The following is a 55,021-nucleotide window of genomic DNA, read 5'->3' as shown; positions in this document are numbered from 1 at the left end:
GACCGTCGCCGCGGCTGCGTCGGCCTGGGCGGCCCGACGACGGCGGCGGATCGGCCAGCTCACCGCGCCGATGAGCACCAGGGCGCCACCCAGGGAGCCCCAGATGTAGGGCGCGGACCGCTGGTTGTCCTTGGTCTCGTCGAACGTCCGGTCGGAGGAACCGGTCGTGTCGGTGACCTTGCGGCAGACGTCACCCTGCTCCATCGTGGAGCCGCCGCACGTCGGTGCGCTGTCCCAGTCGTAGGCGAAGACACCACCGAGGATGGCCAGCCCGATGAGGATCCCCACGAGCGGGCGCCGGAAGGGCAGAGCGATCAGGTGAAAGAGCAGTCCCACAAATTCCCTCGCTTGACTTGCGCACCACGCTGGAGGCGGTGAGTCCCGAGACGGTATCGCATGCCCGCCGCCCGCCGCAGGCCCGCGCACTACCCGGCTGACCGATTCGGTCACTAGCCTTCGAGCATCGACCTTGACGCATGGGGGTCAGCGATGTCACCGCCCGATCCGGCCTCGGCGAGGAGTCTCCCCGAGCTCGTCGATCGGCTGCGCCTGCTCAAGGTCTGGGCCGGCAACCCGTCCTACGACGTGATCAAGGACCGGATCAACGCGGGGTGGGTCGCGACCGGCCGGCCGGCGAGCGAGCTGGCGCGCCGGTCCACCGTGGCCTACTGCTTCCAGCCCGCGCGGCGCCGGCTGGACACCGATCTGGTGCTCGCCGTGGTCGGCGTGCTGCACCCGGACACCGGGTACGTGACGCAGTGGCGGCAGGCGCTACGCGTGATCGGCGGCGAGCTCGAGGCGGCGTCCCAGGTCCGGGTCCAGGATCGTCTGCCCGCGGATCTGGCCGGGTTCACCGGCCGCACCGGGGAGCTCGACCGGCTTCTGAGCGCGGCCCGGGACGGACCGCCCGTGGTGATCTCCTCGATCGCCGGCATGGCCGGGGTCGGCAAGACCGAGCTGGCCGTTCACTTCGGTCATCTGCTGCACCGGGAGCAACCGTTCGAGCGGGTGCTGTTCGTCAACCTGCGCGGGTTCGATCCCGACCCGTCGCAGCCGCCGGCCGATCCGGCCGCGATCCTGGACGGCTTCCTGCGCCTGCTGGGCCTGCCCGGCCAGCAGATCCCGCACGATCTCGCCGGGCGGGCCGCCACCTTCCGCGACCGTCTCACCGGCACCCGCGCCCTGGTCGTGCTGGACAACGCCGCCACCACCGAGCAGGTCCGCCCGCTGCTGCCGGCCACCGAGGGCTGCGTCACTCTGGTCACCAGCCGGCGCCGCCTGACCGGCCTGCATCCCGCGGTCCACCTGGCCGTCGACGCCTTCACCCCCGGCGAGGCCCTGGCCTTCCTGGATCGTGCCCTTCCCGGGTCGCCGGCTGCTCGCGACGCGCAGGCCGCGGCCCGCATCGCCCGCCGTTGCGGCTATCTGCCGCTGGCTCTGGGCCTGATCACCCGCCACATCCGCGGCACCCCGGGCTGGACTCTGGCCGAGCACGCCGACCGGCTCGACGAACGCCACCACGACCGGCGCCTGGATACCGGCATCGACCTCGCCCTCACCCAGTCCTACCGGCATCTGCCCGCCGGCCGGCAGAGACTGCTGCGCCTGCTCGCTCTGCACCCCGGCCGGGACTTCGACGCCTACGCCGCCGCGGCCCTCACCGGCACCGGCGTGGACACCGCCCGGTCCCGCCTGCGGCAGTTGCGCGACGATCACCTGCTCCAGGATGCCGGCCCCGGCCGGTACACCTTCCACGACCTCGTCCGCGCCTACGCCACGGTCCGGGCCGCCGACGAGGAGCCCCCGCGCGAGCGACACGAAGCGCTGACCCGGTTGTTCGACCTGTATCTCGCTGCGTCGGCCGCCGCGATGAACGTCCTGTATCCCGCCGAAGCGACGGTCCGGCCCCGGATCCGGCCGGCCGGCACCCCGGTCCCCGACCTCACCACCGGAGGCCGGGCTCGCCGATGGCTGGACACCGAACGCTCACCGTTGATCGCGGTCGCCGTGCACACCGCCACGCACGGCTGGCCGGCCCACACCGTCCTGTTGTCGCGTCTGCTGCAACGCCATCTGGCCACCGGCAGCCACAACGCCGACGCCCTGACGCTGCACGATCAGGGTTTCCACGCGGCCGTCCGGCTGGGCGACGTGACCGGGCAGGCCACCGCCCTGCTCGACATCGGCTTCACGTACGGGCGGCTCGGCGACCACGGGCGGGCCGCCGCAGCCCTGCAGCGGGCCGCGGACCTGTTCCGGAGCGCGGGCAGCCCGACCGGGCAACGCCGCGCACCGGACGTGCCCGGCGACCCGGACGGCCGCAGCGCGCAGGCTCTGATCCTGTTCCAGCAGATGGACGACCGGCTCGGCGAAGCCTACGCCCGGGAAGGTCTGGGCCTGGTCCACCTGGAGCTGGGCCGGACCGGGTCCGCCGCCGGGCACCTCCGGCGGGCGCTGACCCTGTTCCGGCAGACCGGTGATCCGGCCGGCGAGACGTGGACGCTGGAAGGACTCGGGCTCCTGCACACCCGCCTCGGCCACGACCGGCGGGCCACCGGGCATCAGGAGCAGGCCCTGGCCGTCTGCCGGGAGACCGGCGACCGGATCGGCGAGGCCCGGGTACTCAACAGCCTCGGCGAGACGGCCCGGAGATTCGGCCGCCCCGCCGAGGCCCTCGGCCACCACGCCGCGGCACGGGCGATCGCCGCCGGCACCGGTGACCGCCCGCAGCAGGCTCGCGCCCTGACCGGTATCGGTCACGCCCACCGCGCACTTGGTGACCCGGTGCTCGCCCGCGAGCACCACCGCCAGGCCCTGGCCATCTACACCGGACTCGGCCGTCCCGAGGCGTACCAGATCCGCGCTCACCTCTCCGCGCTCACCGGTGACCGATGATGACGTGACCGGCCGTGTTCTTGCTGCCGGCGGCACGGCCGGTCGAGTGAGCCGGTCAGTGCCAGTCGCTGATCTGTACGTCGTCCGGGGCGGGGGCGCCGCGGCCGGTTTCCACCAGCGACTTGAGGCTCAGCAGGTAGGAGGCCCATTTGGTGCTGCAGTGGTTCATGAACTCGACCGGCTCCTTCCAGCCCTGATGTTCGAACAGCACGATGGTGTAGTCGCCGTCGTGGCGCAGCTTGAAGTCGATCGTGGTGCCGATCCACTCCTCGGGGCCGTCGACCACACGCCAGCGAACGGACTCGGCCGGGCGGGTCTCGAGGACCTCCATGTCGAAGCCGCCGACCGGCGGGAACCGGAACCGCAGCAGGCCATCGGATTCCGTGGTGTCGGCCGTCCACCAGGCGGCCAGGCCGTCGACGGTGGTCAGGGCCTCGTAGACCTGCTGGGGGCTCGCGTCCTGGACGCCGATCCGATGCAGAATGTCAGCCATTGTCGCTCCTCTTGGTCTGGATCGCCTCGGCGATCCGCTTGATGCGGTTGAGGCGGGCGTCCCACTCGGCGCCGACCGCCGCCAGTTGAGCCGCCGCGCGTTCGAGCTCGGCGTCGTCGACCTGGTAGCGCTTCTCGCGGCCGGCCGGGGTGGCGCGCACCAGCCCGGCCCGGTCCAGGACGCCGAGATGTTTGGCCACGGCCTGCCGGGTGACCGGCAGCTGCCGGCTCAGCGTGGTCGCGGTGCCGGCGCCCTCGGTCAGCAGCAGGTCGAGCATGCGGCGGCGGGTCGGGTCGCCGATCGCCGACCACAGGTCGTCGTCGACCGCGGTTGTCACGGGCGCACCCCGACGGTGGCGATGTACGGCGCCAGGCGGGGCAGGAAGTAGTCCCAGCCGTTCACGTGGTCGGCACGTACCTCCTCCTCGCGGAAGCCGGTCTCGGAGAACTTGAGCAGGGTCCCCTCCCCCGACGGGACCAGGTCGAAGGTGACCAGCAACGAGTTGCCCGGCGTGGCCGGCTCACCGCCGGGCTGCGTCCAGCGGAACGAGAACGACTCCGGCGGGCGGGCCTCGACGACGGTCAGCGCCACCACCTTGCCGCCCGCCTCGGGATCGCCGAAGACGATCTCGCCCGGGGTCCCGGGAATCACTTTGTAACGGGCTTCGTCGGGCCACCAGTGCCGGACGTGCTCGGGATCGCTGACTACTTCGAACACCACGTCGGGTGAGGCCTCGATGTAGAGCTCCCGCTCGATGGACTGGATCGCCACGTTCGCCTCCTGCAACCTTTGGTTGCACATGACGCTAGCCGCATCCCCCACCAAGCGCAACCACTGGTTGCGTGAGTCAGAGCTCCGGGGGCAGCCCGAAGAGGCGGAACAGGGCCGGGTCGACGAAGGTCACGCTCCTGCTGATCAGGCCGCCGGACACGGTGAACAGCTGGATCGAATGGGCCCGCGCGTCCGGGGTGTAGGCGGCCAGCGCCGGGCTGCCGTTGGCCTCGACGGGCACCATGCGCCAGCCCGGGCCGCGCATCGCGTACACCCGCTCCAGGAACTGCCCGTAGTGCGCCCGGCCGAGCAGCCACAGGTTGACCGGCGGCATCTCCAGCGCCACGTCGTCGGCCAGCAGCCGGGTCAGGCCGGGCACATCGGCCGCCTCGAACGCCGTGAGGTAGCGCTCGACGACCACCCGCTCGTCCGGGTCGGCCGGCTCGCGCAGCGTCTCGATCGCCGGGCCGGCCGACCGCAACGTGGCCCGCGCCCGTTGCAGGCTGCTGTTCACCGACGCCACCGTGCTGTCGAGCACGTCCGCCACCTCGGCCGCGGGCAGCTGCAGCACCTCGCGCAGCACCAGGGCCGCCCGCTGCCGCGCGGGCAGCAACTGCAGAGCCGCGACCAGCGCCAGTCGCAGCCCGGCCCGCTGCTGCGCCACGTCGGCCGGATCACCCAGCCGCGCGTCCGGGAACGGCTGCAACCACGGCACGTCGAGGCTGGGGGTCAGCGGCGCCTGGGGGTCGTCGCCGGCCGCGCCCAGCCCGCTCGGCAACGGTCGCCGCGCGCGGCCCTCGAGCGCGGTCAGGCACGCGTTCGTGGCGATCCGGTGCAGCCAGGTCCGCAGTGACGCCCGTTGCGGGTCGTACCGGTCGGCCGAGCGCCACGCCCGCAACAACGTCTCCTGCACCAGATCCTCGGCCTCCTGGAACGAGCCGAGCAGGCGGTAACAGTGCGCCAGCAGCTCGCCGCGGTAGTCCTCCAGCCGGTCCACAGTCGTCACGCCGATGAGTTTGCTCTTCCGCCCCGGTAAGTGACAGGTGACAGGACACAACAGGAGAGGACTTCGGCATGGGCGAGGTAATCGTCACGCAGTTCACCACCCTCGACGGCGTGGTCTCCGACCCGGACGGACGCTGGGGCACCGGCCACGGCGGCTGGGCCTTCCGGTACGGGGCCGGGCCGGTCGACGGCGACAAGTTCCACCTCGGTGCGCGGATGGAGCAGGGCGTCCAGCTCTACGGCCGGCGCACCTGGGAGCACTTCGCACGGCTCTGGCCGAACCGCGACGGCGACTTCGCGAAAGTGATGAACGCCGTTCCCAAGCGCGTGGCCACCCGTACGGGTTTGGACGCGAGCGCCTGGGCCGGCTCAGCCCCCGTCGTGGGCGACCTCGCGGCGTGGGTGGCCGACGAGCGCACCCGCCGCGACATCGTGGTGATCGGCAGCCTGAGCGTGGTCCGCACCCTCGCGGCGGCCGACCTGGTCGACGAATACCGCCTGGTCACCTTCCCGGCGGTCGTGGGCGAGGGCGACCGGTTGTTCACCACCGAGCTGCCCGGCGGGTTCCGGTTCACCACGGCCCGACCGGCCGAGCCGACCGCGTTCAGCGTGCTGCGCCGCGAGCGGCAACCGGCGGTCAGCGGTCTCTGACCACGATGCCCAGAGCCTGGGCCAGAGCGGGGGCGGCCTGCGCGAGCTGACCGCTGTCGATGACGGCGTCGCGCAGGTAGGGACGCCGTCGCCGTCGAGGGTAATGCGCTCAGGCGGCGCCGGAGGTTTCGGCCTGGCGGGCGTCGACCAGGTCGCCCAGGTGGACGCCGGCCTCCTCCAGCAGGCGCTGGACGGTGGCGATGACCAGGCCGTCGATGACGTTGTCGCCGTGGATGAGGCGGTAGAAGTCCTGGCGGCCCCGGCGGACGGCTTCCACCCGCCAGCGGCCGTCGGGGGTCTGCATGGCGCCGATCACGGTGCCCTGGGAAGGGGGTGGGATGGGTTCGGGGGCGCGCCGGATCGAGGACGGGGCGCGGTCGGTGCGCAGGCCGCGCCAGGACGGGTGACGCAGGCGGCCGTCCGGCGTCCAGTTGCGGAAGGCGACCTCGCCGATCAGGCACGGCTCGACCCAGTGGGCGTGGCGGGCGTGTTCGCGGGGCACGTCGCCGACCGGTGGCGTCGCGCGGGCCAGCGGCGCCAGCTCGCCCTGCAGATGGGTCAGGGCGGCGTCGCTGAAACCCGTGCCGACGTGGCCGGCGAACACCAGCCGGTCCTGGTCGTCGTGGACGGCCAGCAGCAGCGAGCCGATCGTGCCGGCGCGGCGGCCGGCGCCCGCCTTCCAGCCGATGACCAGCACTTCCTGGGTCTTGATGAGCGGGACCTTGGTCCAGTCGGCCGAGCGTTTGCCGGGGCGGTACGGCGACGCGAGGCGCTTGGCGACGACGCCTTCCATCCCGGCCAGCTCGGCCGCCTGCAGGACGGTGCGGCCGTCGACGTCGAGGAAGCGGATCGGCACCCGCACATGCTCACTGGCCAGGTCGAGCCCCGACAAGATGTCGCGCCTGGTGGCGTACGGGGAAGAAGTGAGATCCTCGCCGTCGAGCTCGAGAAGGTCGAAGACGTAGTAGAGCACTGGTACGGCGGCGACCAGCGCCGGACTGGGCAGGGCGACGTGCATGCGCTGCTGCAGGCGCGCGAACGACGGCCGGTCGGTCTCCAGGGCGACCACCTCGCCGTCGAGCACCGCGCTGCGGCCGGCCAGCAGCCCGGCCAGCTCGCCCAGCTCAGGATAGCTGCCGGTGATGTCGTTGAGGTTGCGCGAGAACGCCTCGACCCGGCCGTCGCGCACCTCGGCGATCGCCCGGACCCCGTCGTACTTGAACTCGAACGCCCACCCCGGACCGGCCGGCAGAGCGCCGGCGGCCGCGAGCATCGGGCTTGTCACCACTCCAGTCATCCGCATAAAAGCCGGGGCGGCAACCGGTACGCGGAAAGATCACCTAACTACATCGGTGTAGTTTTCCCAGCTCAGGCGGGACGGGCCAACCCAGCGAGCACTCGGGGACGGGTCCGGGCAGATAGCTTGACCCGATGCGCTCCCTTTCCCGGTTCGTGGTGCGACATCGCCGGTGGATCCTGCTCGCGTGGCTGGCGCTCGCCGTCGCGGGCGGCTTCGCGGCACCGAAGGCTACCGCCGCGCTGACTTACGACTTCTCGCTACCGGGTCAGCCGGGCTTCGAGACCAACGAAGTCATCCGGGAGCGATTCGGCTCGGGTGGGCACGCGGCGCCGATCCTGCTGGTCGACCAGCAGCCGTCCCCCGAGCGGGCGGGCCGGCTGGTCGCGTCGGTCGAGCGGGCGCTGCCGGGCGCGGGCGTTCTGTCGTACGCCGACGAGAAGGCGCTGCAGTCGGCCGACGGGCGGACCGCGGTGGTGATGGTCTACCCGCGGATCGTGCCCGGCCCGGACCCGTACGCCGAGGCCCTTCCCGTGCTGGGCCAACTGGCCGCGGCCGAGCAGGTGGTGGTCACCGGCAAGGACGCGCTGGCGGCCGACGCCGGTGGCGATCAGGGCGCCGACGTGCTGGCCGAGACCATCTTCGGCGGCGCCGGTGCGCTGATCGTGCTGCTGGTGGTGTTCGGCTCGGCGCTGGCGTTGATGCCGTTGCTCATCGCCGCCGCGTCGATCCTCACCACCTTCCTGATCGTCTGGGGCCTGACCGGGCTCACCGACATCTCGTTCATCGTCCAGTTCCTGCTGGCGTTGATCGGACTCGGCGTGGCGATCGACTACGCCCTGCTGATCGTCACCCGGTGGCGTGAGGAGCTCGGCCACGGCGCGGACCCGGCCGAAGCCGTGCAGCGGTCGATGGCCACGGCGGGCCGCTCGGTGTTCTTCTCCGGGGTCACCGTCGCGGTCAGCCTGGCCGCACTGATCGCCCTGCCGGTCCCGTTCCTGCGCAGTGTCGGCTTCACCGGGCTGCTCATCCCGGTTATCAGTGTGCTCGCCGCGCTCACCCTGCTGCCCGCGCTGCTGCTGACGGTGGGGCGGCGACTGGACTGGCCGCACCGGCGCACCACCGATCCGGAGAGCAGGCTGTGGCGGCGGGTCGGCACAGCGGTCGTGCGGCACCGCTGGTGGTCGGCCATCGCGGCCACCGTGGTGCTGCTGGCGCTGGCCGCTCCGGTGCTGACGATCCGGCTGGGGCAGCCGACGAACGCCTCCCTCGCGTCCACCGGCGGCAGCGCCGGCGCGGCGATCACCCGGGTGGACGACTCGGGTATCGGCGCCGGACTGTCCACGCCGGTGGAGATCCTGACCGCCGACCCCGTGCGGGCGCGGGCGGCGGTGGCCGGCCTGCCCGGAGTGGCCGCGGCGATCATCTGGCCGGACAGCGCCGGCGGTGAGTCGCTGGTCCGCGCGTGGACGACCGAGGACACCTCGACCGGCCCCGGAACCGAGACCGCGGCCGCCATCCGCACGGCCGCCGAGGCCACCGGGGCCCGGGTCGGTGGCGTGCCGGCCGGTGACGCCGATTTCATCGCCGCCGTCTATGGCAACGCCTGGTGGGTCATCGGGCTCATCGTCGTGGTGACGGTCCTGCTCCTGGTCCGGGCGCTGCGCTCGATCGTGCTGCCGGTCAAGGCGCTGGTGCTCAACGTCCTCTCGCTGGGGGCGGCCTACGGCATCACGGTGTGGATCTGGCAGGACGGGCACGGCACCGAGTTGTTGTTCGGCCAGCAGGCGTCCGGTGCGATCACGACCTGGGTGCCGATCGCGGTGTTCGCCTTCCTGTTCGGCCTGTCCATGGACTACGAGGTCTTCCTGCTCTCCCGCATCCGCGAGGAGCACGAGAACGGCCACAGCACCGACGAGGCGACCGTCGCCGGTGTCGCCCGCACCGGCCGGCTGGTCACCTCGGCCGCGCTGATCCTGTTCCTGGCCTTCATCTCCCTGGCCCAGGTGCCGACGACCGAGGTGAAGATCCTGGCCACCGCGCTCGCCCTGGGCATCGTCATCGACGCCACCATCGTGCGCGGCGTGCTGGCGCCGGCGCTGGTCGCCGCCCTCGGCGACGCCAACTGGTGGTCCCCGCGCCGATCCCGGTGATCCGGCTGCGAGTCACGCGTTCGCGGGCGGGGCCGCGGGTCCGGCGTTCACCGGCGCGGCCCAGCCGGGTCGCGGGATCAGGCAGAACGGGTGGCCGGCCGGGTCGGCGAAGACGTGGTCACCGGCCAGCGGCTTCGCTCCGAGCCCCCGTACGGCCTCGGCCGCGACCGCCAGGTCGTCGACCATCACATCGAGGTGCATCTGCTGCGGGACGGCCGGATCGGGCCAGGTCGGCCGCCGGAACTCCGTGGCCCGCTGGAAGGCCAGCCCGGAAGTGGTGTCGTTGTCGGCCACCACCACGAAGTCGTCGTCCTGGTAAGTGATCGGCCGGCCGAGCACCGCGCTCCAGAACCGCGCGCAGACGATCGGGTCGGGACTGTCCAGGATCAGGTGGTGCAGTCTGCCCACGGGCACGGAGCTCACCTCGAAAACGTGTTGATCGGTGGTCCTACGCTGAGCTGGTCTTAACACGAAACGGGGATTCATGCGCGCTCAGCGTCATCTGGCCGGCGTCCTTGCCGGTGTCACCACCCTCACTGTGCTCGGTGGCTGTGCCGCCCAGCAGATCCAGGCCCTGGAGCCCAAGCTCGAGCTGCGCGATGCCGCCCAGCAGCTCGCCGACGCCCAGCAGGCCGGTTTTGTCCTCAAGCTCACCGGCAATCCGGACGACCTGGTCGCCGCGGCCGGCCAGGACGCCGACGCCGCCACCGTGGCTCAGGTGTTCAACTCCTCGCTGACCATGTCGTACGACAAGGGCGGCGCGGGCGAGGCGGACGACGCGTCGAGCCTGGCCGCGACCGTCGACGGCGTGACCGGCACCGAGATCCGGTTCGTCGGTGGCCTGCTCTATGTGAAGGCGCCGGTCAAGGAGCTCGCCGCGAAGTTCGGCGCCACGCCGGCCGACATCAGGAAGCTCAGCGGCGGCGCCTCGGAGTTCGACGCGCTGATCGCCGGCCAGTGGGTGTCGCTCGACACCAAGGAGCTGACCGCGCGGGCCGGCGCGACGCCCGACGCCGAGCAGCAGAAGGCGGCCCAGGAGCTGACGACCAGCGCCACCAACCTGCTCGAGGGGGCCGACGTCGTCCGCGACAGCGCCGACGACCAGCACCTGATCGTCACGTCGAGCACCGCCAAGGCGTACGCCGAGGCCAAGCGTTTCGCCACGGCGGTCAGCCCGGAGCTGGCCGGCAAGTTTCCGGCCGAGCGGCCGGCGGACAAGCCGATCGTGCTCGATCTGTGGATCGACGGCGGCAAGCTGACCGCCGCCGAGATCAACGTCCTGCAGTTCGTCGACGGTGCCACCGGCCGGGTCGCCGCCCGTCTCGAGGTGACCGGCGGCGCTCCCATCGCCGCCCCGGAGGGCGCCCAGAAGCTCGACCTGAGCAACCAGCCGTACTTCGGCGGAAAGGGTCTGCCCGGCCTGACCGTGGGCGCCTGACCCCGTCTCAGCGGCCGGTCGCGGCCCGGGCTCAGCGACCGGTCGCGGCTCGGGTTCAGCGGCCGGTCGCGGCCCGGGTGCACCGGTCGGCGAGGTGGGCGAAGGCTTCGGTCAGCTCGGCCGGGCCGACGACCTCGATGTCGGCGTCGAATCGGGCGAAGGCGGCCGCCAGTCCGGGCCACGACCACGATCCGAGGGTGAGCCGGCAGCGGTCGCGGCCGGCTTCTTCGACGATGCCGTCGCGGGTGTAGAGGGCCACGGTGGCCGCGGGCCGGTCGAGGATCACCGTGCCCCGGCACGGCCAGTTCCCCGAGGCGTCGCCGGAGCCGCGGAACGTACCGATCACGTACGTCGCCACGTCGCCCCCGGGCAGCTCGCGCGGGGTGAATCGGGGGCCGTGGGGCGTCCGTACGGTGATCCGGTCGGCGCGGAAGGTGCGCCAGTCGTCGCGGTCGAGGTCCCAGGCGATGAGGTACCAGCGCCCGTCCCAGGTGATGACGTGGTGCGGCTCGGCCCGGCGGGGCGGCGCGTCCGGGCCCGCCGAGCCGTAGTCGAAGCGCAGCACCTCGTGGGCGTGAACGGCCTTGCTGAGCGCCAGCAGCACGTCGCCGTCGACCGGCGCGGCCGGCCGGGTGGCGGGGCGGTCGACGGCGGTGACCCGCAGGGACTCGACGCGGTTGCGCAGCCGGGACGGCATCACCTGCCGGATGGTGGTCAGGGCCCGGGCGGCCGCCTCGGCCAGGGCGTCGCCCGAGGTGCTCGCGGCCACCTGCAACGCGATGGTGAGGGCGACGGCCTGTTCGTCGTCGAACAACAGCGGCGGCAGCTCGGTGCCGGCACTGAGCCGGTAGCCGCCGTCCGGGCCCTTGACCGCGGCGATCGGATAGCCGAGCTCGCGGAGCCGGTCGACGTCGCGGCGCACGGTTCGCAGGCTGATGTCGAGGCGGTCGGCCAGCAGCGTCCCGGGCCAGTCGCGGCGCGCCTGAAGCAGCGAGAGCAGGGCCAGGAGCCGGGCGGAGGTCTTCGGCATGAATCCGAGTCTGCCCGAAGTAGGTGCCACAACCTGGCACCTACTGCTGCGAATCTTGCTCCCAGGTCAACCAACTGAGGGAGCCACCATGGCGATCACCACCACCACCCACCTGAACTTCCGCGGCGACGCCCGGGCAGCGCTGGAGTTCTACTCGTCCGTGTTCGGCGGCCGGCTCACCGTCGTCACGTACGGCGACTTCGGGATGCCGAAGGAGCTGCCCGACGCCGACAAGGTCGTCTTCGGCCAGGTCACCGCGGACAACGGCTTCAGCATCATGGCCTACGACGTGCCCAGCCAGGCCGCCCCGGCCGCCGCACCGACGGTCACCACGCGCGAGAACGGCCTGACGCTGACCGGCGAGCGGTTCTTCGTCGCAATCGGTGGCGACACCGCCGAGGAGGTCAGCCTCCTGTGGGACAAGCTCGCCGACGGCGCCGGGATCGTCGAGAAGTTCGGCCCGTCACCGTTCTCCCCCGGCTTCGGCATGCTCACCGACCGCTTCGGCGTCACCTGGATCCTGCAGGTCAACGCCGGCTGACCGGCACCCCGCGCGGCGGCGGCACATACGAGCAGGTGAAGTCCGCGCTGGAGTACTTGCAGTAGGTGCCGCCGGTTCTCACATTTCAGCCCAGCAAGCCGGGCCGGTGCCACTTGTCCCCGCGTACGTGATGGTCGAGGAACGCGAGCACCGTCTCGTTCCAGACCTTGGCGTTGCCCGGCTTGAGGATCCAGTGGTTCTCGTCCGGGTAGTAGAGGAACTTGTGCCCGGCGTCGGAGCGCGACAGCAGATCCCACCACAGGCGCAGGCCCTCGCCGATCGGCACCCGGTAATCCTTGTCGCCGTGAATGACCAGCATCGGCGTGGTGATCTGATCGGCGAACCGGTGCGGCGAGTTCGCTTCCAACCGGTCCGGGGTCAGCTCGCGCAACCAGTAGAACGACAGGTCGGTCGTCGTCATCATCTGGTCCAGCGCCCACAGCGACGCGTGCGTGACGATCGCGTCGAACCGGTCGGTGTGCCCGGCGATCCAGTTCGCCATGTATCCGCCGAACGAGCCGCCCATCGCGCCGGTGCGGTTGGCGTCGATGTCGGGGCGCTGCTCGGCGGCGTCGGTGATCGCCATCAGATCGGTGTAGGGCGCCTCGCCCCACGCTCCCCAGCCGCGCTTGATGAAGTCCAGCCCGTATCCGGTCGACAGAGCGGGATCGGGCATCAGCACGGCATAACCCCGGGCCACCGCGAGCCACGGGTTCCACCGCCACGACCACGCGTTGTAGGACCCGAGCGGTCCACCGTGGATCCACAGCACCAACGGCGCCGGCCGCCCGGCATCCGCGTCGGCGGGCAACGCGAGCCAGGCCCGCAGCGGGCTTCCGTCGGCGGCCCGCGCGGTCACTTCGGTCAGCTTCCCTGGTACGCGTGACGCGTCCACAGGCCCTCGGAGCTCATGGACGCCCCCCTCAAAAGACACCCGCACCGGGCTCGGCGGCGCGTCGACGGCACTGCGCAACGCATACACCCACCGCCCGTCCGGGGAGACCCGCGGATCGGTGTAGGCGCCGTCATCCAGCGTCAGCCGCGTGACCGCACCGGAGCCGGCGTCGACCCGCCACAGCGGCGAGCGCCCGAGGTCGTCGGCCGCCACGACCAGCGCCGCCCCGTCCGGGGTCCACCGGGGGCTGTGCGGCCACCGGTCCCAGTCGCCGGTCAGCGCCGTCACCGGGCCACCGCCCAGCGGCACCAGCGCCAGCCAGACGTCACCCGGATCGTCGGCCGTGGACCAGCGGCGGGCCACCAGAGCCACCGTACGGCCATCCGGCGAGACCCGCGGCGAGCCGTAGTCGTATCCGCTGTCGTCGGCGAGCATCCGCCGCTCGCCGGTCGCCACGTCGATCACCGCGATCGCCGCCCGCTGCGCCCCGCCGCTCTCGGGCACCATCCAGGTCGCGACGACGCTGTCCCCGTCGGGGGTGAGCTCCCAGTCCCCCTCGGTGTCGACCGCCCGGCCGACATGGCCGGTCAGATCACGCAGCCGCACGTCCTCGCCCAGCGTGCCGGCGAACAGCCGGGGCCGCTCGGGCCCCAGGTCGTGATCCCAATACCGCACCGGATACGACTCGTGCAGCACCGCCGAGACGCCGGCCTCCTTGCGCTGCTTGCGGGCCTGCTGCTCGGCCTCCGTCCCGTCCGACGCCGGCAGCATCGCCGAGCCGGCCACCAGCGTGCCGGTCGGGCTGACCCGCACGCCGTGGATCCCGCCCGGGAGCGCCGCCACCACCCGGGCATCGCCGCCGCCGGCGGGCTGCGACCACAGCGCGGCCCGCGCCTCGTCGTCGTCGTCGCCGCCGTCGGGTGCCGGCCGGGCCGAGGTGAACAGCAGGTCGCCGTCGGGCGTGAAGCCGGCCGCCGACTCCCCCTGGTCGCTCTGGGTGAGGCGCCGTGACGGCCGTTCCCCGGTCGGGTCGACCTCCCACAGCGACGTGCGATAACGGGTGTTCTTGCGGTCGGGCGTCCCCACCCCCACGACGATCCGGCGCCCGTCCGGCGAGAGCCACAGCCCCGCCAGTCGCGGCACTCGGACGTACGCGTCAAGGTCGGTGAAAGGATCGGGTGAGCTCATCGGGCCTTTCTACCACCGTCGTTCAGATCGACTCCGGACGTTGCCATCTCTCACCCCGGACGTGGTGGTCGAGGAACGCCAGCACCGTCGAGTGCCAGACCTGGGCGTTGCCGGGCTTGCCGACGGTGTGGCCCTCATCGGGGTAGTACAGGAACTTGTGCGCGACACCGGAGCGCGACATCAGATCCCACCACAGGCGCAGCCCTTCGCCGATCGGCACCCGGTAGTCCTGGTCGCCGTGGATGACCAGCATCGGCGTGGTGATCTGATCGGCGAAGCGGTGCGGCGAGTTCGCTTCCAAGCGTTCCGGGGTCAGCTCGCGCAACCAGTGGTAGGGCGCGTCGGTCGTCGTCATCATCTGGTCCAGCGCCCACATCGAGGCGTGCGTGACGACAGCGTCGAACCGATCCGTGTGCCCGGCGATCCAGTTCGCCATGAACCCCCCGAACGACGCACCGACCACGGCAGTCCGCGAGACGTCGAGGTCCGGCCGTTCCAGGGCCGCGTCGGTGATCGTCATCAGATCGGTGAACGGCTTGTCGCCCCACGATCCCCAGCCGCGCCGGAGGAAATCGAGCCCGTACCCGGACGACAGAGCCGGATCGGGCATCAGTACCGCATATCCGCGCGCCACGGCGAGCCACGGATTCGAGTTCCACTTCCACACGTTCCACGACATCATCGGACCGCCGTGGACCCACAACACCAGCGGCACCGGCTCGCCGGCGTCGTGCGGAACCGCGAGCCAGGCCCGCAACGGCGTGCCGTCAGCGGCTTGCGCCGTCACTTCCTCGAGCTTCCCGGGTACGGGTGCGGCCGCCGCCGGTCCGGGCAACTCCTCCACTGCGGACGAAACCAGCGACACCCGCACCGGATGAGGTGCCCGGCCGATCGTGTTGCGCAACGCGTACACCCACTGCCCGTCCGGCGAGACCAGGGGATCGGTGTAGGCGGCGTCGTCCCCGGTGAGCCGCGCCACCTCGCCGGTGACCGCATCCACCCGCCACAACGGCGAGCGCCCGTGGTCGTCGGCCGCCACGATCAGCGCCGCTCCGTCCGGAGTCCACTGTGGCTGCTCCGGCCATCGGTCCCAGTCAGCGGTCAGCGCCTGGACCGGCCCGCCGTCCACCGGCACCAGCGCCAGCCAGAAGTCGTCCGGGTCATCGGCCGACCCCCACCGCCGGACAAGAACCGCCACCCGGCTCCCGTCCGGCGACACCCGGGGCGAGCTGTAGTCGTGCCCCTCGTCATCGGCGAGCAGGCGCCGCTCCCCGGTCGCCACGTCGATCACCGCGAGCGCCGACCGTTGCGCCCCACCGCCCGCGGCCACCCGCCACCCGGCAACCACCCGGCGCCCGTCCGGAGTGAGCTCCCAGTCCCCTTCGGTGTCCAGGGCGTGCCCGACGTGCCCGGTCAGATCGCGCAGCTCCCCATCGTCACCGAGCGGGCCGGCGACGAGCCGCGGCCGGTCCGGACCGAGGTCGTGACCCCACAACCGCACCGGAAACGCCTCGTGCAGCATCGCCGAGACCCCGGCCTCCTCGCGCCGCTCCCGCGCCAGCCGGTCGGATTCCACGCCTTCGGAGGACGGCAGCATCCGGGTGCCGGCCACGAGCGTCCCGACCGGGCTGACCCGCACGCCGTGGATGCCGCCGGGCAGGGCGGCGATCACGGACGCGTCCCCGCCCGCCGCCGGTTGCCGCCACAAAGCCCGGCCGCCGCCCGCCGGAGCCCCCGCGCCCGACGGCCGGGACGAGACGAACAACAGGTCGCCGTCCGGCGTGAAGGCCGCGCCCGACTCCCCCTCGTCGCTGTGTGTCAGCTGCCGGGCCGGCCGCTCCCCCGCCGGGTCGACTTCCCACAGCGCCCGGCGGAAACGCGTTCCGGCGTGGTCCGGCGTCCCCACTCCCGTCACCAGCCGGCACCCGTCGGGCGAGAGCCACAGACCGGCCAGTCGCGGCAGACGAACGTACGCATCAAGGTCCGAAAAGCTGTCAGCACCCACTCACAGCTTTCTATCACCGGTGTGCGATCTTCGACCGATGTTGGAGATGGCGCGGCGCGAGCTGGAACGGATGCGGGAGTCCGCGGACGCGTGGGCGGATCTGCGTTACACGCGAGCTACGGACGCCGAGGGCGACGACTACGACGGCAATGCCGCGCGGCGGGCGACCGTGCTGTGGGCCCTGCAATACGACCTGCGGCCCGATGATCTGCCGCTGGTGCGATGGCTGGCCGAGCAGGAGGCCGAGTGCCGGGGGGAGGCCCCGTTCCAGGGACTGACCGAGGAGATCGAGCTGGCCGGGTTCCTGCTCGCCACGTTCCGCCGGGTCGAGGACGTGTGGCTGCAGGGCCGGATTAAACTGGCCAACTTCGACACCTCGTGCGGCTACGACCTGGAGCACCTCTTCGCCGCCGGGGTGCCGGAGACCATCGCCTTCGTCCGCGACAGCGAGCACGCCGACCGTGACGCGACGCTGGAGCTGCTGCTCGACGACGACCGCCCGTGGGTGTCCGGACAGCGCCTGGCCGAGTGGTTCCGCGACGGGCAGGAACGCTTCCCGGCCGACCCGGCCGCCGAGGACCCGATGACCTGGATCCAGCGCGCCCAGCTGATCGGCGATTCCCGTACGGCCCGGGAATGGCTCGACCGCTGGGCCGCCGACCGGCCCCGGGACGCGCACACGCTCAGCCAGTTGCAGTACTACTTGGCCGACCTGGGCGCACTCGCCGAGGCGGCAGCCGCCCAGCGCGAAGCCGTGGCCTGGGCCGAGGACCCCTGGGACGCCGCGTCGGCCTGGCGGACCCTCGCCGCGCTGGAACGCCGGGCCGGCCATCATCGAGCCGCATGGGCCGCGCTGATCGAGTGCCGGCAAGCCTTCGACGACGTCCCCGACTGGCGCGAGACCGGCCTCGCCCGCGCGTACGTCGAGGAGCTGTTCCTGCTGGCCGGCTCGGCGGAGGCCGATTCGGCGAGGGAAGTGTTCACCGAGGCGGACCGGCAGGCCCGTGACATTCCTCGGCTGCCGCCCGTCGTGTTCCAGGCTGCCGTCAGCGCGGCCGATCGGCTCGGACTGGCCGGCCCGAGCGAGTACTACCGGCGCCTCGGCCCTTGACTTCGAGTGCGCTCGAGCCAGCAGGATCGCCGGCATGACGGAGATCGTGCTGGGAGCCATGCGGTTCGGGACGCGGATCGGTGAGGCGGAATCGTTCGCGCTGCTCGACCGGTTCGTCGAGCTCGGCGGCCGGTGGATCGACACCGCCGACAACTACTCGTTCTGGCTCCACCCCTCGGGCCGGGGTGGCCAGAGCGAACAGGTGATCGGCCGCTGGCTGGCCCAGCGGCCGGGCGTGCGTGACCACGTCCTGATCAGCACCAAGGTGGGCGCCGAGCCGACCGACCCGGCCCGCGGCCTGGACGCCATGGAAGGCTTGTCCGCGCCGGTGATCCGCTCCGCGCTGACCGGCAGCCTGCGCCGCCTCGGCACCGGCCACGTCGACATGTACTGGGCCCACGTCGAGGACCGCTCGGTGCCGCTGGCCGAGACGGTGGGCGCGTTCGGCGAGCTGGCCGCCGAGGGCCTGACCGCGCGCTTGGGAGCCTCGAACACCCCGGCGTGGCGGGTCGAGCAGGCTCGTGCCCTGGCCACCGGTCCCGCCTGGACAGCGCTGCAACTGCGCCACTCTTATCTGCAGCCCCGCCCCGGCGCCCCGCTGGAGTCCTGGGCGCACCGCCAGGTGTTCCCCGAGACCCTCGACTACGCCCGGACTTGCGACCTCGACCTCTGGGCCTACTCCGCGCTGCTCAACGGCGGTTACGGCCGGGCCGACCGTCCTCTCGAAGAGGCCTACGACCACCCCGGCACCGACCGCCGGCTCGCGGCGCTGACCGAGGTGTCGCGTGAACTCGGCGCCACCCGGAACCAGGTGGTGCTGGCCTGGCTGCTGGCCGGCGACCCACCGGTCTTCCCCCTCGTCGGCGCCAGCACCCCACCCCGCCTCGACGAGGTGATGGCCGCCCGGGACCTGAAACTCACCCCCGACCTGCGCCGCCGCCTCGACGAGGCGCACTGAGACCCCTCGTTCGCGGCGTACCCGGTTAGGGTGATCAGATGGCAGCCCGCATCACCGAACTGGTCCTGGACGCCCGCGATCCCGAACTGCTGGCCCGGTTCTGGTGCGAGGTGCTGGGCTACGTCGAACTGGAGCGTGACGGCGACGACATTGAGATCGGCCCGCCCGGGACCGGTTTCGGCGGCCCGCAGCCCACGATCATCCTCAGCCGCACCGACGAGCCCCGGGCCGGCAAGTCGCGTCTGCACATCGACGTCAACGCCACCGACCGGGATCAGGCGCAGGAGCTGGAGCGCTTGCTCGCGGCCGGCGCCCGCCCAGCCGACGTCGGCCAGACCGGCAACGAGTCCTGGCACGTCCTCGCCGACCCCGAGGGCAACGAGTTCTGCCTCCTGAGACGACGAGTACCGGAGGTGTAGCCGACCCTTCCACGTCCGTCACCGGCTGACCGCTCCGAGCTGCCGGTGATGTGAGCCGACGCCCACCAGGGGCTCTCCCCATCGCCATGCAGTGGCTCAGCGGCATGCGTGGCCGATCGACGGCCTTTACGCTGTGCCGTCATGGTGTCCTTCATTCGGAACGTCTCGTTCGACTGCGCTGACCCCTACACGTTGGCGCAGTTCTGGAGCGAAGTTGTCGGCCACCCCCTTCACCCGGATTCCGCTCCCGGCGACACCGAGGTCGTCATCGAACCGCCGGGCGGCCCCCGGTTGTTCTTCCAAGCCGTTCCCGAGGGCAAGACGGTGAAGAACCGGGTTCACGTCTGCCTCGAGCCGGGCGATCGGGACCGCGACGCGGAGGTCGATCGCCTCGTGGCGCTGGGCGCGACAATGTTCGACAACCACCGGACGGCGGACGGCGATGGCTGGGTCGTTCTGCTTGATCCGGCCGGGAACGAATTCTGCATGACTCGCTCGGCCGCGAGCCAGTCGGCTGACGTCCTTGCCGAACGCCCCTAGGCCCGGATCCGAATGCTTCCATCGATATCACTTGCCTGGTAGGTCCTGAGCGATGTCCGGGCCGGGCCGCGCAGCACCGAACCGGTGGTGATGTCGAACTGGGAGCCGTGACACTGGCACATGATCGTCGTGCCGGTCAGGCGGCCTCCGGACAGCGGACATGGCGGGTTGTCGCCGCACGGGCAGAGGTCGTCGAAGGCGTACAGGTGGTCGTGGACGCGCACGACCGAGACGCGCCGCCGGAGATCGTCCAAGTAGAAGGCGACGACGCAGTCGTCGGGGACCGCATCGCCCGGCCCGAGCGTGCGGAGATCGCCTCTCCCGTACGCGACAGTCATGGTCTTCCTCCTTCGTGGGGTGCTGTTCAGTACGGATAGTCGGGGATGACGGCGGACTTCCTCGCGTCGAGGCGCAGTTCGCCCGGAGCGCCCACGGGCACGGCCGGCCGGCGTGGCGGAATGGGATCGAGGCGCGCATAGCCGGATCCCAGCGGTGGCCTCGGATCCGGGTCCCCGTTGTTGGGCCAGAGCGACATCGCGCGCTCGACCAGGGCCGTGATCGTCAGGGACGGGTTCACCCCCGGGTTCGCCGGCATCACGCTGCCGTCCATGACGTGCAGCCCGGGCTGACCGAACAGGCGGAGATAAGGATCGACCGCCCCGCTGTCGCCGGTGTCGCCGATCGGGACGCCACCGACGAAGTGCGCCGAGGCGCCGCGGTTGATGACCTCGAACAGCAGCGCACCTTCGCGGCTGTCCATCTTCGCGGCCAGCCGGTCGACGAAGTCCTCGACGATCGGGATGTGGACCGACGGTGCTGCTCCTTCTCCGTGCCGGCTTCGCAACCGCCCGTCGTCCCAGTACAGCTCGATCGAGGTGTCCGTCGTCTGCGAGCACAGCATGATCACCGCTCGCTCGGACCAGTGGCGGGCGTCGTCGTACGACAGGACCCGGCCGGGATGTTCGACCAGATCCTTGAGCCAGGACATCGTGGGGTGTTTCTGGGCGCCGTGCTGATGTTCCGTCACCAGCAGCGCGAACAGATCACTCCCGACTCCCCAGTAGACCGGCTCGACACTGGTCACCGGATCGGGCCAGACGCCGCAGGTGATCGACACGGAACCCGGCGTGAGGCGGACCTTCTCCGGATCCCGCTGCCAGGCCTCGTAGCTCCGGGTGACGGCCAGCAGTTGTTCCGAGTTGGTCCGGGCCCGCTGCCCGAGCTGGCCCGACAGGTCCCGCAGACGACCCTTGTGCTGCATGTGGTGGAGGAGCTTGGCGGTTCCGTAGGCGTGCGCGGCCACGATGACCTGGTGCGCCGTGTAGGTGTGGTGGCGCACCTGTCCCGCCCGCTGGGCCCATCCCGGGTGGCGGGTGCGTACCTCGAATCCGCCGCCTTCAATCGGGGCGAGGTCGTAGGCCTCGCTCAACTCGTGCACTTCGGCGCCGAGCGCTTCCGCCAGGTAGAGGTAATTGGTCGTCAGCTTGTTCTTCGCGTTGCGCCCACAGCCGTTGTTGCAGTTTCCGCACGAGACGCATCCCGTACGCCGTGGCCCGGCACCGCCGAAATAGGGATCGTCGGCCTCCACGCCGGGCTGACCGAAATACACTCCCACCGGAGCCGGATTGAAGGTCTCGCCCCGGCCGATGTCGACCGCGACCGCGCGCATGTGCCGGTCGACATCGGTGGGCTGGTACGGATAGCGAACGACGCCGAGCATCCGCCGGGCCTGGTCGATGCACGGGGCGAGCTCGTCGGCCCAGTCGGTGATGTGCGCCCATTCGGGCGCGTCGAAGAACCTTTTCGGCGGGACGTAGAGCGTGTTGGCGTAGACATGCGAGCCGCCGCCGACGCCCGCGCCGGACAGGATGAGCACGTCGTCCAGGTATTCGATCCGCTGGATCCCGTACAACTCGGCCGCCGGTAGCCACAGGAAGCCCGGCAGATCCCACTGGGTCCTCGGGATGTCCCGGTCCGGCCAGCGACGACCGGACTCGACGACGCCGACGCGATAGCCCTTCTCGGCGGCTCGGAGCGCCGCGACGCTGCCCCCGAAGCCCGAGCCGATGATCAGTACGTCGTAGTCGAAGCCGGTCATGACGACTGTCCGGGCCGCGCGAACCGGGGGTAGAGATCTCCGATGGAACCACACAGGCCTTGCTTCACGGCCGCGGTGCGGTCATCGGTGATGACCTCGAGTTCCCCGGCTTCCAGCCCGTCCAGGGCGATGCGGACGACGTCGGAGGCCCGGTTCATCGGCGCCTGGTATCCCACCGTCATCGGGGTGGCCGTCACCCCGAGGTGCAGGCCGACCACCTGGGTGCCCTGCCCGGCCAGATCCTGCCGGAACGAGTTGGTGGCCGACCACAGGGCCGCCTTGGCCGCACTGTACGAGCCCATCAGGGCCAGCCAGCTGAAGATCGAGTGCACGTCGATCAGGGCGCCGCCGCCGTTGGCCCGCAGCACCGGGGCGAAGGCCCGGGTGACCAGCAACGGGCCGAAGAAGTTGGTCTCGAAGGTGCTCCGGATGTCGGCCATGCTGTCGGACAGCAGGGAATCGCCGAACCGCAGCACGCCGGCGTTGTTGATCAGGACCGTGGTGTCGCCGGCGATCGCCGCGGCCTCGGCCACGGATTCCTCGTCGGTGACATCCAGCGACAGGGCGACGATCCGCGGGTCGGGCCGGTGTCGCGGCGTACGGGCAGTGGCGTAGACCTTCGCCGCGCCCCGGGACAGGCATTGCTGGACGAATTCGGTTCCCAGGCCACCGTTGGCTCCGGTGACGAGAACGACTGCTCCGGTGAGGATGCTGGGCACGATGCCGCCTTCCTGATGGAGAGCGGACGTGGGCAGGATGCGCACGCCCGAGACGTCAGCGTCCCGCCGCCGACCGGCCCCGGGCATCTGTCGAACAGCCCATGCCGGGTGTGAGCCCGGGCACCCTGGAGCGATCCCCGTGGGTTACCCGGGGTGGCTGTCCCGCCCGGTGACCGAGGGTGAACTCACCGCCGGACGGACCTCGGCGGGATCGCGATCATCCAGGGAGAAGTGTCATGGGAGCCGACGGAGTCTCAGTCATGGTGCCGTTCGATCCACGCGGCAACCACCAGCCCACCTGGGAGGGACACGAGGCGATCCTCCGTCGGGGCAGCGCCTCCTCGGCGACCGAGACCACGATCCGGGCCCTCACCGCGCTGTGCTTCGACGACCTGCTGACCGGGGTGTGGGATGAGGCCTTGCGACTGGCCGGCACGGGGGTCCAGCTGTGCGAGTCGCACGGGTATCAGGAACTGCGCTGGCCGCTGTGGGTCGTCACCGCCGTCATCGCCGCCGCCCGGGGCGAGGACGAGGAGGCCCAGCGCCTGGCCGCGGATCTGGAGGACTGGGCCCGCCGGCGAGGATCGGCGGCCGTCCGCCTCTATTCGCTCTACGTGCAGTGCCTCGTGGCGCAGGGCCGGGACGATTTCGAGCAGGCGTTCCGGTGCGTCTCCGACCTCGCCGCGCCCAGCACGTTCGCCGCCAATCTTCCGCTGGCCCTGGCGGCGTCCGTGGACATCGTCGAGTGTGCCGTCCGGACCGATCGCGCGGACGTCGCCCGCCGGTATGTGGCGATGCTGCCTGGCACGGACAGCGCCGGCCTTTCGCCCCGGGCGAGGCTGCTGACCGGATGTGCCGCCGCGATCGCCGACCCGGGTGGCATCGGCCGCTTCGAGCAGGTGCTCGCCCTGCCCGGCATGACCGATCTCCCGTACGACCGGGCCCGGGTGCAGCTGGCCTACGCGGAGCGCCTCCGGCGTACCGGATCGCTCAAGAACGCGCGACCGCACCTGACCGACGCCCTTGCCACGTTCTCGCATCTCGAAGCGCGGCCGTGGCATTCGCGCGTGTCCCGGGAGCTTCGCGGCACCGGCAACCTGCGGATCGGACCCGGCGCCACGCACACCCAGGAGCTCACGCCCCAGGAACGGGTGGTCGCCGAACTGGCCGCCTCGGGGCTGACCAACAAGCAGATCGCGACCAGAATCTATCTGTCCCATCGAACCGTGGGCACCCACCTGCAGCGGGTCTTCCAGAAGCTGCGGATCCCGAGCCGAGCGGCTTTGCGCGACGCGCTCGGCCCGTCATAGCTCGGTCGGTGGCCGCTCGGTGGAGGCCGGGAAAGCGTCCCGAAGGGCTCGCCGGGTCGTGATGCCCAGTTTCGGGAACACTCGCGACAGGTGCCATTCGACGGTGCGCGAGCTGATGAACAGCCGGGTGCCGATCTCGGGATTGGTGTAACCGTCCCGAGCCAGCGTGGCGATCTGCAGTTCCTGCGGGGTGAGGTTGCCGACCGGGCTGGTCGTGACCGCCCGGACGACGCCGTCCGCTGCCTCCAGCTCGCGGGCCGCCCGCCCGGCGAACCCCTCGGCCTTGATACCGGAGAAGAACTCGTGCGCGATCTGCAACTCGGCTCGCGCCTCACGACGCCGGTCGGCACGACGCAGCCACTCCCCGAAGAGCAGATGGGCCCGCGCGAGATCCACTTTCATCCGGGTGCGGCCGAGCCGGTCGATCGCCTCCCGGAACAGCACCTCGGCTTCCGGGCCGGTGCTGAGCAGCGCCCGGCACCGCGCATCCACGCCGAGCGCCCAGTCCGTGCCGGTGGCCCGGGCGGCCGTCGTGAGCCGTTGCTGCGCCTCGATCGCGGACTCCCGGGAGGTCCCGCGGACTCCCGCCTCGATCTGCTCCGGCAGGGGCCAGGTCGAGGCGCCCAGGTCGGGTGCGTGCGCACTGGCGAACCGCGCGGAGGTCAGGGCGTCCTCGTAATGGCCGACACCGTTGTCGAGCAGGGCGTGCGTCCAGGCCGCGACGGACATGTCGAAGCCCTCGCCGTTCGACCCGTCGTACGCGGGGAAGGTCTCGATCACCTCACGACCCTCGGACCGGTGACCCCGGAGGGCGGCATGCAGCATCTGCGGCGACGGGAACATCTGGATCTGCATCGCCTCGGCGGCGGTCAGCGCCTCCGTCATCAGCGACTCCCCTTCGGGCAGCTCACCGGAGAACAGATGCATGAAGATCCGGGAGCTGAGCGCCATCGGCAGCATGCCGAGCGCGCCCGTCTCCCGGACGATGCTCAGCTGACGGATCGTCAGGTCGTACCAGCTCTCGTCGTCCCAGAGATCCATCGCGACCCAGACCGCCAGCCAGAGCCAGCGCAACTCCTCGTCCGGTTCGAGGTCAAGATCCTGGAACGCGGCCAGCGACTGGCGCAGGACCGGTGCCGCGGCCACGTAGCCGTCGAGCACACGGGTCGACAGCCCCTCCAGGAGGAGACCGATCGCGGCCGGCTGATCCGGGGCCCGCACGGCTCCCCGCGCGGCCATCGCGACCTCGCGCTGAGCCCCGTCGGCCGCGAGACGGCCGGCGAAGCAGCTCGCCGACAACGTCTCCAGATACGTTTCGCCGGCCCGCTTCGCGTCCAGGTACTCCAGGCTCTTGGCCGCCTTCAACAGCAGCGCGGGGGCATCCCGCCCCCGGCTCGACGCGAACGCGATCTGACCCCGGAGCAGCTCGGCCCGCGCACGATCGAGGGCGCTCAACGGGCCCGACTCGGCCGCGCTCAACAGGCTCAGCCCCGCTTCGGCCGCCCCGGCCAGCAGTTTGGCCCGCGCCGCGGACAGCATGCGCCGGGCCCGGTGGGCCGGATCAGGGGTCAAGGCGCCGGCGTGCTCGAGGAAGGCGGCCGCGGCGGCCAGGCCGCCGCGGGCCTGGGCCCGCCCGGCCGACCGGACCAGCTCGGCGGCGACGTCCTCGTCGGGCGCCGTGGCGGCCTGAGCCCGGTGCCAGGCCCGCCGGTCCGGGTCGTCCGAGGCATCGGTCTCGTCGGCCAGAACCCGGTGCACGCGTTGCCGCTCCGCGACCGAGGCCGCCCGGTAGATGACCGACCGGAGCAGCGGGTGGGCGAACCGCACCCGCGCGTCGATCTCGACCATCCCGTCGGCGATCGCCGGTTCGGCATCCTCGACGCCGACAGACAACCGGGCGGCGGCACGCCACAGCAGAGGCACGTAACCGACCGGCTCGGCCGAGGCCAGCAGGAGGAGCAACCGGGTGCCGGGTGGCAGCTGCTCGAGCCGGCGGAGATAGCTGCTCTCGATGCTGCCGACCAGGGGACCCGACGACGGCGTCCGATAGCCGCCGGCCAGCTCGACCTGGCTGAGCCCGCGGGGCAGCTCGAGCAAGGCGAGCGGGTTCCCGCGGCTCTCGGCGACGATCCGGTCGCGGACCCGCTGGTCGATCCGGCCCGGCACGGCCGTCACCAGCAGCTCCTGCGCGTCGGCGTCACCGAGTCCGGAGACCTCGAGCATGGGCAGGCCGGTCAGCCCGGGTGGATCAGCCGTGTTCCGGTAGGCGAAGACCAGAGCCACCGGCTCGGCCATCAGCCGCCGGGCGACGAAGATCAGGGTCTCCACCGAGGCCTGATCGAGCCACTGGACGTCATCCACCAGGCACAGCAACGGCCGGCTCTCCGCCTCGGCCGCCATCAGGCCGAGCACCGCCAGGCCGACCAGGAAACGGTCCGGGACCTTGCCCGCCGACAGGCCGAAGGCAACGTTCAAGGCTTCGCGTTGCGGCGGCGGCAACTGGTGCAACCGCGACTGCATCGGCGCACACATCAACTGCAGACCGGCGTACGCCAGCTCCCTTTCGGGCTCGGATCCGGACGTACGGGTGACAGTGAAATCCGACGCGGTCTCCTCGAGGTGGCGCAACAGCCGTGTCTTGCCGACCCCGACACCACCCCGGACGGTGAGCACAGCCCGGCCACCGGCCCGCACCGTGGCCAGGACAGTGCCCAGCACCTCACGCTCGCGGTGCCGGTCGAGCATGGTCTGGCCGGCGCTGCCGGTGCTGCCGGTGAAAACGCGCATCGGGCCTCCCCTCTGCACGTGCGTCCCGACGGAGCCTGACCAGTGCAGGCTAGTGGACGTGAAGACGCTCTCGTAACGTCCGACCGGTCAGCCCCGGCACGTGGGGCCGGATCAGATCTCGTGCCGCAGCCAGGCCACCGCCCGGCGCACCACGGTGGCGTGCTCCGGGGAATCGTAGGACCGGACGTCGTGGCCCAGCGCGTCGTAGACCACCCGGCTGCCGCCCACGGTGCGTGCCCAGACGAGCGGATGTACGGCACCGCCCTCGTCGTGGACATAGAGGATGTCGCTGGTGCCGTCCACCAGGTCCAGGTCGGTGAACCGCTCGTCGTAGACCTCGAAGTCGCCGAGTCCATCAGTGATCGGATGCCCGGCCGCGCCCCGGCGGACGCGAGCCGGGCCGATCGGCGGATGAAACGTCGTGCCGTACGCCCACGAGGCGCCGATCGCGGTCCGCCAGATCGACGATCCGGGAAAGGCGATCGCCGCGCTGTGGGTGGCCAGGAGACTGCCGCCACGGGCAAGGAACGCGCCGAGAGCACGGGCGAAGTCCTCGTCCTCCGGAACCGGCTCCGAACGGTTGGCACTCGCGTTCACCACCAGCAGGCCGGTGTCGCGAAGGGCCGCCGGAAGCTCACCGACGGACGTCACGGTCGCCACCGCGCCGGCATCGCCTATCAGTCCGGCGATCCTGGCGGTGGTGTCCGGCAACGAGTGCCAGGGGTCGGCGTGCAGGCCCTCCCCACTGAAGATGACGGTGGCGACTGTCATGAAGTAGCTCCGTTCCTGAGGTCGTCGATGACTCGTGGCCTACCAGCGGTTCCAGTGCATGAGCTCCCGTGCCTCGGCTCGCGGGCCCGGGCGGAAATCGGTGCCCAGGGTGTAGGCCACCGGCGTCAGGGCGACCTGCACGACGGTGGCGTACGGAAGGCCCAGCAACTCCGCCATCTCCTTCTCGTAGCTGAGATGGTTGGTGGTCCAGGCCGTGCCCAGGCCCCGTTCGCGGGCCGCCAGCATGAAACTCCAGAACGCCGGAATCACCGAACCCCAGCCGCCGGCCTGGCCGCGGATGCTGTCGAGCTCTGCCCGTGACTCGACGCGCAGGCACGGGATGAGCAGGAGCGGCACCTCGTGCAGATGATCGGCGAGGTGGATCAGGCTGCGGCTGATACGCCCCCATTCAGCCGAGGCGAATGCCATCCGGCTGAACGCCGGGCCGGCTGATCCCGAGGCCGGCGGCGGCGCTGTCAGACCCCGGCGCCACAGGTGCGCGACCTGTGCGCGGGTCCGCCGCTCCTCCACAAAGACGAAGTCCCAACGCTGCCTGTTGCGGCCGCTCGGCGCCTGCAACGCGATGCGCACGCAGTCCTCGACCACGCTGCGGGGCACCGACCGGCTCAGGTCGAGTCGCCGGCGGACGGCACGGGTGGTGGTGAGGACCTCGTCGGCCGACAGGCCGAGGACGCCCGGTTCGGGACCTTCGGGATCGGTCATGACGCAGCCACCGGGGTGCGAGGCAGGAACGAGCCGCGCGCGAGCCCGGCGACCGTGCGGATGGACAGTGCTGTCATGCCGAGGGTGACGACCACCAGCAGGCAGTACGCCACCGGGCGCCGGCCGTCGACCTGCGCGGCCGCGAGCCAGTGGACGGCGACGGTGAAGGCGGCGATGTAGGAGAAGGCGAACGCCCAGATCCCGGCCGCGAACGACACCTTCGCGTAGAGCGGGATGAGGCGGAGCTGAACGAGGAGCATGAGTATCGCGTACCCGGCCATCAGATAGGCCGCCGTGTCGGGCCGATTGCCATTGATCTCGAACCAGGCGCTGCCGGCCACGACCGGCGGTGCCAGCTCGATCGCCAGCGTCGGCAGCAGCGGCCGGGGCAGGGCCGGCTGGGTGAACAGCCGGATGAGGATGATCGAGCCCAGGATGATCCAGCAGACCAGGCCGTAGCCGAACATCAGCCGGGCGAAACCGTCGTAGCCGAGCGAGGCGCTGCCGCCGGCGGCGAGCAACGGACCGGCGACGGTGGGCAGGAAGTAGCCCGGGTGCCACCGGTCGAGCGGCATGTCCTCGATGATCCATTGGCCGCTCAGCCAACCGCCGTAGAGCGCGACCAGGACGGCGAAGATCACGAAGATCGTGCGCCCGGCGGCCGGTGCGGGCACGGCCAGAGCCAGGCCGAGCATCATCGGCACGACGAGGATCAGGGCGGTGAACGGGCCGAACGTCAGGTCGCCGGGCTCGTCGGCCGGCCGGCCGCGGCTGATGGCATTTCTGAGGTACGTCGCGACGGTCACCAGGTAGACGGCCGCGGCGACGACCCAGAGCAGTTCCGCGGGCCAGGACGGCACGGCGGTGAGCTTGTGCGCGGTCCACCAGCATTGCGCGAGACCCGCGAAGGCGAACGGGATGCCGAACAGGTTGGCAGTCAGCCGACGTGTGGTGCCGGGCATCGGATACCTCCTTTTCCCCGCCGAACGTATGGCGCCGCCGGGAGCACGAGCATCCGTCGTTCGACCCTCGGGTCACGCGCGCCATTCGACAGATGCCCGCCGGCGCCGGCTCCCGGCACGGTGGGACGAAGCACGGCGGGCGTCGCCTGCCGTTATCGAAAGGACGCGAGACATGCGGACAACCGTCGAGCGAAGCGCGTTACCGGTCACCCATTTCCGTACGGTCGAAGTGAACGGAATCGACATCTTCTACCGCGAGGCCGGACCGGTCGACGCGCCCGTGATCCTTCTGTTGCACGGCTTTCCGACGTCGTCGCGGATGTTCCGGGACCTGATCCCGGCGCTGGCGGACCGATACCACGTGATCGCACCGGACTATCCGGGCTTCGGCCACAGCGCTGTTCCGGACCGCTCGGTGTTCGACTACACCTTCGCGAACTTCGCCGGTCTCATAAAGGAACTGCTCGACCGGCTCGGCGTCCACCGTTACGCCCTTTACAGCTTCGATTACGGGGCGCCGGTCGGCTATCGCCTGGCGCTCGAGGGCCCCGACCGGGTGAGCGCGCTCATCGTGCAGAACGGCAACGCGTACGAGGAAGGGTTGCAGGGCTTCTGGGACCCGATGAAGAGGTACTGGGCAGCCGGCACCGACGAGAACCGCCAAGCTCTCGGCTTCGTCGTCGAGGCCGAGGCGGTGACGGCGCAATACACCCAGGGAGTGCGGGACCGCACCCGGCTCGACCCGGACAGCTGGACCCACGACCTCGCCCAACTCGGCCGGCCGGGCAACCGGGAGATCCAACTCGATCTGTTCCACGACTACGGCACCAACGTTCCGCTCTATCCGCGGTTCCAGGCGTTCTTCCGCCGGCAGCAGCCCCCGGCCCTGGTCGTCTGGGGCCAGAACGACGAGGTCTTCCCGGCCGAGGGCGCCCGCCCCTATTTGCGCGACCTGCCGGACGCCGAGTTTCACCTGCTCGACACCGGCCACTTCGTCCTGGAGGACCAGCTCGACGTCGTGGCGCCGCTGATCCGCGACTTCCTCGACCGCACCGTCACCGGCGGCTGAGCGGGATGAAATACCGCTTGATGGGCAGTACCGGTGTGTACGTCTCCGAGGTCTCTCTCGGTGCCATCACGTTCGGCGGGGCCGGACCGGCCTGGGAGGTCGTGGGCGGCCTGCCGCTCGCCGAGTCTGAACGCATCGTGCACGCCGCGCTCGACGCCGGGGTCAACCTGATCGATACCGCCGACGTGTACGGCGACGGTCAGTCCGAAGAACAACTCGGGGTGATTCTTCAAGGCCGGCGCGACGAGGTGATCCTCTCGACGAAGGGCCACTCCCGCACCGGCGCCGGGCCGAACGACGTAGGCCAGTCCCGGCTGCACCTGATGCGAAGCCTCGAGGACAGCCTGCGGCGGCTGCGCACCGATCACATCGACGTCTACATGCTGCACAACTTCGATCAGCTGACGTCTCTCGAGGAGACGCTGCGCACCCTCGATGACGCGGTGCGCCAGGGCAAGGTGCGCTACCTGGCCGCGGCGAACTTCTCCGCCTGGCAGGTCAGCAAGGCTCTCGGTGTGTCCGCGCGCCTGGGGTTGAACGGCTTCGTCGCGGTGCAGAGCTACTACTCCCTGGCCGGCCGTGATGCCGAGCAGGAGCTGATCCCGATGGTGCAGGACGAGAAGCTCGCCCTGACCGTCTGGGCGCCTCTGGCCGGCGGGCTGCTGACCGGCAAGTTCGGTCGCGACGGGGTTGACGCGACCGCCCGGCGCGGCCGGCCGGAGACCCCCAACTTCCCGCCGGTGGACTACGAGCGCGTCCATGACATCGTCGACGTGCTCCGGTCGGTCGCCGACCGGCACGGGGCGACCGTCGCCCAGACCTCGCTGGCCTGGCTGCTGGCCCAGCCCGGGGTCACCAGCGTCACCGTCAGCGCCCGCCGGATCGACCAGCTCATGGACAACCTCGGGGCGGTGGACGTCACCTTGACCGAGGAGGATCTGGTCGAGCTGAATCAGGTCAGCGGCAACCCGCCCAGTTACCCGACGTGGGTGCAGGACGCGTTCCGGGCGGCACGCTACCCCCGATAGAGAGGCGGCCGGGGCCGTCGAGCCCGCATGGTCGCACCGGGACGGGGAACGCAGCGGCCATGATCGTCCATATCAGCGCGGTCGCCGACGGCACCGTTCTTCTCGCCGTGGCGGGCGAGATCGACCTGGCCACCGTCGACGACTTCGAGGCCGCGCTCGCCCGGGCGACCGCGATCGACGGCACGCCCCGGGTGATCGTGGACCTCAGTGAGGTCAGCTTCTGTGATTCCTCGGGCCTGGCCGCCCTGGACCGGGCCTGGGAGCGGGCCGACCGGCGGGGCATCGCGCTGCGGGTGACCAAGCCTCAGCGCGGCGTCCGCCGGCTGATGGAGATCGCCGGAATGCTGGAGGGCCTGACCCGGCCGCTCCTGTAGTCAGCCGGATCGACCCCCTCAGGCCTCGCGGAGCAGCTCGGCCATCTCCGGCAGCTTGAAGAAATCGGCGGTGGCCAGCGCGGACGGCGTGCCCGCGTGCGGGTCGGCGCCGACGGCGAGCAGCGATTTCACCGTTTCGGGGTTCTGCCGGAAGACCGCGGCCGACAGCGCCGACTGACCGCGGTCGTTCACCCGGTTGGGGTCGGCCCCCTGCTCCAGCAGCGCGATCACGGTGTCGACGTGGTTGTGGTAGGCGGCCAGGATCAGCAGGGTGTCGCCCTTGTCGTTGGTGAGGTTGGCGGTCAGACCGGCCGTGACGCTCTGCACCAGCTCCTCGGTGCCCCCGGAGCGGGCCAGGTCGAACATGCGATGGGCGAATGCGATCATTTCTTCATCCAGCTCAGCCACGGGCCGAAGCCTACCTGTGCGGTCCCGGACCGGATTGTCCGATCAGGTGAAGGCGCCGTCGTGGATCGGACGAATCGGTGGCCCCGTCCCGCGCGTTGACCGACAGTGAGGAGAGCGAGTCAAACTGTCACGGGGAGTGGCCCGATGTCGCACGATCCTCGTCCGCCGTACCGCCCTCGCCCGCGCCGGCGGCTCCATCCGCTGGTCGCGGTCGTGCTGGCCTGCGCCGCGGTGGCCGCGCTGTTCCTGACCGGCGTCGCCGCGCAGCAGCTGGCCAGCCGGGAACCGGCCGCCGCCACCGCCGCCACCGCGCCGAAGACCACGCCATCGGTGCCGAAAAGCGAGCTGGGACACAAAGTCCGCGACGGCAAGTTCGAGTTCGTGGTCTCCCGGGTCGACTGCTCCCGCACGACCGTCGGCCTGGAACGCCTCAAGCGCACCGCCAAGGGCAAGTTCTGCATGGTCAGCCTGTCGGTGCGCAACATCGCCGACGGCTCGCGTTACTTCCTGGGCCACGCGCAGAAAGCCGTCGACGCGACCGGTGCCTCCTACCGCAACGACACCCTGGCCGGTGTCTACGCCAACCTGGACATCGAGACGTTCCTGCGCAAGCTCGGCCCGGGCGAGCTGGTGACCGGCCGGCTCGTCTTCGACGTGCCGAAACAGGCCAAGCTGACCTCGCTGGTGCTGCACGACAGCCCACTGTCGGGCGGTGCCACCATCACCCTCTGAGGGCCGCGGCCGGATGGTCGGGCCACGGCACCGCGTACGCCGGATCCGCTCCACCGGTGAGCCGGGCGAAGCGCAGCAGCTCGCGGACGATGCCGGCGTTACCCATGGCCCAGCCGATCTCGGGCGCCAGGGCACTCGGCGTCACCCGGTGCTCATGGTTCGACCAGCGGGCCCCGCCGTCGTCGACGGTGGCCCGGGCGACGAGGTCATCGGCCAGCAGGGTCGCGAAGTCGAGTGGCTGCCCCTGTTCGACGTGGCGGTCGCAGGCCAGCGCCAGCACGCCGGCCGTTCCGCAGCAGCGGCCGTTGTTGTCCCAGAATCCCGGGCGCAGGCGGCGCGGAAGCCCGCTGCCGGTGACCGTGTGCCAGCACCGGTCGGCCCGGGCGGCCCACGCCGCGTCCCCGGTCACCGCGCCGAGCAGCCGGAAGACCTGAGCGTCGCCGGCCGGCCCGTTGCACCAGCCGTAGCTGTAGCGTTCGATCAGCTCGGGCCGGTGTGGCGGATCGCTGTGCGGGACGAGGAAGCCGGTCGGCCCGGCCTCGTCCCGCGCCACCACATCGGCCGCGCCGGCCAGGGCCAGCTCGATCAGGTCGCCGCGGCCGGCGGCCGAGCCCACGGCGGCCAGCGCGAGCACGATGCCCAGCGTCCCGTGCGCGATGTGGTGCGAACGGGCCGGACCGGGGCGGACGGCCCAGTTGACGCCACCCGGGGTCGGATCGGCGGTGCCGAGGTAGGGCTCGGCCGCGAGCACAGCCAGGTCCAGATCACCGGCGTGCAGCGCACCCAGCGCGATCCCGGCGTTGCCGGACAACAGCTCGAACATCTCGCCCCACCGCTGCCCGTCGAACCGCGAGCGCACCCGGCTCAGTGCCCGATCGGCGGCCCGGCCCGCCGCCTCGTCACCGAGCAGCTCGTGGACCGCGCGCAAGGTGACAGCCAGGCCGGTCAGGCCGAAATACAGCGAACAGTCTTCTTCGACATCGGCGGCGGCCATCAGCGCCGCCGCACCGCGCAGGGCGGCATCGCCGTACCGGTCGTCCCCGAAATGACGCTGAGCCTCCAGCAGGGCCAGCACGACCCCGGCCTCACCGCTGTAGAGCGTGTGGTCCGGCTCGGGGCCGCGAGCCGCTCCGATCATCCAGTCCAGCGCCCCCACGGCGAGTTCCTCCATGCGCCCATCAGATCAGATCGATCCGTACGTTCTCCGAACATCACCGGCCGGCCGGAGCGGGCAGAATGGGCCGGTGACCGAGAAGGGGCTGGTGCTCGTCGTCGAGGACGAGCGGCCCATCGCCGACCTGCTGCGGCTCTATCTGACCCGGGACGGGTTCGGGGTGCACGTGGAGCACGACGGGGCCGCGGGGCTGGCCGCGGCGCGGCGGATGCGGCCGGTGGCCTGCGTGCTCGACATCGCGCTGCCGTCGATGGAGGGCACCGAGATCTGCCGGCGGCTGCGGGAGGACGGCGACTGGACGCCGGTGGTGTTCCTGACCGCCCGCGACGACGAGGTCGACCGGATCCTCGGGCTCGAGCTGGGCGGCGACGACTACCTGACCAAGCCGTTCAGCCCGCGCGAGCTGGTCGCGCGGGTGCGGGCGCTGCTGCGGCGGGCGGCCGGGCCGGGTGAGGGCGAGCGGATCCGTACGCTCGGGCCGGTGTCGCTCGACCCGGCGCGCCGCTCGGTGACGGTGGCCGATCGGGCGCTGGAGCTGACGCCGACCGAGTTCGACCTGCTCGGGCACCTGCTGCGCCGGCCGGGGCGGGTCTTCACCCGCGACGAGCTGCTGGCCGGGGTGTGGGGTTACGCCTCGCACGCCGGCACCCGGACCGTCGACGTCCACATCGCCCAGCTGCGTGGCAAGCTCGGCGACGCGGCCGGGGTGATCCGCACGGTCCGCGGCGTCGGGTACACCGCGGATGCCTAGGACCCTCACCGGCCGCACGGTCCTCGTCACCGCGGCCACCGCGGTCGTGTCCGTCATCATCACCGCGCTGGTGGCGCTGCCCATCGCCGTCCGCTCAGCCGGCAACGCCGCCCGGGCCGACCTGGCCGACAAGTCCGCGATCGCCGTCGAGCTGCTCACCACCGAGCGTTTCGTGGCGCGGCAACGGATCGTCGCCCGCCTGCGCGAGGACGGCATCTCGGTCTACCTGATCCGGCGCGGTGTCGCCGACCGGGCGGGCCTGCCGCCCCGGGTGATCGAGCAGATCGCGGCCGGTTCGACGGTGGACACCCGCGGCGTGGTCGCCGGGGAGTCGGTGTTCATCGCCGGGCGCCCGCTCACCGGAAACGACGCCGGGGTGGTGCTGACCCGGGCGGCCTCCTCGGGCACGGCCGGGCAGGTGCTCGGCGGGGTGTGGCTGGCCCTGCTGGCCGGTCTGGTCGGGGGCATCGCGGCCGGGGCGCTGCTGGCCCGGTTCATCGTGCGGCCGCTGCGGCAGGCGGCGCTGGCAGCCGGGCGGATGTCGGCCGGGGACCGCTCGGTGCGGCTGGCCGTGCGCCCACCGGCCGAGGCGGCCGAGCTGGCCATGGCACTCAATCAACTCGGCGCGGCCTTGCAGCGCAGCGAGGGCCGGGAACGCGAGTTCCTGCTGTCGGTCTCGCACGAGCTGCGGACGCCGCTGGCCTCGATCCGGGGCTATGCCGAGGCTCTGGCCGACGACGTGGTGACCGCCGACCAGGCCGGCGAGACCATTCTGCGCGAGGCCGAGCGGCTCGACCGGCTCATCTCCGACCTGCTCGCCCTCTCCCGGCTGGAGGCCGACGACCTGCCGGTCACGGTGGTGCCGGTCGACCTCATCGAGCTCATCGACGCGGCCGCGCAGGCCTGGGGGCCCCGATACGGGCCGCGGCTGAGCGTCGAGCTGCCGGCCGATCCGGTCGTGGTCGACACCGACCCCGACCGGATCCGGCAGGTGATCGACGGGCTGTGCGAGAACGCGCTGCGGGTGGTTCCTTCCGGTACGCCGCTGGTGCTGGCCGTCCGCGCCGGTGAGCAGGGCGGTGTCGTCGAGGTGCGCGACGGTGGGCCGGGCTTCACCGACGAGGACCTCGGGGTCGCGTTCCAGCGCGGGGCGTTGCGGCAGCGCTACCGGCACGAGCGCAAGACCGGCAGCGGTCTGGGCCTGGCCCTGGCCGCCCGTCTGGTCACCCGGCTGGGCGGCACGATCGAGGCCGGTCACGCGCCCGAGGGCGGCGCCATGTTCACCGTGACACTCCCTTACAGAGCCCGAACAAAACCCTGACCCCCTTCGCGTACGCCGGGTCGAGGCTTACCGCCATGACACGTACGAGAATGACGCTGACCATCACCGCGCTCGGCCTCACCGGGGTGGTCGCGGCGGTGGCCGTCGGCGCTGCTGTGGCGACGCCGGCTGATGCCGCCGACGAGACGTACGCCCTGGCCGCGCTGGACGACAAGCAGGCCGCGCAGCCGAAGGAGGGGCGCAAGGCCGCCCGGGCCTATCTGCGCAAGAACACCCTGCACGGCGAAGTCGTCGTGAGCGGGAAGGACGGCAACCGCACGATCGTCGTCCAGCGCGGCACGGTCACCGCCACCACCGACAAGACGCTCAGTGTGAAGTCGTCCGACGGCTTCACACTGAGCTGGACCAAGGGCGACAAGCTCAAGGTCCGCGGCGCCCTGAAGACCGGGGCCGAGGTCGGCGTGGCCGGTGCCAAGGACGGCGACGCGACCGTGGCCCGGCTCGTCCGGGTCCAGGACTGACGCTCTACCGGCAGCCGATCCCGTCTTTGTAGCCGGCCGGCGGTCCGTCGGCGGCGGTCTTGTCGGCGATCTCCCAGAACACTTGGGACCAGCCCCCGTCGCCGGCCATGTCCTCGAGCACCTTCCAGTGGTGGCTGCCGCGCAGCGCGGTGGCGGCCTTGGTGACGGCGGCCTGATCACCGGCCTTGTCCGCGCGCACCCACTCGGCGATCCAGGCGCAGCCGACCCGGCCGGTCACCTGCGCGCCGAACTGGTAGCGGTCGTTGACCCCGACGTCGCCGAGCGAACCGAGGTCGAAGCGGGGCGGCAGCGGCACCCCGGCCAGCACCGTGGTGGCGGCCCGGGCGATCCGGGCCGGCGTGACGATCTCGGGCGGCATCGCGGCCAGCCAGGTGGACACGCCGACGCGGCGGACGAGCGCGACGACCCGGTCGAACTCGCCCCGCGTCCAGCCGTCGCTTGCCGAGCCCAGCTCGACGAAGACGCCGGCCCGGGGACGCAGCATGACAGCGGCGCGGTTCTTGTCGTAGGTGAAGACGCTGCCCGTCCAGCCGTCGACCGTGATCGGCTGGGGCTCACTGACCTCCAGCCGGTCCTGGTAGTAGCTCTCGTACTGCTCGCCCGGGTAGTAGTTCATCTCCAGCCGCAATGTGCCCTTGGCGTAGGCGACGGTGCCGTTGGGGTCGGCGAAGCCGTACACCGTCACCGCCTTCCACCCCGGTTCGTCGATCAGCAGGCGCGGCGCCGTCTCGGCCGCCTGCTCCGCTCGGGCGGCCTCCGGTTGCGCGGCCGGCGGGGTCACCGTGCGGTCGCGGCCGATGAGCGGGGTGGCCACCAGGACACCGGTGACGGCCGCGGCCGCCGCGAGGGCGGCGGCCCATCGGCGCGCCGGCCGGCGCCGGACGATGGTCGGCTCGGACATGATCTCCTCCAGGAGGGTCTGCCGCGCCCCGTCGAGGACTCGCGCGTACTCCGGCCGGTAAGGGTCGGCGTCGCGGACCGCGCGATCGATCTGCTCGTCGGTCATGAGCGCTCCTTCGGGGCGGGTAGGGCCAGGACGTCGAGTACATGTCCGGCCGGACCGAACTCGTCACCGAGCAGGTCGCGCAGCCGCGCCCGGGCCCGGGACAGCCGGGTGCGCACAGCGGCGGCACTGATGCCCAGCACCTCGGCCACCTCGCGCGGTTCCAGCCCCTCCCACGCGGTCAGCCGCAGCACCTCGCGGTCGAGCTCACCCAGCCGGGCCAGCGCCGCCCGGACCGTGACCCGCCGCGAGGCCTCGGCCGCGGGATCGGCCACGACGGTGGTGAGGCATTCACGCAGCCGCGCGGCCAGCCGCTCCCGGCGCCGCCCGCCACGGTGCTGGTTGGCCAGCACGCGGCGGGCGACCCCGTACAGCCACAGGCGGACCTCGTCGCCCTCGGGCAGGTCGCCGGCCCGGCGCCAGGCGATCAGAAAGGTCTCGGCGACCACGTCGGCCGCGTCCTCCGGGTGCTCGACCCGCCGCACCGCATAGGCCAGCAACGGTTCGAAGGTGCCGGCATACACACGCCGGAAGCACTCGTCGTCGGTTTCGGAGCTCACGGCAGTCCCATGTCCGGATACCGGGCCATCGTTACACGGGACACCAAGCGTCCGGTGGTCGACGAAGATCGATTGACGCGCGTGGTTAACGCCGCTAACCTCAAGTTAGCGTCGTTAACCAAGCCTGTGGAGGTCGTCATGACCGAGTACTTGAGCATCGCCGGCAACAACCTCGCCTATGAGGTGTCCGGGCGGGGCCCTCTGGTGGTTCTGGCGCACGGCATCGGCGACAGTCGGCACTCCTACCGCTTTCTCGCTCCGGCCCTGGCCGGCGCCGGATACCGGGTGGCCAACGTCGACATCCGCGGCTGCGGCGACTCCAGCCTCGGCTGGGACGGCTACAGCCGCACGGGCATCGCGGGCGACCTGGTCGCCGTCGTGCGCCACCTCGGGGGCCCCGCCGTGATCATCGGCCAGTCGATCAGCGGCGGCGCGGCGACCATCGCGGCGGCCACCGCGCCCGATCTGATCAACGGCGTCATCGAGCTGGCGCCCTTCACCCGCGTCCAACCCTTCGATCTCGGCGGGTTGATGCGGGTGAAGCGATTCCGGAGCGGTTACACCCAGATGGCTCAGGTCATGGTCCGGGGAAGCCTGGCCGGCTGGAAGAAGTACCTCGACGTGGCATATCCGGTCAAGCCCGCCGACTGGGACGCCGAGCTGACGCGTATCGCGGCGAAGCTGACCGAGCCCGGCCGGATGAAGGTCCTGCAGGCCATGTGCAAAACCAGCCCGAGCGACGCCGGCGCGCAGCTGGCCAACGTCACCTGCCCGGTCCTGGTCATCGAGGGCAGCCTCGACCCCGACTGGGCTGATCCTCGCGCCGAGGGCGAGAAGATCATCGCTGATCTGCCCGAGGGCCTTGGTGAGCTCGCCGTCATCGAGGGTGCCGGTCACTACCCGCACGTGCAGACACCGGATCAGGTTCTCGCGCTGGCCCGGCCTTTCCTCGACCGGACGCTGGCGCATGCCTAGGGCCGGGCTGACCCCGCTGTCGGTCACCGAGGCCGCGGCGGGCCTGATCGACGAGATCGGCTTCGAGAACCTCACCATGGGCCTGCTCGCCGAACGGCTGGGAGTCAAGACCCCCGCGCTCTACAAACACGTCACCAGCCAGGCCGATCTGGTCCACCGCATCGCGGTCCGGGCCATGGCCGAGTTCGCCGACGCCATACGCGACGCCATCCAGGGCCGGGCCGGCACCGACGCCCTCGCCGCGGGCGCGCAGGCGATGCGGACCTACGTGCTGGAACACCCCGGCCAGTACGCGACCGCCGATGCTGCGGCGGCCCGCCCGACCGGACCCGACGACCCGATCATCCCCGCCGTCGAGCGGGTCGTCGCCTCCTGGGCGGCCATGCTGCGCGGCTACCACCTGGACTCCGGTCAGGAGATCCACGCCCTGCGAATGCTCCGCAGCGCCCTGCACGGGTTCTCGACCCAGGAAGCAGCCGGCGGGTTCCAGATCGACGCCTCCATCGACGACAGCTTCACCTGGATGATCAACTTTCTCGACCGCGGCCTGCGCGACCTCACCGCCGACGCCACCAGTCTCGCCCGGACATCTCCGCCTGGCGGCCACTGATGGTGAACATCGGCGAAGAACCGCAAGACACCAGGATCGAGCGGCACGCGAGCTGGGCCGAGCTGTTCTTCGACCTCGTGGCGGTGGCCGGTGTGGCCGCGCTGGCCCACGTGCTCGGGCCTGACCTGGACGCCGCGACGCTCGGTCTCTACGCGCTGCTGTTCCTGGCTCTGTGGCTGTCCTGGACGACGTTCATGCTGTACGGCAACGTCGCCGCCGGCCAGACCCGCGTGCTGCGGCTGATGGTCGGCATGTTCGGCCTCGGGACCATGGCCGCGTCCGTGCCCGGCGTGGCGCACACCGTGCTGGGGCACGGCGGCGACCTCCTTCCGCTCAACGTCTTCGCCATCGCCTACATCGCTACCCGCGTCTACGGATCCAAGTCGTGGCAACGCGGCGCGGTATTGCTGGACTTCCCGGTGGTGCAGTACTCGGCAGGGCTGTTGCCCTGGGTCGCGTCGCTCTGGGTCGGCGAACACGGGAAGCTCGCGCTCTGGGCCACCGGGATCGGCCTCGACCTGCTGCTGATCCTGGTCCTGTCCGGCAGCAGGATGCTCCAGCGGGTCCAGTCGTACCTCACCGCGCAGAAAAGTCATGGGCGCCGGTCAGGACCACGGGGCACGGGACCGGTCATTTACGGGGTCTCGGTCGATCCGGCCCACCTGTCCGAGCGGCTGGGACTCTTCGTCATCATCGTGCTGGGCGAATCGGTGGTGCAGATCGTTGCCGCGGCCGGCGAGGCGCGGTACGACTTCGGCCTGCTGGCCACGGCGATCGCGTCCTTCATCCTGCTGGCCGGCATGTTCGGCTTGTCCGTCGTCTTCGGATACGCCGGCCTGCCGCACCTGCGCGCCGGCCGGATCCCCGCCCGCGCCGCCCTCGGCCTGCACTGCCTGGTCACCGGCGTCGTCGCCACCATTGCCGGGCCGCTCTCCCTGGTGGTCGGGCACGGCTCCGAACCACTACCCGACCGAGGGCGCTGGCTGCTGTGCGGCGCGGTTGCGGCCTACTTCACCCTCGGCGTGGTCACCGGCGTCGCCAGCCACAGTTCCGACTTGCCGAGGACGATCTCACGGATCACCACCGGCATCGTGGCCCCACTCCTGCTCGGCCTGCTCGCCGCCGCCGTCAGCGGCCGGACGCTCGTGGCCTCCCTGGCCCTGATCGTCCTGGCCCACCTCTGGTTCGAACGACGTCCGGCCACCGAGGTGACTGACCACTCAGTCACCTCTACGGAAAGGCACACATCATGAGCAAGCTCCGTCCCCTCGCCGCTGCCGCCTTCCTTGTGGGCGCGGTGATTTATCTCGCCGCCGAAGCGATCACGGCCGCGGCGTGGAAGTCGCCCAGCTACAGCTACGCCGACAACTGGATCAGCGACCTCGGATCCGCAACGGCGGGCGTGTTCCAGGGCCGCGAGCTCGACTCGCCCCTGCACGTCGTCATGAACTCCGGATTCATCATTCAGGGACTCCTCTTCGGAATCGCCACAGTGCTGCTGTCGCGGACGATCAGCGGGCGGTCCCGCACCTTCACCGCCGTGACGGGGATCGTGACCATGATCGGCTACATCCTGGTCGGAACCTTCCACGGTTCCCTGCAGGCGCAGCAGAACGGCACGCTCGCCCTGCACTTCACCGGAGCAACGCTGGCGATCCTCGGCGGGAACGTGCTCGCGCTCGTCCTGGGCCTCCACTGGCGAAAGACTCCCCGGACGCGACTGATCGGCCTCACCAGCATCGTCCTCGGAGCAGTCGGCCTGGTCTCCGTAACCGCTCTCTTCCTCACCTTCGATGCCGGCCTGCCCTCGGGTGCCATCGAACGCGGCTCCGTCTACACCATCGTCATCTGGCAACTCGCGGTCGCCATCGCACTGCTCCGCAGCCGCACCGACGCTCGCGCACCCCACGTCGACGCGAACACTGCATCCCCGAACACAGCGTCCACAAGCAACTGACCCGCCGGGCCCGCCGAGGCATTCCTGGTCTCGTGGTCGCTCCCCCACCAGCCTCCGCCGCGAAGAGAGGGGAGCGACGGATCAGAGGCTGGTGACCAGGCCGCCGTCGATCAGGACGTCGGTTCCGGTGACGTTGCCGGCGGTCTCGGCGGCGAGCAGCAGAACCAGCTGGGCCACCTCGGACGGGCGGGTGAAGCGACCGGTCGCGGTACCGGCCACCGCGGCCGCCCGCACCGCGGCCGGGTCGAGGCCGCGCGCCTTGGCCAGGGTCTCGGCGACGCCGCCGGGGCCGAGCCACAGCGCGGTCTCGACCGGTCCGGGGCTGACCGTGTTGACCCGGACCCCGGACGGCCCGAGCTCCTTCGACAGCGACTTGCTGAAGCTGCGCAGGGCCGCCTTGGCCGCGCTGTAGTCGATCACCCCGGGGTCGGGCAGCGACGCGTTCACCGAGCAGACCGTCACGATGGCCGAGGGGGCGCTGCGCAGCAGATGCGGCAGGGCGGACCGGGTCGCCCGGACGGCCGACATCAGGTTGACGTCCAGCGCCCACTGCCAGTCGGCGTCGGTGACCTCGTGGAAGCCGTCGGTGCTGGGGTGCACACCGCCGACGTTGTTGACCAGGATGTCGATGCCGCCGAAGCGGGCCACCGCCTGGTCGACCAGGCGCTGGCAGCCCGCCGCGGTGGTGAGGTCGTCGAGGACGACGAGCGCGCCGGGCAGGGCGCTGAGCTCCGCGGTGGCCGTACGGGCGCCGGCGGTGACCCGGGCTCCCTCCCCGAGCAGCGCCTGCACCACGGCGAGCCCGATCCCCCGGCTGGCCCCGGTGACCACCGCCGACCGGCCGGCCAGGCCGAGGTTCACAGCGACTGGTCCTTCAGCCAGGCCAGGCTGACGTCCGCGACCTCACGCCAGCCCGAGTCGATGGTCAGCGAGTGTCCCCGGTCCGGGAAGGTCCTGATGTCGGTGACGGCCTCGGAGTGCCGGTACTGCTTGAGGGTCGCCCGGGTCACCGACTCGGGGACGGTGTTGTCCTGGCCACTGGCGATCAGCAGCAGCGGCCCGCGGGTCTGGTTGCCGGTGTCGACCTTGGCCGGCGAGTGCGGGCTGAAGTTGGCCGCGGCCGCCTCGAACAGCGGCTTGCCCGGGGCGGGGATCGTCCACCGCTCGAAGAGCTGATCCGACTCCTGCTGGTCGACGGCGTTGGCGAAGGCGAACCGGAACTGCTCCGCGGTCAACGAGACGGCCCGGTGCCGGTTGGCCGGATTCTTGAACACCGGCAAGGTGGCCTTGAGGGCTGACAGAGGCAGGGGGAGAACGCCCTTGATCTGGGCGGCGTCGATGGCGACGGCGGCCAGCGCCCGGTCCTGCCCGAGCAGCTTCTGGGCGATCATCCCGCCGAACGAGTGCCCGATCAGGATCGGCGGCGACGGCAGCCGGTCGATGAGGCCGGCGAAGTGCTCCACCACGTCGTCGATGCCGTGGTCGCCGATCGCCCCGGGGGCGGCCCGCGAGGCCTCGACCGTGTCGCCGTCGCCGGGCCAGCCGGGGGCCTGCGGTTCGTAGCCGGCGTCCGAGAAGACCTGGATCCAGGGCTCCCAGGACGAGGCGTGCAGCCAGAGGCCGTGAATGAAGAGGACGGGCGTCGCCACGCTTGTCTCCGCTCGATGCGAGCTGGGCGCCGAACGCCCCAGCAGTCGACAACGACGCTAGGACGGCGGGCGGCGCCGGGACTTCAGTGCGAAGACTGCGTCACCCGGGATCCCCGGCGACACCTCTAGCGTCACCTGACTGCGAGAGCAGGGCGGTGGCCAGCTGATTGCGGGACGAGACGCCGAGTTTCGGGAAGATCCGGTAGAGGTGCGAGCTGACCGTCCGGTGCGACAGGAACAGGCGCTGACCGATCTCGCGGTTGGACAGGCCCCGCGCGGCCAGCTCGGCGATCTGGCTCTCCTGCGGCGAGAGCTGCTCGCGCGGGTTCGAGGTCGGCTGCCATCCGCGCTCGCCGGTCGCACGGATCTCCTGATCGGCTCGTTCGGCCCAGGCCCGCGCGCCGACCGCGTCGAACGCGGCCCGCGCCGCCCGCAGCGGTTCCCGCGACTCGACGACGCGGCGCTGGCGGCGCAGCCACGAGCCGTAGGCCAGCTCGACCCGGGCCAGATGCCAGGGCAGCCGGGCCGCGGCGCCGTCCATCGCGGCCCGGAAGAGCGGCTCGGCCGCGTCACGGTCGGCCAGCACCGCCCGCGAATACTCCAGGGCGAGGGTGGAGCCGGTCGCCGGTGAGTCGCCCGCGATCTGCTCGACCCCGGCCAGCAGGGCCCGCGCCTCGTCGAGGCGGCCGGTGTGGACAGCGGCATCGGCCAGATAGCTGAGCGTCCACACCCGCTGCACCCGCTGGTAGGCCGGGTCGGCCGGCACGAACACCCGGCGCAGCTCCCCGTACGCCTGCTCGTGCCGGTTCGCCCCGAGCTCGGCGATGCCCCTGGCCAGCTGCACGCCGGCCAGCAAGGAGGAATCGGCGTTGGGCGTGCGCAACGCGATGTGCTCGGCCTCCGAGAGCAGCTGGTGCGGGCCCTCCCAGCCCTTGCCCACGGCCTCGATCAGGGCCACGGCGATGCGGGCGGTGGCCGCCCACATGGACTGGCCGGTCTCGTCGGCCAGCCGCATGGCCTCGTCGGACGAGCTCGACGCGTCGAACGCCCCCAGATAGATCTCGGCCCAGCCGCGGACGGCCAGCGCCTCGGCCAGCAGGCTCATCCGGCCCTGCGCCCGCAACTCCTGGATGGGCGTGGACAGGAAGGCGACGGCCCGGCGGAAGTCGCCCGTGCAGAACGCCGCGATGCCCAGCAGGCCGGCCAGGTCGGGTCGCCCGCCGGCATCCTCGGGCCAGCGTGACAGATGGTCGATGACCATCGGCCCCAGCTCGTGCGCCTCGCAGAGCGCGAAGATGGCCAGCAGCCGGGCGTCGTCCTCGGGCACCCCCACCTGCCGGGCGACCACGACGATGTCGTGCCGCACAGCCGCGCCGGGATCGCGCCACCAGACCCGCCGGGCCGCGCCGACCAGCAGCTGCATGGCCAGGTCGAAATCCTTGCCGCCGATGGCCAGGCGGGCCATCTCGATCAGGTGCCGCACCTCCGCGGGCTCCCCGGTCGAGCCGTCGTGGAAGACGCCCTCGAGCCAGCTCAGCCGGGACCGGTCGCGGGGCCGCAGCGTCATCCCGGTGAGCTGCGCCTTGATCTGCTCGACCTGGCTGAACCGGCCCAGCTGATAGCCGAGTTCGGCCGCGCTGATCAGCCGGGCCGCCTGCGACCCCGGGTCGGGGCTCAGCGCGGCGGCCCGTTCCAGCCAGGCGGCGGCCGAGGCGATCGCGCCCCGGCGCTGGGCGTTGCCGGCCGCCTGCTCCAGCTCGGCCGCGACCTGCTCGTCGCGGCCGGACACCGCGGAGGCCCGGTGCCACACCGCCCGGTCGGGGTGGGCGCCCAGCACACCGGCCAGGGCCTTGTGCGCCCGCCGGCGGACGGTCGCGGGCATGGCCCGCCGCAGCGCCGAGCCGACCAGGGGATGGGCGATCCGGTAATGCTCGCCGGCCACGGTCAGCAGACCGTGCTCGAAGGCCGGCTGGGTCGACAGCCGATCGAGGGGCGAGCCGTGCAGGACCTGTGCGGCCGCGAGGACGTCGTTGATGTCGTCGCCGTCGTCGACCGCGGCCACGGTCAGGACGGCCCGCACGGCCGGGGCGAGATCCTCGGCGCGCGCGGCGAACGCCCGCTCGAGCCGGGTGGTCATCGGCAGGTCCTCGTCGAACTCGGTCCACGCGTAGCGGCCCGACTCCAGCGCGGTGGCGAACTCCAGCAGGGCCAGCGGGTTGCCACCGGCCTGCCCGAGCACGCGGTCCCGCACCGCCGGGGTCAGCTGGGGCGCCCGCTCGTCGAGCAGGGTGGCCGCGGCGGGCTCGTCGATGCCGTCCAGCTCCAGCCACTGCATGGTCGGGGCATCGGAGAACGGCCGTGACTCGGACCGCGACGTGCACAGCACGATGACCCGCTCGCCGACGATCCGGCGGGTGACGAAGGCCAGGGCGTCGATCGAGGGCTGGTCGAGCCACTGCAGGTCGTCGAGGCAGACGAGCACGGGCGCCCGGGTGGCCGCGTCGACGAGCAGCTCGAGGACGGCCAGGTAGGTGAAGAACGGGTTCGTCTCGGCGGACTCGCTCATCGCGAAACAGCCCAGGAGGGCGTCGCGCTGCAGGGCGGGCAGCCGATCGGCGTACGGAAGAAGGGGCCGGACCACCTGGTGCAGACCGGCATAGGGCAGGTGCGTCTCCGACTGGCTGCCCCGCGCGATGAGCACAGTGAACCCGAGCGACCGGGCGTGCTCGACCGCCTCGGCCTGCAGCGCGCTCTTGCCCACCCCGGGCTGCCCGAGCAGCCCGATCGCGCGGCCTCGCCCGTCGACGCCGTCGAGCTGCCGGAACAGCACTCTCAACTCGTCGTCCCGCCCGACGAGCCGCCGCCCCCCGGTCGCGCCCACGAGCTCAGCATTCATCCCGTTGACCTTGCTGTCCAGCCCCTTGCCCGAGTGCCCCTGGGAGCGCACCCACGCCTGCGCGACCGGACAACCGCAGCTGTGCCGGTCCGCTGCCACCTGCGGGCCGGCACCGGAATCAGCCGTGCTCGATGTGATCCGTCATATTGCGGACAGCGCGATCGCTGGACCCGATCTCGGGTCCACCTCATCATCGGACGGTGGAAAACGACGACAGTTCGCGACCCGCACCGTTGGATTGGCGCGGGAAGGTATCCGGAATGCTGCTCGGTAGTTCGGTCACCGGTGGACTGAGTATCAATATTCTCAGCGGCGACTACCGCTGGCGGATCGTGATCGCAGCGATGTCGGTGGGCGCCGTTCTGGCCGTCTCTTCCTGGTTGCATCGCCGGCCCGGATCTCCCGTTGCGCGCTGGTCGATCAGGATCCTGCTGACGCTTGCCCTGGTGGCCAGTTTTCTGGTTCTGCTGGGGCCGGCCGCGATCCGCTCGTGGAGCGCCGCGTTCGCCGCCCTGCTCACCGCAGGAGCAGTCCTCATACCCCGCCGGGAGGAGACCGCCGCCCGCATACTGCTGGGTGCGGCGACTGTCGGCATCGGGCTGACCACCATCGTCATCACATCGGACTCTCTCCTCATCGAGGGCCGGCCCGGAATGGTGAACGTCCACAGCCTCGCCCTGACCGCCCTCGGCGCCGCGGGGGTGGTGTTGGCGTGGCTGGCTCTCGGCGCCCTGCGCCCTGGCCCCGGCGTCATCGGATTGGGCGGCGCGATGGCCATGCTCGGCTTGACCGTGACAGCCGGAGGTGCGCTCGCCCAGGGATCCGGACTTGTCGTGGGCGGCGTGGCAACCACCTTGTCCGGCCTGGGGTGGACGAAGGAGCGCTACAGCTGGCACGGGCTGGGGCTCATCGGTATCGGCGTCGCCTCCCTCATCATCGGTGCCTCCCAGATCGGTGGAGGCCTCCTCCTGTTCGGCTGCATCTTCGTCAGCCACGGGACGCTCGTGGTGGTTTCCGGTTTCGGCCTGCTGCACGGGAGACTCGACGTCGTTCACGTCGCGCAACTGGGTGTCGGACTGGGCACCGTGGTCCTCGGCTCGGCCATTCTGAGATCCGGCAACCCGATCTACGGTGTCGCGCTTCTGGGTATTGCCGCCGTCGGAATCACCAGTAGTCTCCACGAAATCCGACGCGGAGATCTCGGCCGGCGCGTCGCCCTTTGGTGGCACCAGTTCAACACTGATCCCGAAGTTGATGGTTGCGCCGCGGGTGGAACGCTGACGAAGGCGAACGGGGCCCGGTAGGACGCGATGGTCACCGAGGCGGATGGCCGTTCGCTACTGCGTGTGCCGGATTTCGGTCGCCTGCGACCAGACCGCCCACCACCGGCTCCCGTCGGGGGCGGCGCGGTAACAGTCCATGTGCCGGCACTCCAGCGGGCCGGGTTCCTGGCCCCGGACGTGGATGTCCATCGCTGAGCGGTACCGCAGGACGGCGAGGCCGCCGTCGCGCAGGACCTCGATGGTGGAGACCGCCTCGAAGCGGCGGTAGTCGATGGCGCCGCTCAGGACGCCGTCGAGGTAATGCCGCCTGGACCAGACTCCGCCGCCCGGATGGACCAACACGAATTCGGGGGCGTGCAGAGCCTCCAGCGTGTCCGCGTCAGCGGACACCAGAGCCGCGAGGCGCCTCTTCTCCAGATCGACCAACTGAAATGCGTCTGAGGACATGACAGAAGGTTACGGACACCCGCTCGGCAGCGATGGCAGCTTTGGCCCGGTGCCGGCCCGTGGCCTTGTGCGGGCCCTGGCCGGCACCCGCACGTGGCGGCGAACGACGGGCCTTTCAGCCCGCCACCGCGGTGGCGACGGCGTTGGCGACGGCTGGGTTGGTGACGTCGGAGTGGTTGGCCACGAACTTGTCGGCCTTGAGGTTGTGCACCTTGCGGGCGGCGAACAGGTAGCTCGCGTTCCGGTCGCCCAGCGTGCCGGCGACCGCCTCGGCCGTGCCGACCGCGCCGTTCGCTCCGAGACCACCGTACGGGTCGCCGGCATCGCCCATGCCCGACGAGCTCTGCTTGGCCAGCCGGGAGGCCACCGCGTAGGCCAGGCGCACCGCCCGGTCGTTGTGCGTGTGCGTGACGATCACCGGCCCGCGCAGCTGCGGACCGCTCATCAGCCGGTGGAACCCGCCGCCCACCGCCAGCCCGCGATGGCTGAAAGCGCCCTGCAGCAACGAGACCGAGGCGATCGGTGTGGTTGTCGTCGCGGCCGCCATGGCGACCACCCGAGCTCCGAAGGAGTGACCGGCCAGGTGCACCCGCACGTCGTGGGGCGCCGCGTCGATCGCCTCGAGCAGCCGGACGACGCCCCGCGAGCCGACCGCACCGGAGCGCTCCTTCATCCGGTAGAACGTCGTGACGTTCAGCAGTTCGGTGGCCGCCCGGACCGGCTTCTTGATGAGATCGAGCAGGCCGGTGCTGCCGGAGCCGGCCCCGGCCAGCGGGTCGGGCAGGGTGTCGAAGGGCGAGGCGCTCGGCGGTCCGGCGTTGTCCGGCACGGTCACCGGCCGGACGGCCGCCTCGACCACGGCGTCACCGGCCGCGCCGAACACCGCGCCGGTGTCGCCGGCGCGCAGGGTGACCGGCGCGGCGTCGTCGTCGGCCACCGCCTCGGGCAGCGGCAGCTGTCCCCGCAGGACGGACAGGAACTCCGCCTGCGCGCTCTCCGACTCGTTGAGGCTGTCAGCGAGCTTCAGCAAGGCCTCGGCGGCGGCCGGATCCTCCACCGCCGCCCGGATGGCGCCCTTGAGCTCGGCCGTCGAGTCGACGGCGGACAGCCCGCCGCCGGCCGTGTCGTCCTCGTCACTGCCCCACTGCTTCGACGGCCACAGCAGGCCGACCACGGCCAGCGAACGACCGGCGAAGCGGCCGGACAGGCTGGTGTCGACGTTGTCGCTGAGCTCGTCGATCAACCGCTGGGCGCGGGGCATGTCGTTGTTCCAGCCGTGCGAGACGAGCAGGACGTCGGTGACCGCGCCGATCGAGGTGACGGCGGCGGCGATCTGGCGGGGGTCGGCCGGGTCGCCGGACGTGGTGAACTCGACCGCGGTACAGGGAAGTCGCATCGGTACTCCTTGGTGGCCGGTCAGACGGATTGGATGGCGCGCATGGCGTCGACCAGGCCGGCGCCCTGGAAGGTGCGGGCCCGGCCGAGGTCGGTCGCGGTGGAGAGCAACGCCTCGCGGACGGCGTCGGGCCGCCCGATGAACTCGCGGTGCACCGAGAGGAACGCGGCGGCCGCCCCCGACACGTGCGTGGCGGCCATCGACGTACCGGTGTTCTCGGCGTACGTCGCGGCCGATGACACGCCCTGGGCGGTGGCCAGCAGAGCCCCCGAGGCGGCGCTGATGATGCGCTCGCCGGGTGCCACCAGATCCGGCTTCAGGCGGCCGTCACCGGTGGGGCCCTTGGAGGAGAAGTACGACACCCCGGTCGAGTGGGGCGACGACGAGGTCGAGCCCACGGTGAGGGCCAGCGCGGCGTTGCCCGGGTCGTTGATGGTCATGTCGAAGCCGAGCCGGATCGGCTGGAGCCGGCGGTCCTGGGCGTATCCGTACCCGCTGTTGCCGGCGGCCACGACCACCACGACCCCGGAGCGCACCAGGTTGTCCACCTCGCGGCAGACCGGGGTGAGCCCGGCCGCGAACCAGCTCGGGTCGAAGGGGTGCCCGACCGAGATGTTCACCCCGTGCACCTGCAGGTCCTTGCCGCCGTTGTTGAGCTCGGCGATGTATTGCAGGGCGGCGATCAGGCCGGTCAGATCGCCGGTCTCGTCCGGGCGCAACACCTTGCAGGACAACAGCTTGCACTCCGGCGCCATGCCGCAGATCGAGGCGAACGTCGTCTCGCGCGAGCTCAGCTTCCCGGAGCCGGAGTCGTCCCAGTAGGCGACCGAGGCGGTCAGCTGCTTGTCGCCCTCGGCGATCTGCTCGCCGGCCAGGATGGCCGCCACATGGGTGCCGTGCCCGGCCTCGTCGCGCAGGGCCAGGGCGTCGTCCGCGTCGACGAACGACTTGTGCGGCATCCCGACGAGGTTCTTGTGCTGCCGGAAGTGTGGGTGGTCGCCGTCGATGCCGGAGTCGAGCACGGCCCAGACGATGCCGCGACCGGTGGCGTTGAACGAGCGGTGCACGGCCTGGCACTTCGTCGTGACGATCGACCGGGTGATCAGGGCCGTGGTCCCGAAATTGGGCCACAGGCGGTGGATCGCGTCCCGCGCGGCCCGGACGATCTCGGTCGACGGGCCGGCGGACTCCAGCGCCGACTCGGCGTCGAGGCTTACCAGCATCCGGATCTCCGCGGCGGTCAGCGCCACCGTCACGTATCCGTTGAGCACGATCGCGGTCTCCGCGGCGGCCGGCCGGATCCAGCGCAGCATCTCGCGTACCCGGTCGGTGGCCCCGGCCAGGCCGCCGTCGTAGCGCAGGCGCAGCTCGATCGTGACGCCGATCAAGCCGTCCCCCAGGGCCATCCGCTCGCGCAACGGCGGCGAGATCACCGAGTCGGCCACCAGGTCGGGTGCCGTGGCGACCGCCTCACCCGCGGGGCGGCCCGCCTCCGCGTGCGGGCCGGCGCCCGGGGAGAACTCGGCCGGCATCTGCCACGACCCGTCCCATTCCGTTCTGTCCACCGCCATCGGGCTGCTCCGTTCTCGCAGTTCGTCATCGGTAGGAGGACGGCGTGGCCGATCGGATACCGATCGCGCCGGTCCGGAAGCCGACATCGGCCCGCGGTGGGTGGACCATGAGGGGATGGCGACGCTGCGATCGGTGAATGTCGGGCTGCCCCAGGACGTGCGCTGGCGGGGCCGGACGGTCCACACCGGGATCTGGAAGGCGCCGGTCGACGGACCGGCCATGGTGCGACGGCTCAACATCGACGGGGACGGGCAGGGGGACCTCGGCGGCCACGGCGGCGAGATGCGGGCCGTCTTCGTCTACCAGCTCGACTCGTACCGGTATTGGCAGGAGTTCCTGGGCCGTGACGACTTCACGGACGGGCAGTTCGGCGAGAACTTCACCGTCGACGGTCTGGCCGACGACGAGGTCCGCGTCGGCGACCGTTACCGGATCGGCGGGGCGCTGTTCGAGGTGACCCAGCCGCGGGTCACCTGTTACCGGGTCGGGATCCGGATGGACGATCCGCGGATGCCGGCCCTGCTCGTCCAGCACCACCGGCCGGGCTTCTACTTCCGGGTGCTCGAGGAGGGCGAGGTACGGGCCGGCGACGACATCGTCCAGGTGGCCGACGGCCCCGAGGCGCTCACCGTGGCCGACATCGACGCCCTGCTCTACCTGCCCGGCCATCCCCGCGAGCAGATCGAGCGGGCGCTGCGCATCCCGGCGCTGAGCCCCGGCTGGCAGGGGTCGTTCCGCGCGATCCTCGACCAGCCGGCGTCGGGCACCGGCAACGCGGGCCTGGTGGCGGAGTCACCGCCGCCGGCGTGGGCCGGATTCCGTACGCTGAAGGTCACCGCGATCGTGCCGGAGAGCTCGACCATCACCTCGATCCGGCTGGCCGACCCGGGCGGCGCACCGCTGCCCGCCGCTCTGCCGGGCCAGTTCCTGACCGTACGGCTTCAGCCCGCGCTCGTCCGCAGCTACTCCCTGTCCGGCGAGCCGGGTGACCCGGAATACCGGATCAGCGTCAAGCAGGAGCCACACGGCCGGGCCGGTGCCTACCTGCACACGCACCTGCACCCCGGCGACCTGATCGACGTGGCCGCGCCCCGGGGCACGTTCACCCTGCCACCGGGTGGGTCGGGCCCGATCCTGCTGATCAGCGGGGGCGTCGGCGCGACACCGGTGCTGGCCATGCTCCACGCCCTCGCGACGCACGGCTCGGACCGGGAGGTGTGGTGGGTGCAGGCCGCCCGCAACGGTCAGGAGCGACCGTTCGCGGCCGAGGCGGCCGCTCTGCTGGCCCGGTTGCCGCGGGCTCATTCGTACGTCTGCCTGAGCCGGCCCGGCCCGGACGACCGGCTGGGCCACGACTACGACGGCGCCGGCCACCTGACGGCGGAGCTCCTGCGGACGCTCGAGCTGCCGGCCGGCGGCGACGCCTACCTGTGCGGGCCGGCGGCCTTCCTCACCGACGTCACCGCGGCGCTCGTCGAGACCGGCGTGCCGGCCGGTCGCATCCACACCGAGATCTTCGGGTCGCAGCCCGGCCTGACCCCGGGCATCGGCGCGACACCGGGCCGCGCCCCGCACCCGCCGGCCGGCGAGCCGGGCACCGGCCCCGCGGTGTCGTTCGCCCGCAGCGACCTGACCGTGCCCTGGCCCGCCGGGACGGCCAGCCTGCTCGACCTGGCCGAGGCGTGCGACGTCCCGGTCCGCTGGTCGTGCCGCGTCGGGGTGTGCCACAACTGCGAGTCCGGCCTGTTGTCGGGCGAGGTCACCTATTCGACCGACCCGGTCGACCCGCCCGCCGCGGGCAACGTGCTGATCTGCTCCAGCCACCCCCGCGGCGACGTGGTCCTCGACCTTTAGGGCACGACTCAGCCGATCGTCAGTCGAGCACCCTTCAGCGTGACGTACCAGTCCGAGTCGGTGAAGTCCCGGCCGGTCTCGGGGCCGATGTAGGCGTCGAGGTGCCGGTTCCCGCCGAGCCCGGGCGTGAACTCGTCGGTGACCAGCCAGGCCCCCCGGCGCAACGCCGCGCAGGTCTTCGCGGGCGCGTCCTCCCGGCGCCCGCAGTCCGCGATGGTGAAGCGGGTGCCGTGCGGCAGCACCTCCGGGTCGGCCGCGGCCGAGACGAACGGCGTGAGCCGCCGGCCGTCCGAACTGCGGGGCGCCGAGTCGAGCCAGAACCCGATGTCGTACGACCAGTTCAGATACCGCCCGGAGCCGGTGAGCCCGGTGCCCTCGTCCCGCACGGCCTGGACGAAGTCCTCCGGATAGCTGCCCAGGTCGTCGTCCCCGTCGGCACAGTCCAGTTTCCGGCACCCGGTGACGTCCGTCGGCTCCCCGTCATGGAACTTCTCCACCGCGGTGTAGTACACGGTGATCTCCCACCCGCTGCTCGCTCTCCCGGTCTTCACCGGCGCCGCCGTCGACGGCACCGGTCCCGCCGTCGACCTGATCGGCGGGGACGGCACCGGATCCGCGCTCGACGCGATCGGCGGGGACGGGACGACGGACGAGGGGCTGGGGAGCGTGCTCTTTCCGGCCGGCTCCGTCCCGCAGCCGGCTGTCAGCACGACCGCTGTCAGCACGACCACCGCGGTGGCGGAAAGGGCCAGGCACTGACGCATCAGCCGAGCATGCCAGCCTCCGCCCGGCGATGGCCGGAAACCGCTATTAGACACCACCTAATAGCTCACCTATTATGTGGCGCATGATAGCGACGGACGAGGCCGCCGAACGCCAGGCTCAGCTCCTGCGCGGTTGCCTCGACATGTGTCTGCTCGCGCTGCTGGCCGGGGAGCCCGCCCACGGCTACGAGCTCGTCCGCCGCCTCGACACCGCGGGCTTCGGACCGGTCAGCTACGGCACCGTCTACCCCCTGGTCACCCGGCTGCACCGCCTCGGCCTGGTCGCCGACATGCGGCAGCCGAGCCCGACCGGCCCGCCCCGCAAGGTCTACCGGCTCACCGACACCGGCCACCAGCGACTGACCGCCTGGCGCCGGCAGTGGACCGAGTTCGCCGGCGTCGTCAACGCGACCATCGACGTCCACGCCCCACCACCAGGAGACAAGCGATGACCACGTCCGGATCAGCCATCGACAGCGTCCTGGCCACCGCCGACCGCGAGTGGCGCACCCTCGGCGTGCACCGCCGCGACCGGGTCTCCCTGGCCACCGACCTGCGGGCCGAGCTCGAAGCCGCCGGCGCCGACGGCCTGAGTCCGGCCGACCTGCTGGGAGCCGACCCGGCCGGCTTCGCCCGCAGCCTGGCCGAGGAGTCCGGCGTGGAGCGGGCCGCGCCGCGCTACGGCACGATCCTCGGCGTCGCCGGTGCCGGCGCGGTGGTCGCCCTCGTCGCCGGTTACGCCCTCGTGGCCGGCCTCCACCAGGTCTTCGTGGCCGCGTTCGACCTGCCTCGGGGCACCCGCGTGCCGATCTGGCTCGCCGCCGGCGTCTTCTACGGCGGCGTCGTGGCGGTCGTGGTGGCCGGTGCGGTCCTGAGCGTCCGCATCGCCCTGCGCGACGTGCCCCGGATCCGGCACACCGCGGCCCGGATGACGTTGCTGCTGCCGCCCGCGTTCGGCGCCGCCATCCTGGCCGCAGCCGCCGCCGGCCGGGCGATGGACTTCGCCCTCACCCCGGCCGCCATCAGCACCGAGGCGGCAATCGTCCTGGCCGCCTTCTTCGGCGCGACGGCCCTGGCCCGCCGCTGGTCCCTGACCGCCGCCGGCTGAGCGGTCGCTCGGCCACCGCGAACGTCAGGTCCGTTTCCCGCCAGCCCCGACCGGCCCCATCGGCCTAGCGTGGGCCGATGGACTGGACGGGCTACACAACCTATCTGCTGGTCGCCGCCGCGGTGGTGCTCATACCCGGGCCCGACTTCGCCGTGGTGGTCGGCAACACCCTCTCCGGCGGCCGGTCCCGCGGCATGTGGTGCGCGGCCGGGGTCGCATCGTCCAACGCCGTGCAGGGCGTGGCCGCCGTAGCGGGACTGGGCGCGCTCATCGTGACCGCACAGCCGGTGTTCCAAGCCGTGAAATGGCTGGGCGCCGCCTATCTGACCTACCTCGGCGGCCGGCTGCTGTGGCAGGCGCTGCGCGGCCGGTATGCGGCTCCCGGCCCCGTCACCGGCCACCGTGGCTGGCGGCAGGGCTTCCTCTCCAACATCACCAATCCCAAGGTCCTCGTGTTCTATCTGGCGGTCCTGCCGCAATTTCTGACACCGGAATCCGGGGTCCTCGCCACCGGCCTGTATGCGACCACCCATGCCTTGGTGTCGCTGACCTATCTGCTCGCCGTGACAGCGGGCCTGCACCAGGCCCGGTCCGTACTCACGCGCAAGCCGGTCCGCCGCGGCCTCGACGGCATCACCGGCTTCGCCATGATCGGCTTCGGAGCGAGACTGGCGTCCGAGCGAGGCTGAGACGTCCTCTCAGAGAGTGTTGTGATACCTCGGTGTGATCTTCGGTAACGATGTCAGCGAAGATCACGTGTGTGTCGTTGTGTCTGTAAACCCGCGTACGAGTCCTCACTGACCGACGGGCAGTGGGAGGTCTTGGAA

55 protein-coding genes (1 of these 55 cut by a window edge) are annotated in these 55,021 nt (G+C 71.6%); 27 read left to right on the top strand and 28 right to left on the bottom strand.

The genetic code is table 11. The annotated features are described in order from the left end of the window. On the bottom strand, nt 1-336 hold the 5' portion of the coding sequence (locus tag NAG42_RS43280) for a hypothetical protein (RefSeq protein ID WP_250038372.1). The gene continues 15 nt to the left of window position 1, outside the view; only the first 336 of its 351 coding nucleotides appear in the window; the start codon lies at nt 334-336; its stop codon lies off the left edge, out of view. 153 nt (nt 337-489) lie between these two features. On the opposite strand from NAG42_RS43280, the gene NAG42_RS43275 reads away from it, so the two are divergent. Then, on the top strand, nt 490-2,895 hold the full coding sequence (locus tag NAG42_RS43275) for a tetratricopeptide repeat protein (protein ID WP_250038371.1): 2,406 nt from the start codon (nt 490-492) through the stop codon (nt 2,893-2,895). A gap of 55 nt (nt 2,896-2,950) precedes the next feature. Here NAG42_RS43275 and NAG42_RS43270 read toward each other — a convergent pair whose 3' ends face one another. The 4 genes from NAG42_RS43270 to NAG42_RS43255 are packed head-to-tail and all read right to left on the bottom strand — an operon-like array spanning nt 2,951 to nt 5,165. Beyond that, entirely contained in the window at nt 2,951-3,388 is a 438-nt protein-coding gene (locus tag NAG42_RS43270; protein WP_250038370.1) for an SRPBCC family protein, read from the bottom strand. Then, nucleotides 3,381-3,725 (bottom strand): ArsR/SmtB family transcription factor, encoded by a 345-nt coding sequence (locus tag NAG42_RS43265; protein ID WP_308201259.1) that lies wholly within the window; start codon nt 3,723-3,725, stop codon nt 3,381-3,383. The genes NAG42_RS43270 and NAG42_RS43265 overlap by 8 nt, the downstream gene beginning before the upstream one ends. Further along, nucleotides 3,722-4,189 carry an SRPBCC family protein gene (locus tag NAG42_RS43260; protein ID WP_284046734.1) on the bottom strand — a complete coding sequence of 156 codons (468 nt, stop codon included), beginning with the start codon at nt 4,187-4,189 and terminating at the stop codon, nt 3,722-3,724. The genes NAG42_RS43265 and NAG42_RS43260 overlap by 4 nt, the downstream gene beginning before the upstream one ends. Nucleotides 4,190-4,235: 46 nt before the next feature. Next, complete coding sequence (locus tag NAG42_RS43255; protein ID WP_250038368.1) at nt 4,236-5,165, bottom strand: RNA polymerase subunit sigma-70; 930 nt, start codon at nt 5,163-5,165, stop codon at nt 4,236-4,238. 68 nt (nt 5,166-5,233) lie between these two features. Here NAG42_RS43255 and NAG42_RS43250 point away from each other — a divergent pair, with 68 nt between their 5' ends. After that, entirely contained in the window at nt 5,234-5,815 is a 582-nt protein-coding gene (locus NAG42_RS43250) for a dihydrofolate reductase family protein (protein ID WP_250038367.1), read from the top strand. A 109-nt stretch (nt 5,816-5,924) separates the two neighbouring features. Here NAG42_RS43250 and ligD read toward each other — a convergent pair whose 3' ends face one another. Then, entirely contained in the window at nt 5,925-7,112 is a 1,188-nt protein-coding gene (ligD, locus tag NAG42_RS43245; protein WP_250038366.1) for a non-homologous end-joining DNA ligase, read from the bottom strand. Between the two features lie 134 nt (nt 7,113-7,246). On the opposite strand from ligD, the gene NAG42_RS43240 reads away from it, so the two are divergent. After that, nucleotides 7,247-9,265, top strand: a complete 2,019-nt coding sequence (locus tag NAG42_RS43240) for an MMPL family transporter (RefSeq protein WP_250038365.1) — start codon at nt 7,247-7,249, stop codon at nt 9,263-9,265. A 12-nt stretch (nt 9,266-9,277) separates the two neighbouring features. Here the strand turns inward: NAG42_RS43240 and NAG42_RS43235 are convergent, their stop codons facing one another. Then, nucleotides 9,278-9,679, bottom strand: a complete 402-nt coding sequence (locus NAG42_RS43235) for a VOC family protein (protein ID WP_250038364.1) — start codon at nt 9,677-9,679, stop codon at nt 9,278-9,280. Nucleotides 9,680-9,749: 70 nt separating this feature from the next. On the opposite strand from NAG42_RS43235, the gene NAG42_RS43230 reads away from it, so the two are divergent. Further along, nucleotides 9,750-10,703, top strand: coding sequence for a hypothetical protein (locus NAG42_RS43230; RefSeq protein WP_250038363.1), 954 nt, complete (start codon nt 9,750-9,752; stop codon nt 10,701-10,703). 55 nt (nt 10,704-10,758) lie between these two features. Here the strand turns inward: NAG42_RS43230 and NAG42_RS43225 are convergent, their stop codons facing one another. Beyond that, on the bottom strand, nt 10,759-11,733 hold the full coding sequence (locus NAG42_RS43225) for a helix-turn-helix transcriptional regulator (protein ID WP_250038362.1): 975 nt from the start codon (nt 11,731-11,733) through the stop codon (nt 10,759-10,761). 88 nt (nt 11,734-11,821) lie between these two features. Here NAG42_RS43225 and NAG42_RS43220 point away from each other — a divergent pair, with 88 nt between their 5' ends. Next, nucleotides 11,822-12,274, top strand: a complete 453-nt coding sequence (locus NAG42_RS43220; protein WP_250038361.1) for a VOC family protein — start codon at nt 11,822-11,824, stop codon at nt 12,272-12,274. Nucleotides 12,275-12,359: 85 nt separating this feature from the next. Here the strand turns inward: NAG42_RS43220 and NAG42_RS43215 are convergent, their stop codons facing one another. Both NAG42_RS43215 and NAG42_RS43210 read right to left on the bottom strand, forming a co-directional pair. Next, nucleotides 12,360-14,357, bottom strand: a complete 1,998-nt coding sequence (locus NAG42_RS43215) for a S9 family peptidase (RefSeq protein ID WP_250038360.1) — start codon at nt 14,355-14,357, stop codon at nt 12,360-12,362. Between the two features lie 22 nt (nt 14,358-14,379). After that, complete coding sequence (locus NAG42_RS43210; RefSeq protein WP_250038359.1) at nt 14,380-16,272, bottom strand: S9 family peptidase; 1,893 nt, start codon at nt 16,270-16,272, stop codon at nt 14,380-14,382. A gap of 127 nt (nt 16,273-16,399) precedes the next feature. On the opposite strand from NAG42_RS43210, the gene NAG42_RS43205 reads away from it, so the two are divergent. The 4 genes from NAG42_RS43205 to NAG42_RS43190 all read left to right on the top strand — a co-directional run bounded on the left by NAG42_RS43205 (nt 16,400) and on the right by NAG42_RS43190 (nt 19,390). After that, a complete protein-coding gene (locus NAG42_RS43205) occupies nt 16,400-17,473 on the top strand; it encodes a hypothetical protein (RefSeq protein WP_250038358.1) in 1,074 nt (357 codons plus the stop codon). A gap of 34 nt (nt 17,474-17,507) precedes the next feature. Further along, complete coding sequence (locus tag NAG42_RS43200; protein WP_250038357.1) at nt 17,508-18,431, top strand: aldo/keto reductase; 924 nt, start codon at nt 17,508-17,510, stop codon at nt 18,429-18,431. 38 nt (nt 18,432-18,469) lie between these two features. Then, a complete protein-coding gene (locus tag NAG42_RS43195; RefSeq protein ID WP_250038356.1) occupies nt 18,470-18,850 on the top strand; it encodes a VOC family protein in 381 nt (126 codons plus the stop codon). Between the two features lie 108 nt (nt 18,851-18,958). Then, nucleotides 18,959-19,390, top strand: coding sequence for a VOC family protein (locus tag NAG42_RS43190; protein ID WP_438872530.1), 432 nt, complete (start codon nt 18,959-18,961; stop codon nt 19,388-19,390). Here NAG42_RS43190 and NAG42_RS43185 read toward each other — a convergent pair. Genes NAG42_RS43185 through NAG42_RS43175 form a run of 3 tightly spaced genes read right to left on the bottom strand, consistent with a single transcriptional unit; the run spans nt 19,387 to nt 22,252 of the window. Continuing rightward, a complete protein-coding gene (locus NAG42_RS43185) occupies nt 19,387-19,728 on the bottom strand; it encodes a Rieske (2Fe-2S) protein (protein WP_250038355.1) in 342 nt (113 codons plus the stop codon). The genes NAG42_RS43190 and NAG42_RS43185 overlap by 4 nt on opposite strands. A gap of 26 nt (nt 19,729-19,754) precedes the next feature. Beyond that, complete coding sequence (locus NAG42_RS43180) at nt 19,755-21,488, bottom strand: GMC family oxidoreductase (protein WP_250038354.1); 1,734 nt, start codon at nt 21,486-21,488, stop codon at nt 19,755-19,757. Beyond that, entirely contained in the window at nt 21,485-22,252 is a 768-nt protein-coding gene (locus NAG42_RS43175) for an SDR family oxidoreductase (protein WP_250038353.1), read from the bottom strand. Before NAG42_RS43175 ends, NAG42_RS43180 begins: the two co-directional genes overlap by 4 nt. Before the next feature lie 191 nt (nt 22,253-22,443). Between NAG42_RS43175 and NAG42_RS43170 the strand changes: the two genes are divergently transcribed. Then, a complete protein-coding gene (locus tag NAG42_RS43170; protein ID WP_250038352.1) occupies nt 22,444-23,517 on the top strand; it encodes a helix-turn-helix transcriptional regulator in 1,074 nt (357 codons plus the stop codon). Here the strand turns inward: NAG42_RS43170 and NAG42_RS43165 are convergent. The 4 genes from NAG42_RS43165 to NAG42_RS43150 form a co-directional block, all read right to left on the bottom strand. Then, on the bottom strand, nt 23,512-26,304 hold the full coding sequence (locus NAG42_RS43165; protein WP_250038351.1) for a helix-turn-helix transcriptional regulator: 2,793 nt from the start codon (nt 26,302-26,304) through the stop codon (nt 23,512-23,514). The genes NAG42_RS43170 and NAG42_RS43165 overlap by 6 nt on opposite strands. A 111-nt stretch (nt 26,305-26,415) precedes the next feature. Then, nucleotides 26,416-27,075, bottom strand: a complete 660-nt coding sequence (locus NAG42_RS43160) for a ThuA domain-containing protein (protein WP_250038350.1) — start codon at nt 27,073-27,075, stop codon at nt 26,416-26,418. A 39-nt stretch (nt 27,076-27,114) separates the two neighbouring features. Beyond that, entirely contained in the window at nt 27,115-27,798 is a 684-nt protein-coding gene (locus NAG42_RS43155; protein ID WP_250038349.1) for a nitroreductase family protein, read from the bottom strand. After that, complete coding sequence (locus tag NAG42_RS43150) at nt 27,795-28,760, bottom strand: SLAC1 family transporter (RefSeq protein WP_250038348.1); 966 nt, start codon at nt 28,758-28,760, stop codon at nt 27,795-27,797. The genes NAG42_RS43155 and NAG42_RS43150 overlap by 4 nt, the downstream gene beginning before the upstream one ends. 172 nt (nt 28,761-28,932) lie before the next feature. Here NAG42_RS43150 and NAG42_RS43145 point away from each other — a divergent pair, with 172 nt between their 5' ends. Genes NAG42_RS43145 through NAG42_RS43135 form a run of 3 tightly spaced genes read left to right on the top strand, consistent with a single transcriptional unit; the run spans nt 28,933 to nt 31,231 of the window. Next, complete coding sequence (locus tag NAG42_RS43145; protein WP_250038347.1) at nt 28,933-29,829, top strand: alpha/beta fold hydrolase; 897 nt, start codon at nt 28,933-28,935, stop codon at nt 29,827-29,829. Between the two features lie 20 nt (nt 29,830-29,849). After that, complete coding sequence (locus NAG42_RS43140; protein ID WP_250038346.1) at nt 29,850-30,857, top strand: aldo/keto reductase; 1,008 nt, start codon at nt 29,850-29,852, stop codon at nt 30,855-30,857. 59 nt (nt 30,858-30,916) lie between these two features. Beyond that, a complete protein-coding gene (locus tag NAG42_RS43135) occupies nt 30,917-31,231 on the top strand; it encodes an STAS domain-containing protein (RefSeq protein ID WP_250038345.1) in 315 nt (104 codons plus the stop codon). 18 nt (nt 31,232-31,249) lie between these two features. Here the strand turns inward: NAG42_RS43135 and NAG42_RS43130 are convergent, their stop codons facing one another. Then, nucleotides 31,250-31,639, bottom strand: a complete 390-nt coding sequence (locus NAG42_RS43130) for an ankyrin repeat domain-containing protein (protein ID WP_250038344.1) — start codon at nt 31,637-31,639, stop codon at nt 31,250-31,252. Nucleotides 31,640-31,783: 144 nt separating this feature from the next. Between NAG42_RS43130 and NAG42_RS43125 the strand changes: the two genes are divergently transcribed. Further along, nucleotides 31,784-32,371: a DUF4352 domain-containing protein gene (locus NAG42_RS43125; protein ID WP_250038343.1), complete on the top strand. Its 588-nt coding sequence runs from the start codon at nt 31,784-31,786 to the stop codon at nt 32,369-32,371. On the opposite strand, the gene NAG42_RS43120 is transcribed toward NAG42_RS43125, so the two are convergent. Beyond that, nucleotides 32,361-33,542, bottom strand: a complete 1,182-nt coding sequence (locus NAG42_RS43120; protein WP_250038342.1) for a lanthionine synthetase LanC family protein — start codon at nt 33,540-33,542, stop codon at nt 32,361-32,363. The two genes, NAG42_RS43125 and NAG42_RS43120, sit on opposite strands and share 11 nt — an antisense overlap. A gap of 73 nt (nt 33,543-33,615) precedes the next feature. Here NAG42_RS43120 and NAG42_RS43115 point away from each other — a divergent pair, with 73 nt between their 5' ends. The 3 genes from NAG42_RS43115 to NAG42_RS43105 are packed head-to-tail and all read left to right on the top strand — an operon-like array spanning nt 33,616 to nt 36,099. Continuing rightward, nucleotides 33,616-34,296 carry a response regulator transcription factor gene (locus NAG42_RS43115; RefSeq protein ID WP_250038341.1) on the top strand — a complete coding sequence of 227 codons (681 nt, stop codon included), beginning with the start codon at nt 33,616-33,618 and terminating at the stop codon, nt 34,294-34,296. Further along, on the top strand, nt 34,289-35,617 hold the full coding sequence (locus NAG42_RS43110; protein ID WP_250038340.1) for a HAMP domain-containing sensor histidine kinase: 1,329 nt from the start codon (nt 34,289-34,291) through the stop codon (nt 35,615-35,617). Before NAG42_RS43115 ends, NAG42_RS43110 begins: the two co-directional genes overlap by 8 nt. 35 nt (nt 35,618-35,652) lie before the next feature. Beyond that, entirely contained in the window at nt 35,653-36,099 is a 447-nt protein-coding gene (locus NAG42_RS43105; RefSeq protein ID WP_250038339.1) for a hypothetical protein, read from the top strand. A 4-nt stretch (nt 36,100-36,103) separates the two neighbouring features. Here NAG42_RS43105 and NAG42_RS43100 read toward each other — a convergent pair whose 3' ends face one another. Then, nucleotides 36,104-37,126: a hypothetical protein gene (locus tag NAG42_RS43100; RefSeq protein WP_250038338.1), complete on the bottom strand. Its 1,023-nt coding sequence runs from the start codon at nt 37,124-37,126 to the stop codon at nt 36,104-36,106. Further along, nucleotides 37,123-37,683 carry an RNA polymerase sigma factor gene (locus NAG42_RS43095; RefSeq protein WP_250038337.1) on the bottom strand — a complete coding sequence of 187 codons (561 nt, stop codon included), beginning with the start codon at nt 37,681-37,683 and terminating at the stop codon, nt 37,123-37,125. The genes NAG42_RS43100 and NAG42_RS43095 overlap by 4 nt, the downstream gene beginning before the upstream one ends. A gap of 138 nt (nt 37,684-37,821) precedes the next feature. On the opposite strand from NAG42_RS43095, the gene NAG42_RS43090 reads away from it, so the two are divergent. From NAG42_RS43090 to NAG42_RS43075, 4 genes are read left to right on the top strand one after another with little or no spacing between them, the layout of a single operon-like run. Then, nucleotides 37,822-38,658 carry an alpha/beta fold hydrolase gene (locus NAG42_RS43090; protein WP_250038408.1) on the top strand — a complete coding sequence of 279 codons (837 nt, stop codon included), beginning with the start codon at nt 37,822-37,824 and terminating at the stop codon, nt 38,656-38,658. Beyond that, nucleotides 38,651-39,268 carry a TetR/AcrR family transcriptional regulator gene (locus tag NAG42_RS43085; protein WP_250038336.1) on the top strand — a complete coding sequence of 206 codons (618 nt, stop codon included), beginning with the start codon at nt 38,651-38,653 and terminating at the stop codon, nt 39,266-39,268. Before NAG42_RS43090 ends, NAG42_RS43085 begins: the two co-directional genes overlap by 8 nt. Continuing rightward, nucleotides 39,268-40,521, top strand: coding sequence for a low temperature requirement protein A (locus NAG42_RS43080; RefSeq protein WP_250038335.1), 1,254 nt, complete (start codon nt 39,268-39,270; stop codon nt 40,519-40,521). Before NAG42_RS43085 ends, NAG42_RS43080 begins: the two co-directional genes overlap by 1 nt. Further along, nucleotides 40,518-41,225, top strand: coding sequence for a DUF998 domain-containing protein (locus NAG42_RS43075; RefSeq protein ID WP_250038334.1), 708 nt, complete (start codon nt 40,518-40,520; stop codon nt 41,223-41,225). The genes NAG42_RS43080 and NAG42_RS43075 overlap by 4 nt, the downstream gene beginning before the upstream one ends. Nucleotides 41,226-41,306: 81 nt before the next feature. On the opposite strand, the gene NAG42_RS43070 is transcribed toward NAG42_RS43075, so the two are convergent. The 3 genes from NAG42_RS43070 to NAG42_RS43060 form a co-directional block, all read right to left on the bottom strand. Next, nucleotides 41,307-42,086 (bottom strand): SDR family NAD(P)-dependent oxidoreductase, encoded by a 780-nt coding sequence (locus NAG42_RS43070; RefSeq protein WP_250038333.1) that lies wholly within the window; start codon nt 42,084-42,086, stop codon nt 41,307-41,309. Then, a complete protein-coding gene (locus NAG42_RS43065) occupies nt 42,083-42,874 on the bottom strand; it encodes an alpha/beta hydrolase (RefSeq protein WP_250038332.1) in 792 nt (263 codons plus the stop codon). Before NAG42_RS43065 ends, NAG42_RS43070 begins: the two co-directional genes overlap by 4 nt. A gap of 100 nt (nt 42,875-42,974) precedes the next feature. Beyond that, nucleotides 42,975-45,770 carry an ATP-binding protein gene (locus tag NAG42_RS43060; RefSeq protein WP_250038331.1) on the bottom strand — a complete coding sequence of 932 codons (2,796 nt, stop codon included), beginning with the start codon at nt 45,768-45,770 and terminating at the stop codon, nt 42,975-42,977. 200 nt (nt 45,771-45,970) lie between these two features. Here NAG42_RS43060 and NAG42_RS43055 point away from each other — a divergent pair, with 200 nt between their 5' ends. After that, the gene (locus NAG42_RS43055; protein WP_250038330.1) at nt 45,971-47,074 is read left to right on the top strand and encodes a hypothetical protein; all 1,104 of its coding nucleotides are present in this window, start codon (nt 45,971-45,973) and stop codon (nt 47,072-47,074) included. Between the two features lie 33 nt (nt 47,075-47,107). On the opposite strand, the gene NAG42_RS43050 is transcribed toward NAG42_RS43055, so the two are convergent. The 3 genes from NAG42_RS43050 to NAG42_RS43040 form a co-directional block, all read right to left on the bottom strand. Further along, complete coding sequence (locus NAG42_RS43050) at nt 47,108-47,500, bottom strand: nuclear transport factor 2 family protein (RefSeq protein WP_250038329.1); 393 nt, start codon at nt 47,498-47,500, stop codon at nt 47,108-47,110. Between the two features lie 115 nt (nt 47,501-47,615). Then, entirely contained in the window at nt 47,616-48,896 is a 1,281-nt protein-coding gene (locus NAG42_RS43045) for a hypothetical protein (protein ID WP_250038328.1), read from the bottom strand. Between the two features lie 20 nt (nt 48,897-48,916). Beyond that, nucleotides 48,917-50,467, bottom strand: a complete 1,551-nt coding sequence (locus NAG42_RS43040; RefSeq protein WP_250038327.1) for a S8 family peptidase — start codon at nt 50,465-50,467, stop codon at nt 48,917-48,919. Between the two features lie 115 nt (nt 50,468-50,582). Between NAG42_RS43040 and NAG42_RS43035 the strand changes: the two genes are divergently transcribed. After that, nucleotides 50,583-52,322 (top strand): MOSC and FAD-binding oxidoreductase domain-containing protein, encoded by a 1,740-nt coding sequence (locus NAG42_RS43035; protein WP_250038326.1) that lies wholly within the window; start codon nt 50,583-50,585, stop codon nt 52,320-52,322. Nucleotides 52,323-52,330: 8 nt separating this feature from the next. Here NAG42_RS43035 and NAG42_RS43030 read toward each other — a convergent pair whose 3' ends face one another. Further along, the gene (locus NAG42_RS43030) at nt 52,331-52,834 is read right to left on the bottom strand and encodes an RlpA-like double-psi beta-barrel domain-containing protein (protein WP_250038325.1); all 504 of its coding nucleotides are present in this window, start codon (nt 52,832-52,834) and stop codon (nt 52,331-52,333) included. Between the two features lies 1 nt (nt 52,835). Between NAG42_RS43030 and NAG42_RS43025 the strand changes: the two genes are divergently transcribed. The 4 genes from NAG42_RS43025 to NAG42_RS43010 all read left to right on the top strand — a co-directional run bounded on the left by NAG42_RS43025 (nt 52,836) and on the right by NAG42_RS43010 (nt 54,883). Continuing rightward, nucleotides 52,836-53,081 (top strand): hypothetical protein, encoded by a 246-nt coding sequence (locus tag NAG42_RS43025; RefSeq protein ID WP_250038324.1) that lies wholly within the window; start codon nt 52,836-52,838, stop codon nt 53,079-53,081. A gap of 88 nt (nt 53,082-53,169) precedes the next feature. Next, entirely contained in the window at nt 53,170-53,538 is a 369-nt protein-coding gene (locus NAG42_RS43020; protein WP_250038323.1) for a PadR family transcriptional regulator, read from the top strand. Beyond that, nucleotides 53,535-54,194 carry a DUF1048 domain-containing protein gene (locus NAG42_RS43015; protein ID WP_250038322.1) on the top strand — a complete coding sequence of 220 codons (660 nt, stop codon included), beginning with the start codon at nt 53,535-53,537 and terminating at the stop codon, nt 54,192-54,194. The genes NAG42_RS43020 and NAG42_RS43015 overlap by 4 nt, the downstream gene beginning before the upstream one ends. Nucleotides 54,195-54,271: 77 nt before the next feature. Beyond that, nucleotides 54,272-54,883, top strand: coding sequence for a LysE family translocator (locus tag NAG42_RS43010; RefSeq protein WP_250038321.1), 612 nt, complete (start codon nt 54,272-54,274; stop codon nt 54,881-54,883). Nucleotides 54,884-55,021 lie beyond the last annotated feature (138 nt).

Source organism: Paractinoplanes maris (assembly GCF_023544465.1).
Taxonomy (GTDB): Bacteria; Actinomycetota; Actinomycetes; order Mycobacteriales; family Micromonosporaceae; genus Actinoplanes; species Actinoplanes maris.
Note: the sequence above shows the minus strand (reverse complement) of the source record. Positions and strands in the feature narration are given on the sequence as shown.

Bases quoted from the DNA above. Each gene is read 5' to 3' on its own strand.
- NAG42_RS43150 (WP_250038348.1), bottom strand. From the start codon at position 28,760: ATGCCCGGCACCACACGTCGGCTGACTGCCAACCTGTTCGGCATCCCG.
- NAG42_RS43105 (WP_250038339.1), top strand. From the start codon at position 35,653: ATGACACGTACGAGAATGACGCTGACCATCACCGCGCTCGGCCTCACC.
- NAG42_RS43145 (WP_250038347.1), top strand. From the start codon at position 28,933: ATGCGGACAACCGTCGAGCGAAGCGCGTTACCGGTCACCCATTTCCGT.
- NAG42_RS43080 (WP_250038335.1), top strand. From the start codon at position 39,268: ATGGTGAACATCGGCGAAGAACCGCAAGACACCAGGATCGAGCGGCAC.
- NAG42_RS43085 (WP_250038336.1), top strand. From the start codon at position 38,651: ATGCCTAGGGCCGGGCTGACCCCGCTGTCGGTCACCGAGGCCGCGGCG.
- NAG42_RS43250 (WP_250038367.1), top strand. From the start codon at position 5,234: ATGGGCGAGGTAATCGTCACGCAGTTCACCACCCTCGACGGCGTGGTC.
- NAG42_RS43050 (WP_250038329.1), bottom strand. From the start codon at position 47,500: ATGTCCTCAGACGCATTTCAGTTGGTCGATCTGGAGAAGAGGCGCCTC.
- NAG42_RS43010 (WP_250038321.1), top strand. From the start codon at position 54,272: ATGGACTGGACGGGCTACACAACCTATCTGCTGGTCGCCGCCGCGGTG.
- NAG42_RS43220 (WP_250038361.1), top strand. From the start codon at position 11,822: ATGGCGATCACCACCACCACCCACCTGAACTTCCGCGGCGACGCCCGG.
- NAG42_RS43270 (WP_250038370.1), bottom strand. From the start codon at position 3,388: ATGGCTGACATTCTGCATCGGATCGGCGTCCAGGACGCGAGCCCCCAG.
- NAG42_RS43110 (WP_250038340.1), top strand. From the start codon at position 34,289: ATGCCTAGGACCCTCACCGGCCGCACGGTCCTCGTCACCGCGGCCACC.
- NAG42_RS43195 (WP_250038356.1), top strand. From the start codon at position 18,470: ATGGCAGCCCGCATCACCGAACTGGTCCTGGACGCCCGCGATCCCGAA.
- NAG42_RS43180 (WP_250038354.1), bottom strand. From the start codon at position 21,488: ATGACCGGCTTCGACTACGACGTACTGATCATCGGCTCGGGCTTCGGG.
- NAG42_RS43160 (WP_250038350.1), bottom strand. From the start codon at position 27,075: ATGACAGTCGCCACCGTCATCTTCAGTGGGGAGGGCCTGCACGCCGAC.
- NAG42_RS43135 (WP_250038345.1), top strand. From the start codon at position 30,917: ATGATCGTCCATATCAGCGCGGTCGCCGACGGCACCGTTCTTCTCGCC.
- NAG42_RS43275 (WP_250038371.1), top strand. From the start codon at position 490: ATGTCACCGCCCGATCCGGCCTCGGCGAGGAGTCTCCCCGAGCTCGTC.
- NAG42_RS43040 (WP_250038327.1), bottom strand. From the start codon at position 50,467: ATGGCGGTGGACAGAACGGAATGGGACGGGTCGTGGCAGATGCCGGCC.
- NAG42_RS43185 (WP_250038355.1), bottom strand. From the start codon at position 19,728: ATGACTGTCGCGTACGGGAGAGGCGATCTCCGCACGCTCGGGCCGGGC.
- NAG42_RS43200 (WP_250038357.1), top strand. From the start codon at position 17,508: ATGACGGAGATCGTGCTGGGAGCCATGCGGTTCGGGACGCGGATCGGT.
- NAG42_RS43100 (WP_250038338.1), bottom strand. From the start codon at position 37,126: ATGACCGACGAGCAGATCGATCGCGCGGTCCGCGACGCCGACCCTTAC.
- NAG42_RS43035 (WP_250038326.1), top strand. From the start codon at position 50,583: ATGGCGACGCTGCGATCGGTGAATGTCGGGCTGCCCCAGGACGTGCGC.
- ligD (WP_250038366.1), bottom strand. From the start codon at position 7,112: ATGACTGGAGTGGTGACAAGCCCGATGCTCGCGGCCGCCGGCGCTCTG.
- NAG42_RS43165 (WP_250038351.1), bottom strand. From the start codon at position 26,304: ATGCGCGTTTTCACCGGCAGCACCGGCAGCGCCGGCCAGACCATGCTC.
- NAG42_RS43230 (WP_250038363.1), top strand. From the start codon at position 9,750: ATGCGCGCTCAGCGTCATCTGGCCGGCGTCCTTGCCGGTGTCACCACC.
- NAG42_RS43125 (WP_250038343.1), top strand. From the start codon at position 31,784: ATGTCGCACGATCCTCGTCCGCCGTACCGCCCTCGCCCGCGCCGGCGG.
- NAG42_RS43020 (WP_250038323.1), top strand. From the start codon at position 53,170: ATGATAGCGACGGACGAGGCCGCCGAACGCCAGGCTCAGCTCCTGCGC.
- NAG42_RS43240 (WP_250038365.1), top strand. From the start codon at position 7,247: ATGCGCTCCCTTTCCCGGTTCGTGGTGCGACATCGCCGGTGGATCCTG.
- NAG42_RS43045 (WP_250038328.1), bottom strand. From the start codon at position 48,896: ATGCGACTTCCCTGTACCGCGGTCGAGTTCACCACGTCCGGCGACCCG.
- NAG42_RS43170 (WP_250038352.1), top strand. From the start codon at position 22,444: ATGGGAGCCGACGGAGTCTCAGTCATGGTGCCGTTCGATCCACGCGGC.
- NAG42_RS43090 (WP_250038408.1), top strand. From the start codon at position 37,822: ATGACCGAGTACTTGAGCATCGCCGGCAACAACCTCGCCTATGAGGTG.
- NAG42_RS43015 (WP_250038322.1), top strand. From the start codon at position 53,535: ATGACCACGTCCGGATCAGCCATCGACAGCGTCCTGGCCACCGCCGAC.
- NAG42_RS43120 (WP_250038342.1), bottom strand. From the start codon at position 33,542: ATGGAGGAACTCGCCGTGGGGGCGCTGGACTGGATGATCGGAGCGGCT.
- NAG42_RS43075 (WP_250038334.1), top strand. From the start codon at position 40,518: ATGAGCAAGCTCCGTCCCCTCGCCGCTGCCGCCTTCCTTGTGGGCGCG.
- NAG42_RS43155 (WP_250038349.1), bottom strand. From the start codon at position 27,798: ATGACCGATCCCGAAGGTCCCGAACCGGGCGTCCTCGGCCTGTCGGCC.
- NAG42_RS43260 (WP_284046734.1), bottom strand. From the start codon at position 4,189: ATGTGCAACCAAAGGTTGCAGGAGGCGAACGTGGCGATCCAGTCCATC.
- NAG42_RS43205 (WP_250038358.1), top strand. From the start codon at position 16,400: ATGTTGGAGATGGCGCGGCGCGAGCTGGAACGGATGCGGGAGTCCGCG.
- NAG42_RS43225 (WP_250038362.1), bottom strand. From the start codon at position 11,733: ATGCCGAAGACCTCCGCCCGGCTCCTGGCCCTGCTCTCGCTGCTTCAG.
- NAG42_RS43215 (WP_250038360.1), bottom strand. From the start codon at position 14,357: ATGAGCTCACCCGATCCTTTCACCGACCTTGACGCGTACGTCCGAGTG.
- NAG42_RS43060 (WP_250038331.1), bottom strand. From the start codon at position 45,770: ATGAATGCTGAGCTCGTGGGCGCGACCGGGGGGCGGCGGCTCGTCGGG.
- NAG42_RS43140 (WP_250038346.1), top strand. From the start codon at position 29,850: ATGGGCAGTACCGGTGTGTACGTCTCCGAGGTCTCTCTCGGTGCCATC.